Source organism: Massilia frigida, assembly GCF_011682175.1.
GTDB lineage: Bacteria > Pseudomonadota > Gammaproteobacteria > Burkholderiales > Burkholderiaceae_D > Telluria_A > Telluria_A frigida.
This window is the reverse complement of the sequence record NZ_WHJG01000007.1, coordinates 115,344-173,014: the sequence shown is the minus strand read 5'-3', so window position 1 is coordinate 173,014 and position 57,671 is coordinate 115,344. Positions and strand designations below refer to the sequence as shown.

At 63.9% G+C, this 57,671-nt stretch carries 46 protein-coding genes (2 of these 46 cut by a window edge); 26 read left to right on the top strand and 20 right to left on the bottom strand.

What is annotated here, in order from left to right:
- On the bottom strand, positions 1-16 hold the beginning of the coding sequence (gene ispB / locus F2P44_RS09710) for an octaprenyl diphosphate synthase (protein WP_167086493.1). Its footprint begins 974 nt before the window's first position; the window shows 16 of its 990 coding nt (coding positions 1-16); its start codon is at positions 14-16; its stop codon lies beyond the left edge, outside the window.
- Between the two features lie 251 nt (positions 17-267).
- Between ispB and rplU the strand changes: the two genes are divergently transcribed.
- The 7 genes from rplU to F2P44_RS09675 all read left to right on the top strand — a co-directional run bounded on the left by rplU (position 268) and on the right by F2P44_RS09675 (position 5,690).
- A complete protein-coding gene (rplU, locus tag F2P44_RS09705; RefSeq protein ID WP_054268134.1) occupies positions 268-579 on the top strand; it encodes a 50S ribosomal protein L21 in 312 nt (103 codons plus the stop codon).
- Positions 580-649: 70 nt separating this feature from the next.
- Positions 650-934 (top strand): 50S ribosomal protein L27, encoded by a 285-nt coding sequence (rpmA, locus tag F2P44_RS09700; RefSeq protein ID WP_167086492.1) that lies wholly within the window; start codon positions 650-652, stop codon positions 932-934.
- A gap of 102 nt (positions 935-1,036) precedes the next feature.
- The gene (gene obgE / locus F2P44_RS09695; protein ID WP_167086491.1) at positions 1,037-2,146 is read left to right on the top strand and encodes a GTPase ObgE; all 1,110 of its coding nucleotides are present in this window, start codon (positions 1,037-1,039) and stop codon (positions 2,144-2,146) included.
- 14 nt (positions 2,147-2,160) lie between these two features.
- Positions 2,161-2,556 carry a hypothetical protein gene (locus F2P44_RS09690; protein ID WP_370662661.1) on the top strand — a complete coding sequence of 132 codons (396 nt, stop codon included), beginning with the start codon at positions 2,161-2,163 and terminating at the stop codon, positions 2,554-2,556.
- On the top strand, positions 2,553-3,671 hold the full coding sequence (proB, locus tag F2P44_RS09685) for a glutamate 5-kinase (RefSeq protein ID WP_167086489.1): 1,119 nt from the start codon (positions 2,553-2,555) through the stop codon (positions 3,669-3,671). The genes F2P44_RS09690 and proB overlap by 4 nt, the downstream gene beginning before the upstream one ends.
- Positions 3,672-3,702: 31 nt before the next feature.
- Positions 3,703-4,389 (top strand): tetratricopeptide repeat protein, encoded by a 687-nt coding sequence (locus F2P44_RS09680; protein ID WP_167086488.1) that lies wholly within the window; start codon positions 3,703-3,705, stop codon positions 4,387-4,389.
- 224 nt (positions 4,390-4,613) lie between these two features.
- Entirely contained in the window at positions 4,614-5,690 is a 1,077-nt protein-coding gene (locus F2P44_RS09675; RefSeq protein ID WP_167086487.1) for a DUF4272 domain-containing protein, read from the top strand.
- Between the two features lie 3 nt (positions 5,691-5,693).
- Here the strand turns inward: F2P44_RS09675 and F2P44_RS09670 are convergent, their stop codons facing one another.
- The 8 genes from F2P44_RS09670 to F2P44_RS09635 form a co-directional block, all read right to left on the bottom strand.
- A complete protein-coding gene (locus F2P44_RS09670) occupies positions 5,694-6,443 on the bottom strand; it encodes an AAA family ATPase (RefSeq protein WP_167086486.1) in 750 nt (249 codons plus the stop codon).
- A complete protein-coding gene (locus F2P44_RS09665; protein WP_167086485.1) occupies positions 6,440-6,979 on the bottom strand; it encodes an O-acetyl-ADP-ribose deacetylase in 540 nt (179 codons plus the stop codon). Before F2P44_RS09665 ends, F2P44_RS09670 begins: the two co-directional genes overlap by 4 nt.
- Before the next feature lie 47 nt (positions 6,980-7,026).
- Positions 7,027-7,674: an endonuclease III gene (gene nth, locus F2P44_RS09660; protein WP_167086484.1), complete on the bottom strand. Its 648-nt coding sequence runs from the start codon at positions 7,672-7,674 to the stop codon at positions 7,027-7,029.
- A gap of 3 nt (positions 7,675-7,677) precedes the next feature.
- On the bottom strand, positions 7,678-8,352 hold the full coding sequence (rsxB, locus tag F2P44_RS09655; RefSeq protein ID WP_167086483.1) for an electron transport complex subunit RsxB: 675 nt from the start codon (positions 8,350-8,352) through the stop codon (positions 7,678-7,680).
- Positions 8,353-8,507: 155 nt separating this feature from the next.
- On the bottom strand, positions 8,508-9,743 hold the full coding sequence (locus F2P44_RS09650; protein ID WP_167086482.1) for a polyhydroxyalkanoate depolymerase: 1,236 nt from the start codon (positions 9,741-9,743) through the stop codon (positions 8,508-8,510).
- Between the two features lie 261 nt (positions 9,744-10,004).
- The gene (locus tag F2P44_RS09645; RefSeq protein WP_187363277.1) at positions 10,005-11,102 is read right to left on the bottom strand and encodes an NAD(P)/FAD-dependent oxidoreductase; all 1,098 of its coding nucleotides are present in this window, start codon (positions 11,100-11,102) and stop codon (positions 10,005-10,007) included.
- 159 nt (positions 11,103-11,261) lie between these two features.
- Entirely contained in the window at positions 11,262-11,585 is a 324-nt protein-coding gene (fdxA, locus tag F2P44_RS09640) for a ferredoxin FdxA (protein WP_167086481.1), read from the bottom strand.
- A gap of 278 nt (positions 11,586-11,863) precedes the next feature.
- Positions 11,864-13,108 (bottom strand): putative Na+/H+ antiporter, encoded by a 1,245-nt coding sequence (locus F2P44_RS09635; protein ID WP_167086480.1) that lies wholly within the window; start codon positions 13,106-13,108, stop codon positions 11,864-11,866.
- 143 nt (positions 13,109-13,251) lie between these two features.
- Between F2P44_RS09635 and F2P44_RS09630 the strand changes: the two genes are divergently transcribed.
- Entirely contained in the window at positions 13,252-13,533 is a 282-nt protein-coding gene (locus F2P44_RS09630) for a polyhydroxyalkanoic acid system family protein (RefSeq protein WP_167086479.1), read from the top strand.
- A 32-nt stretch (positions 13,534-13,565) separates the two neighbouring features.
- On the opposite strand, the gene F2P44_RS09625 is transcribed toward F2P44_RS09630, so the two are convergent.
- From F2P44_RS09625 to F2P44_RS09615, 3 genes are all read right to left on the bottom strand, one after another.
- Positions 13,566-13,820, bottom strand: a complete 255-nt coding sequence (locus tag F2P44_RS09625) for an acyl-CoA-binding protein (protein WP_167086478.1) — start codon at positions 13,818-13,820, stop codon at positions 13,566-13,568.
- A gap of 121 nt (positions 13,821-13,941) precedes the next feature.
- Positions 13,942-14,181, bottom strand: coding sequence for a hypothetical protein (locus tag F2P44_RS09620; protein ID WP_229423476.1), 240 nt, complete (start codon positions 14,179-14,181; stop codon positions 13,942-13,944).
- Between the two features lie 2 nt (positions 14,182-14,183).
- A complete protein-coding gene (locus tag F2P44_RS09615; protein WP_167086477.1) occupies positions 14,184-14,540 on the bottom strand; it encodes an FKBP-type peptidyl-prolyl cis-trans isomerase in 357 nt (118 codons plus the stop codon).
- A gap of 133 nt (positions 14,541-14,673) precedes the next feature.
- On the opposite strand from F2P44_RS09615, the gene F2P44_RS09610 reads away from it, so the two are divergent.
- The 4 genes from F2P44_RS09610 (at position 14,674) to F2P44_RS09595 (ending at position 21,552) form a co-directional block, all read left to right on the top strand.
- Positions 14,674-15,561 carry an EI24 domain-containing protein gene (locus tag F2P44_RS09610; protein WP_167086476.1) on the top strand — a complete coding sequence of 296 codons (888 nt, stop codon included), beginning with the start codon at positions 14,674-14,676 and terminating at the stop codon, positions 15,559-15,561.
- Positions 15,562-15,608: 47 nt separating this feature from the next.
- Positions 15,609-16,406, top strand: coding sequence for a competence/damage-inducible protein A (locus F2P44_RS09605; protein ID WP_167086475.1), 798 nt, complete (start codon positions 15,609-15,611; stop codon positions 16,404-16,406).
- Between the two features lie 482 nt (positions 16,407-16,888).
- Positions 16,889-19,987, top strand: a complete 3,099-nt coding sequence (locus F2P44_RS09600; RefSeq protein ID WP_167086567.1) for a transglycosylase domain-containing protein — start codon at positions 16,889-16,891, stop codon at positions 19,985-19,987.
- Positions 19,988-20,187: 200 nt separating this feature from the next.
- The gene (locus tag F2P44_RS09595) at positions 20,188-21,552 is read left to right on the top strand and encodes a TAXI family TRAP transporter solute-binding subunit (RefSeq protein WP_167086474.1); all 1,365 of its coding nucleotides are present in this window, start codon (positions 20,188-20,190) and stop codon (positions 21,550-21,552) included.
- A 30-nt stretch (positions 21,553-21,582) separates the two neighbouring features.
- Here the strand turns inward: F2P44_RS09595 and F2P44_RS09590 are convergent, their stop codons facing one another.
- Positions 21,583-22,041 carry a rhodanese-like domain-containing protein gene (locus F2P44_RS09590; protein ID WP_167086473.1) on the bottom strand — a complete coding sequence of 153 codons (459 nt, stop codon included), beginning with the start codon at positions 22,039-22,041 and terminating at the stop codon, positions 21,583-21,585.
- A 310-nt stretch (positions 22,042-22,351) separates the two neighbouring features.
- Here F2P44_RS09590 and glnA point away from each other — a divergent pair, with 310 nt between their 5' ends.
- From glnA to corA, 5 genes are all read left to right on the top strand, one after another.
- Entirely contained in the window at positions 22,352-23,767 is a 1,416-nt protein-coding gene (gene glnA / locus F2P44_RS09585) for a type I glutamate--ammonia ligase (RefSeq protein ID WP_167086472.1), read from the top strand.
- A 194-nt stretch (positions 23,768-23,961) separates the two neighbouring features.
- On the top strand, positions 23,962-24,462 hold the full coding sequence (locus tag F2P44_RS09580) for a DUF4124 domain-containing protein (RefSeq protein ID WP_229423474.1): 501 nt from the start codon (positions 23,962-23,964) through the stop codon (positions 24,460-24,462).
- Positions 24,463-24,464: 2 nt separating this feature from the next.
- Entirely contained in the window at positions 24,465-25,544 is a 1,080-nt protein-coding gene (gene glnL / locus F2P44_RS09575) for a nitrogen regulation protein NR(II) (protein ID WP_370662660.1), read from the top strand.
- Positions 25,545-25,613: 69 nt separating this feature from the next.
- A complete protein-coding gene (gene ntrC, locus F2P44_RS09570) occupies positions 25,614-27,107 on the top strand; it encodes a nitrogen regulation protein NR(I) (protein ID WP_167086470.1) in 1,494 nt (497 codons plus the stop codon).
- 77 nt (positions 27,108-27,184) lie between these two features.
- Positions 27,185-28,150 carry a magnesium/cobalt transporter CorA gene (corA, locus tag F2P44_RS09565; RefSeq protein WP_167086469.1) on the top strand — a complete coding sequence of 322 codons (966 nt, stop codon included), beginning with the start codon at positions 27,185-27,187 and terminating at the stop codon, positions 28,148-28,150.
- Positions 28,151-28,272: 122 nt separating this feature from the next.
- On the opposite strand, the gene F2P44_RS09560 is transcribed toward corA, so the two are convergent.
- Both F2P44_RS09560 and F2P44_RS09555 read right to left on the bottom strand, forming a co-directional pair.
- On the bottom strand, positions 28,273-28,464 hold the full coding sequence (locus F2P44_RS09560; RefSeq protein WP_167086468.1) for a hypothetical protein: 192 nt from the start codon (positions 28,462-28,464) through the stop codon (positions 28,273-28,275).
- 163 nt (positions 28,465-28,627) lie between these two features.
- Positions 28,628-30,262 (bottom strand): NAD(P)/FAD-dependent oxidoreductase, encoded by a 1,635-nt coding sequence (locus tag F2P44_RS09555; RefSeq protein WP_167086467.1) that lies wholly within the window; start codon positions 30,260-30,262, stop codon positions 28,628-28,630.
- A 460-nt stretch (positions 30,263-30,722) separates the two neighbouring features.
- Between F2P44_RS09555 and F2P44_RS09550 the strand changes: the two genes are divergently transcribed.
- The gene (locus tag F2P44_RS09550; protein WP_229423473.1) at positions 30,723-33,485 is read left to right on the top strand and encodes a TonB-dependent receptor; all 2,763 of its coding nucleotides are present in this window, start codon (positions 30,723-30,725) and stop codon (positions 33,483-33,485) included.
- A 206-nt stretch (positions 33,486-33,691) separates the two neighbouring features.
- Here F2P44_RS09550 and F2P44_RS09545 read toward each other — a convergent pair whose 3' ends face one another.
- Positions 33,692-34,417, bottom strand: coding sequence for a 16S rRNA (uracil(1498)-N(3))-methyltransferase (locus tag F2P44_RS09545; protein WP_167086466.1), 726 nt, complete (start codon positions 34,415-34,417; stop codon positions 33,692-33,694).
- Between the two features lie 145 nt (positions 34,418-34,562).
- On the opposite strand from F2P44_RS09545, the gene tkt reads away from it, so the two are divergent.
- Positions 34,563-36,560, top strand: a complete 1,998-nt coding sequence (gene tkt / locus F2P44_RS09540) for a transketolase (RefSeq protein ID WP_167086465.1) — start codon at positions 34,563-34,565, stop codon at positions 36,558-36,560.
- Between the two features lie 61 nt (positions 36,561-36,621).
- A complete protein-coding gene (gap, locus tag F2P44_RS09535) occupies positions 36,622-37,632 on the top strand; it encodes a type I glyceraldehyde-3-phosphate dehydrogenase (protein ID WP_167086464.1) in 1,011 nt (336 codons plus the stop codon).
- Between the two features lie 306 nt (positions 37,633-37,938).
- Here the strand turns inward: gap and F2P44_RS09530 are convergent, their stop codons facing one another.
- Positions 37,939-38,400 (bottom strand): cache domain-containing protein, encoded by a 462-nt coding sequence (locus F2P44_RS09530; protein WP_167086463.1) that lies wholly within the window; start codon positions 38,398-38,400, stop codon positions 37,939-37,941.
- 353 nt (positions 38,401-38,753) lie between these two features.
- Between F2P44_RS09530 and F2P44_RS09525 the strand changes: the two genes are divergently transcribed.
- From F2P44_RS09525 to F2P44_RS09515, 3 genes are all read left to right on the top strand, one after another.
- Positions 38,754-39,461, top strand: a complete 708-nt coding sequence (locus F2P44_RS09525) for a TonB-dependent receptor plug domain-containing protein (RefSeq protein WP_167086462.1) — start codon at positions 38,754-38,756, stop codon at positions 39,459-39,461.
- 15 nt (positions 39,462-39,476) lie between these two features.
- Complete coding sequence (locus F2P44_RS09520) at positions 39,477-41,645, top strand: TonB-dependent receptor domain-containing protein (protein WP_167086461.1); 2,169 nt, start codon at positions 39,477-39,479, stop codon at positions 41,643-41,645.
- A 260-nt stretch (positions 41,646-41,905) separates the two neighbouring features.
- On the top strand, positions 41,906-44,701 hold the full coding sequence (locus tag F2P44_RS09515; RefSeq protein WP_167086460.1) for a TonB-dependent receptor plug domain-containing protein: 2,796 nt from the start codon (positions 41,906-41,908) through the stop codon (positions 44,699-44,701).
- An 88-nt stretch (positions 44,702-44,789) separates the two neighbouring features.
- Here F2P44_RS09515 and glnE read toward each other — a convergent pair whose 3' ends face one another.
- Positions 44,790-47,546: a bifunctional [glutamate--ammonia ligase]-adenylyl-L-tyrosine phosphorylase/[glutamate--ammonia-ligase] adenylyltransferase gene (gene glnE / locus F2P44_RS09510; RefSeq protein WP_167086459.1), complete on the bottom strand. Its 2,757-nt coding sequence runs from the start codon at positions 47,544-47,546 to the stop codon at positions 44,790-44,792.
- Between the two features lie 202 nt (positions 47,547-47,748).
- Between glnE and F2P44_RS09505 the strand changes: the two genes are divergently transcribed.
- Genes F2P44_RS09505 through tldD form a run of 3 tightly spaced genes read left to right on the top strand, consistent with a single transcriptional unit; the run spans position 47,749 to position 54,301 of the window.
- Entirely contained in the window at positions 47,749-51,954 is a 4,206-nt protein-coding gene (locus F2P44_RS09505; protein WP_167086458.1) for a YhdP family protein, read from the top strand.
- 30 nt (positions 51,955-51,984) lie between these two features.
- A complete protein-coding gene (locus F2P44_RS09500) occupies positions 51,985-52,782 on the top strand; it encodes a carbon-nitrogen hydrolase family protein (protein WP_167086457.1) in 798 nt (265 codons plus the stop codon).
- Positions 52,783-52,840: 58 nt separating this feature from the next.
- Entirely contained in the window at positions 52,841-54,301 is a 1,461-nt protein-coding gene (gene tldD / locus F2P44_RS09495; RefSeq protein WP_167086456.1) for a metalloprotease TldD, read from the top strand.
- A 121-nt stretch (positions 54,302-54,422) separates the two neighbouring features.
- Here the strand turns inward: tldD and F2P44_RS09490 are convergent, their stop codons facing one another.
- Positions 54,423-57,089, bottom strand: coding sequence for a TonB-dependent receptor (locus F2P44_RS09490; RefSeq protein WP_167086455.1), 2,667 nt, complete (start codon positions 57,087-57,089; stop codon positions 54,423-54,425).
- Positions 57,090-57,128: 39 nt separating this feature from the next.
- Positions 57,129-57,671, bottom strand: partial view of a TonB-dependent receptor gene (locus F2P44_RS09485; protein ID WP_167086454.1) — the final stretch only. It continues 2,307 nt past the right edge of the window; 543 of the gene's 2,850 nt are visible here — the last part of the coding sequence; its start codon lies beyond the right edge, outside the window; the stop codon is at positions 57,129-57,131.

The following is a 57,671-nucleotide window of genomic DNA, read 5'->3' as shown; positions in this document are numbered from 1 at the left end:
AGATGGCGGCGGACAAGGCGAACCTGCAATGGACATTAGGTGCGGCGATTATACGACACGCCGCCTGTTTCCGCCCTATGCTCAACGGTTAGGCCCGCCTGCCGGCACAAGGCGCCGCCCGCCGGCGCAGCGCCTTGTAGTTGTCGACATACCACGAACCTGTGGCCTTGTGCATGACTTTTGACGAAAAAAACCAATCCATGTATAATCTGCGGTTCCCCCGGCTCCGGCCAGGGAATTTTTTAACATTTGATGAGGTTTCCTATCATGTACGCGGTCATAAAAACCGGTGGCAAACAATACAAAGTTGTCGCTGGCGAAAAACTTAAAGTAGAACAGATACCGGCAGACATTGGTTCCGAACTCACCATCGATCAAGTTCTCGCAGTAGGCGCGGGCGACACCATCAAGTTTGGTGCGCCATTGGTCGAAGGTGCAACGGTACTGGTAACTGTTGTGGCACACGGTCGTCACGATAAAGTGAAGATTTTCAAGATGCGTCGTCGTAAGCACTACCAAAAGCATCAGGGCCATCGCCAGAATTTCACCGAAATTCAAATCGTTTCGATCAACGGTTAATTCCGTGTGCCAGGCTCGCAAGAGCCCGGCTAGATCAGTCCAAAGTAACCAGCTATCCAGGAGTATTTAAATGGCACACAAAAAAGGCGGCGGCACAACGCGCAATGGCCGTGACTCAGAATCAAAACGCCTTGGCGTTAAAGTCTACGGCGGCCAGGCCATCAATGCCGGCGGCATCATCATCCGTCAGCGCGGCACCCCAGTGCGCGCAGGCGAAAACGTCGGCACCGGCAAGGATCACACCCTGTTCGCGCTGGTCGACGGCAAGGTGAAGTTCGTGGTCAAGGGCGCAGGCTCGAAGCAGTTCGTTACCGTTGTTGCTAACGACCCAGCTCCAGCAGCAGTCGCAGCGTAAGTTGTATCCGCGCTGTCATGGCGCACATTTGTAAGGCGCAAGCCTTCCATTGAAAGGCTCTGCCCACGGTAGAGCCTTTTTAGTTTTAGGGCGGCACAAAATATGAAGTTTATCGACGAAGCAAAAATCGAGGTCATCGCCGGCGACGGCGGCAATGGCTGCGCATCGTTCTGTCGCGAGAAATTCCGGCCTTTCGGCGGCCCGGACGGCGGTGACGGCGGCAAGGGTGGTTCCATCTGGGCGGTTGCGGATCGCAACATCAACACCCTGGTCGACTTCCGTTACTCCAAAATGCACAAAGGCCGGGACGGCGAGCCGGGACGCGGCGCCGATTGCTACGGCAAGGGCGCGGAAGACATCTACATGCGCATGCCGGTCGGCACCTTGATCGTCGATAACAACAACGGCGAAATCATCGCCGACTTGACCGAACACGGCCAGACCGAACTGCTGGCCAAGGGCGGCGAGGGCGGCTGGGGCAATATCCACTTCAAGTCCTCCACCAACCGCGCCCCGCGTCAAAAGACCGAAGGCAAGGAAGGCGAGCGGCGCGAGCTGCGCCTGGAACTCAAAGTCCTGGCCGACGTGGGCCTGTTGGGCATGCCGAACGCCGGCAAGTCGACCTTCATCACGGCCGTGTCCAACGCCAAGCCGAAGATCGCCGACTATCCGTTTACGACCCTGCACCCGAACCTGGGCGTGGTGCGCGTCTCGCACGAGAAGAGCTTCGTGATCGCCGACATTCCCGGCCTGATCGAAGGCGCCTCCGAAGGCGCGGGCCTGGGCCACCAGTTCCTGCGTCACTTGCAGCGTACCGGCTTGCTGCTGCACATCGTCGACATGGCCCCGTTCGAGACCAATGTCGATCCGGTCAAGGAAGCCAAGGCCCTGATCAAGGAACTCGAAAAGTACGACGAGTCGCTGGTCGACAAGCCGCGCTGGTTCGTCTTGAACAAGCTCGATGTGGTGCCGGAAGAAGACCGCAAGAAGCTGGTCAAGGATTTCGTCAAGCGCATGGCCTGGAAGGGTCCTGTGTTCGAGATTTCGGCTTTGAGCCATGAAGGCTGCCCGGAGCTGGTCAACGCCATCTACCTGCACCTCGAGACCGTCAAGAAGAGCGAGCACCGCGCCGAAGAAACGCAGATGACCGAAGAAGCACGCGGCATTGCGTCGATCGATCCGGACGATCCGCGCTTCAAGATTCTCGACTAAAATTGGCAGTACCCGTGCTTAAGCAGAAGCTGCGCACGCAGCTTCTGAATGCGATCGCCCTTGCCAGTTCGCTGGCCGCACTAGCGGCCTTGCTGAATCCGGACCGGGTGGCGATTGCCATGGGCGTGTTTCTCGTTGGCGTGAACGGCTACAGCCAGTTCTTCGCCATGTATGTCGGCGTGAGGGCAGCTACAGCGGCCCTGGCGCTGCTGGCAGCAAGGCAGGCCGACCAGCCTGTCCTCGGCGATATCACCGCATTGTTCGTCCTGGCGCAGCCGGCCGGCCGCTTTGTCGCGGCCTTCGCCATCGGCCTGCCCCAGGGATTGTTGTTAGTCGTTTGCGGGATCGAACTGGCGGCAGGCCTTCTGCTGCTTGCCTTGCGCCCGCGCTTAAGAGCCGCCGCCCCATGAACTCCGTCATCCAGACCGCCACCCGCATCATCATCAAAGTCGGCTCCTCGCTCGTCACCAATGACGGGCGCGGGCTCGATCACGCCGCCATCGCGCGCTGGGCCGCGCAAATCGCCGCCCTGCGCGCCCTCGGCAAGGAAGTCGTGATGGTCAGCTCCGGCGCCATCGCCGAAGGCATGCTGCGCCTGGGCTTCGAGAAGCGTCCGACCGATATCCACGAACTGCAGGCCTGCGCCGCAGTCGGCCAGATGGGTCTCGCGCAGATCTACGAAACCAGCTTTCGCGCGCACGGCCTGGGCACGGCCCAGGTGCTGCTCACCCACGCCGACCTGGCCGACCGCGAACGCTACCTGAACGCGCGCTCCACGCTCACCACCCTGCTGCGCCTGGGCGTGGTCCCGATCATCAACGAGAACGATACCGTGGTCACCGACGAGATCAAGTTCGGCGACAACGACACCCTGGGTGCGCTGGTGGCCAACCTGATCGAAGCCGACGCCCTGGTCATCCTCACCGACCAGCATGGCCTGTACAGCGCCGATCCGCGCAAGGACCCGCAAGCGGTGCTGATCGCCGAGGGCGACGCGGGCGACCCGGCGCTCGAAGCGATGGCCGGCGGCGCCGGCAGCAGCATCGGGCGTGGCGGCATGCTGACCAAGATCCTGGCCGCCAAGCGCGCCGCCGGATCGGGCGCGCACACCATCATCGCCTGGGGCCGCGACAGCGACGTGCTCACGCGCCTGGCCGGCGGCGAAGCGATCGGCACCCAGCTGCGCGCCCAGACCGGGCGCCTGACCGCGCGCAAGCAGTGGATGTCGGACCATCTGCACACCGCCGGCAAGGTGGTGCTCGATGCCGGCGCCGTGCAGAAGCTGTCGAAAGAGGGCAAGTCGCTGCTGCCGATCGGCGTGATCGAAGTGCGCGGCGAATTCGGACGCGGCGCCGTCATCACCTGCCTGGCCGAAGACGGTACGCCAGTGGCGCGCGGCCTGTCCAACTACACCAGCAGCGAAGCGCGCCGCATCCTGCGCAAGCCCTCGTCCGAAATCGAAAAACTGCTCGGCTTCCTCGAAGGCCCGGAACTGATCCACCGCGATAACCTGGTCCTGCTCTGAACCGGGCAGCCCATTCATCATTGGCGCTGCCATGCCTTCCTGCATTCGCCTGCTGCTGCTGTCCGGCCTGATCGCCCAAACGGGGATTGCGGCGGCGGCGGCGTCTTGCGGCCAGGGCGAAAGCGCCTGGCGCTTCGGCCAGTATGGTCAGTCGGTCAAGCTGCTGTCCGATTGCCTGGGCCAGCCTGGCCTGGGCAAGGGCCAGCGGCGCCAGGCCTTGCAAATGCGGGCATCGGCCTATTTCAACCTTGAGCAAAACCAGGCCGCCGTGCGCGACCAGGAAGCGTCGTTCACCGTCGAGGCGCCGCGAACGCCCGGTGAATTCGTCAACTACGCCTCGTATCTGCGGCGCGTGGTGCGTTACGAAGACAGCCTTGCCCAGTTGCGGGCCGCCGAAAAGATCGATGCCGCTGCCGGCGGCCCCACCATGATGACCCAGTACCACCTGGGCTGGACCCTGGCGGAACTCGGGCGCCATGACGAGGCGCTCAAGGCCTTCGGCGTGGCGATCCCGCTCCAGCCCGAGTTTCCCTTCGTGTACCTGAAGCGCGCGCAGGCGTTCGAGGCGCTTGGACGCAAAGAGGAGGCGCGCGCGGACATCGAGAGGGCGGCCGCCTTGGTCAAGCACAGTCCCATGGCCCTGCCCGACGACCGCTTCATGGCGACCCTGCGCCAGAAGGTGCGGCATTATGGATTGGGGAAAAAATATGACTTCTGAGCCAGTCATTGCAAGGGGCGGATAAAAGCGTTCCGCACGGAGGAAGCGGCGGTGCGGCTGCGCCAGCGGCTGGCGGCGCTCGATCCATCGAGCACGCGCTACGCCGCCACGGTGGACGGCAGCGGCAACCTGCTCACCATCGAGGACTAGCGCAACGTGTTGTTTCGGCAAAAACGGCGCCATCCCGGTATCATGGCATTCTTGTCACCGTTCCACCGAACCACATGATCAATTCACTCAAGCGCTTCTTCACCCGCCCGCAAAGCCCGGTCCCGGCCGCGCCCACCGGCGCGACCACCTTGTACAACGTGTACTGCACGCGCCATACGATCGCGCAGCCGGCCTTTGCGCACGAACTGCAAGGGCGGCGTGACCTGTCCGATGGCGAGCTGCTGACGCACCTGCACGGCTTTTGCGGCTATGTGTACAGCCGCGGTACGGAAGCCATGTCGCGCGATAAGTACCATGTGATCTTGCACCTGCAGCGCGTGCGGCACCACCTGAGCATGGCCGTGGCCGACGACGAACTGCCCGCGCTGCATGCCTGGGCGCGCGAATCGAACGCGCTGCTGTTCACGCCCGATGGCCACGTGCGCGATCCCGACGGCCATATCCTGATCAACGTCGTCGATGGCCAGGCCGCCGCCGGTGCAAGCGTGCCGTACCCCGCGCAGGCGTGGACGCGCAAGAGCGCCACCGAAGCGATGCTGGCGGCGCGCGCCATCGAGGTGCCGGCGAGCTTGCCGCCACTGGCGTGCGAAGAAGAACTGACCCTGCGCGACCGGGACGAAGTGATCGGCCGCGCGCGCGCCCTGCTGCTGGTCGCCCTGCGCGCCGAATCGGTGGCTGCGGGCGAGCCGATGCCGGTCGCCACCCTGCTGGATAAAATGCCGCTGGCGGACGACAGCCTGTCGCCGGCGGAACGCGCCTTCCTGGCGCTCGAATCGCCGTCCGAGCATGAGTGCGCGCAGTTCCTGTGGCGCTACGAGAGCCTGTACGTGCTGCAGTGGGCACTGGGCATGGTCGATGAACTGCCGTTTCCGGATGCGCCATGCGACACCGCCGCCGCCGTGGCGCGCCAGATCGAGATGCGCGGGCCTGAACTGCGTGGCGCCGCCGACATTGTCGACGCGCTCGACCAGACCTACCGCCTGCACTGGCATATCCGCCAGATCCGCCTGAAAAAAACCGGTGCCGAATTTGGCGCCGATGCCGACGTGGTCATGGAACGCCATCATGCCCTCAACTGGCTGATCCGTTTCCAGCACACCGGCTGGGACGAAGTCGACACGCCGACCTGAGGGTTAGCGTTTGAGCAGCTCGCGCAAGGTGCGGTCCGGGTCGAGCAAAAAATTGCGCGTCACCTGGAAATGCTCAGTGTCCTGGTACGTCACATCGGTAATGCCGTTGGGGCCGCACTGATAAATGCGTGCCCCGGGGTAGGCCATCAGGATCGGCGAGTGGGTTGCAACGATAAACTGCGAATCGTCCAGCACAAGATCGTGCATGCGCGAGAGGACGGCCAACTGGCGTTGCGGCGACAGCGCCGCTTCCGGCTCGTCGAGGATGTACAGGCCCTTGCCGCCGAAGCGTTCGGTCATCAGCGCCAGGAACGATTCGCCGTGTGACTGCTCGTGCAGTGACACGCCGCCGTAAGAATCGATCACGCGTGGCAAGCCGGGAAAGCCTTCGTCCAGATGTTCGATTTCGGTGGCGACGTTAAAGAAGCTCTCGGCGCGTAAAAAGAAGCCGTCACGCGGGCGCCGAAAGCCTTTGCTCACCCGCAGATACTCGTGCAGCGCCGAATGCGAACGGCGCGTACCGAACCTGAAGTTTTTGCTGCCGCCTTCGGCATTGAAGCCGAGCGACACGGCAATCGCTTCGAGCAGGGTCGATTTGCCGGAACCGTTTTCCCCGATGAGGAACGTCACCTTGGGGTCCAGTTCCAGCTCGTGCAGCGAACGCACGGCCGGCAAGCTGAATGGATAGCGCTCGAACGAGTCGACACGCTCGCGCTGCAGCGCGATACGGCTTACGTACTGGGACGAGATCATGGACTCGTTCCGAGCGCAGTCTCGTACAGCGCGAGATCGTCGGCGGAAAAGCAGCAGAACACCACTTCACGAAGACTCGGTGCGGTGAGCAGCGCTTCGCGCACGGCGGCCACCGCGGTGCCCGCAGCCAGTGCCAGCGGATAGCCGTAAATGCCGGTGCTGATCGCCGGGAAGGCAATCGACGCCAGATCGCGCGCGGCGGCGATATCGATGGCGCGCCGGTAGCAGCTCGCCAGCAGCGCCGCTTCGCCGCTGCCGCCGCCGCGCCACACCGGGCCGACCGTGTGGATGATGCACTTGGCAAGCAGGCGATACGCCCTGGTGGCCTTGGCCTCTCCGGTTTTGCAGCCGCCGAGCAGGCGGCATTCGTGCACCAGCTCCGGTCCGGCGGCGCGGTGAATCGCGCCATCGACGCCGCCGCCCCCGAGCAGGGAGGAGTTGGCGGCGTTGACGATGGCGTCCACCTGCAAGGTGGTGATATCGGCGCGCACGGCCCGCAGTACAGCGCCGCTCTGGTGATCCGGGTGTTGCGTCATGAATTCCTCCAGAAACCGCCGTACCAGGCGCGCGCCGGAACGCGCGGCTACTTCAGCGCCGGCGCCGGCGTTTTCGCCTTGTACTCGCACAAATCGGCGATCATGCAGTTCCAGCACAAGGGCTTGCGCGCAATGCAGGTGTAGCGGCCGTGCAGGATCAGCCAGTGATGCGCATCCTGCAAAAACTCCTTGGGCACGAACTTGAGCAGCTTTTGCTCGACCACCACCACATCCTTGCCGGGCGCGATGCCGGTGCGGTTCGAGACCCGGAAAATATGCGTATCGACCGCGATGGTCGGGTCGCCGAAGGCCGTATTGAGCACCACGTTGGCGGTCTTGTGTCCCACGCCCGGCAACGCTTCGAGTGCCTCGCGCGAATGCGGCACTTCGCCGCCGTGCAGGTCGATCAGCATCTGGCAGGTGGCCATCACGTTCTTGGCCTTGGTGTGATACAGGCCGATGGTCTGGATGGTCGACTTCAGTTCGTCGATCCCCAGCGCCAGGATGGCGGCCGGCGTATTGGCCACCGGGTACAGGCGGCGCGTGGCCTTGTTCACGCCCACGTCGGTCGCTTGCGCCGACAGCAGCACCGCGATCAGCAGTTCGAACGGCGTGGTGTAGTCGAGTTCCGTGGTCGGGTGCGGATTGGCGGCGCGAAAGCGGCTGAAAATTTCAAAACGTTTGGCTGGATTCATCGATCATTCTTTTGCGGGTGGCGCGGCCTTCTGGCGCGCGCGTTCCATGGCGGCGGCGATGATGGCGCGCTTGCGCTCCTTCTCGGCGATTTCGTCCGGCGTGTTGGTCGGCTGCGCGGTCACTTCCTGCATCTTGGCAACCGCCTTGGCGGCCAGGCGCGCATCGTTTTCCTCGCGCTCGCGCCGCAGGCGCGCGGTGCGGAAGTCGTGCCGCTCGCGCGCGGCATCAGCCTGTTCCTGCGACCATGCGTCCCAGCCGGTGCGCTCGCCCGTCACCGGCATCATGCTGATGCAGTCGACCGGGCAGGGCGCCACGCACAGGTCGCAGCCGGTGCACAAACTCGGCAGGATCGTGTGCATCTGCTTGGCCGCGCCCAGGATCGCGTCCACCGGGCAGGCCTGGATGCACAGGGTGCAGCCGATGCACAGCGCTTCATCGATGAATGCCAGCGGGCGCGCACGCTCGATGCCGTTGGCCGGATTGATCGGAATGACCTTGCGTCCCGTCAGCGCGGCCAGGCGCGCCACGCCTTCGATGCCGCCCGGCGGGCACTGGTTGATGTCGGCCGTGCCCTCGGCGATCGCTTGCGCGTACGGGCGGCAGGCGGCATACCCGCATTTGGTGCACTGGGTCTGCGGCAGCAGGTCTTCGATGTGGTCGGCCAGGGTCTTGGTCACGGCGGCGGCGGGCAAGCAGGGTGGGAAAGCGACATTATAGTCGCCGCCCGCGATCCGCACCGGGCGCGCCGGCGCGCATCCCGCCGCCACGGACGAAAAAAATGCCGCGCGTGGGAGTCAACCCGCGTGCGGCATTTTTCAGGAGGGAGCGGGACTCAGCCGTGCTTCTGGATGAACTCGCCGATCTTCGGGCAAATCACTTCGCGCCAGCGGCGGCCCGAGAAGATGCCGTAGTGGCCGCATTTGGGCGCCACGAAGTCTTGCTGCATGTCGGCCGGAATGCCGCTGCACAGGTCATGCGCAGCCTGGGTCTGGCCGGCGCCGGAGATGTCATCCAGCTCGCCTTCAACCGTGAACAGCGCCACCGTGGTGATGTCTTGCGGACGCACCAGGTTGCCGCCGACAGTCCAGGTGCCCTTCGGCAGGCGGTGTTCCTGGAACACGGTCTTGATGGTGTCCAGGTAGTATTCGGCCGGCATGTCGAGCACCGCGTTGTACTCGTTGTAGAACTGGCGATGGCCTTCTGCCGGTTCGTCGTCGCCCGCCACCAGGTGGTTGTAGAACTCGCGGTGGCTCTGCGCGTGGCGGCCCGGATTCATGGCGATGAAGCCGGCGTGCTGCAGGAAGCCCGGATACACCTTGCGTCCGAAGCCAGGATAGTTGGCCGGCACCGCGTAGATCACCGTGTTCTCGAACCACGAAAACGGCTTTTCGATGGCCAGGTCGTTGACCGCGGTAGGCGATTTGCTCGGATCGATCGGGCCGCCCATCATGGTCATGGTTTTCGGCAGCTTCGGATCCTTGGCGGTCGCCATCAGCGAGATCGCGGCCAGTACCGGCACCGTCGGCTGGCACACGGAAATGACATGCAGATCGGGTGCCAGCAGGCGGATAAAATCCTGCACGTAGAAGATATAGTCGTCCAGGTGAAAGGCGCCTTCGGACAGGGGCACCATGCGCGCATCGGTCCAGTCGGTGATGTACACGTCGTGATGCGTCAGCAGCCCGCGCACGGTATCGCGCAGCAGGGTCGAATGGTGGCCCGACAGCGGCGCGACCAGCAGCACTTTCGGCTGGTCCAGTTTTTCGATGGCCTGGGCGCCCAGGTCTTTCTTGAAATGCAGCAGGCGGCAGAACGGGCGGGTCACCACCACCTGTTCGAGGATGCCGACAGTTTCACCGTCGAGGACGGTCGATGTGATGTCGAAAGCCGGTTTTTCGTAGTCCTTGCCGAGCCGGTACATCAGCTCGTAGCCAGCGGCAATACGCTGCGCGAACGGGGTGTGCGCGAACGGGGACACCGGATTGGAAAACAGTTTGGAAGAGGCGTCGGCCCACTGCATCAGTGGCGTCAGGAATGAGCGTTGCATCTCGTGCAATTGGTAAAGCATACATATTCCTTCTTTGTAATCGTTGCCTTGCAATCGTTTGCGTAAGGTGTGCGGATTAATTATAGGCCATTTGAAAGGCGCGCCTGCAATTTAGCATTCTTGTTGGAAATCCAGCGCGGCTGTCAGTTTCAGGCAAGCCTAGCGTGTTTGATACACCGTTTTAACACACAACGGTGCGCCGCGTTTATGAGCTACCTAACGCAGCATGAAAAATGCCCCGGCTGAGCGGGGCATCTGTTGTGGCTGCAAGACTGATACGGCTTAGTCGAAGGTCGGGGTTTCGACGCCGAGGATCTTGTGCAGTTTCGGCGAGGTCGTCGTGTACTGCATGTGGATCTTCTTGTCCGGGAAGATGTAGGGCGCCGCGCCGAAGGCAGCCAGGGCCGCTTCGTGGAAGCCTGACAGGATCAGTTTCTTCTTGCCCGGATAGGTGTTGATGTCGCCCACGGCGAAAATACCCGGCACGTTGGTTTCGAACTTTTCGGTGTTCTGCACCTTGAGCTGGCGCCGTTCAATGTCCAGGCCCCATTCGGCGATCGGGCCGAGCTTCGGCGACAGGCCGAAGAACACCAGCAGCATGTCGAGCGGCAGGCGGCGGGTGACGCCGTCGGCGCCGGTGACTTTTACTTCGCTCAGCTTGCCGTCTTTTTGATCGAAGCCGGTGACCTGGCCGATGATCAGCTGCATTTCGTAGGCGTCGCACAGGGCCTTCATCTTGGCTACCGAGGCCGGCGCGGCGCGGAAGTCTTCGCGGCGGTGCAGCAGCACCACCGATTCGGCCTTGCCGACAAAGTTCAGCGCCCAGTCCAGCGCGGAATCGCCGCCGCCGCAAATGACCAGGTTCTTGCCTTCGAACTGGCCTGGATCCTTGACGCGGTAGTGGACCTGGGTGCCGTCGAACGCTTCGATGCCGTCGACCTTGATGGTGCGCGCCTGGAACGAGCCGACGCCGGCCGCGATGAAGATGGTCTTGGTGATGAACTGGGTGCCGGTCGAGGTTTCGACGTTGAAGCGGCCGTCTTCACGGCGCTGCACCACGGTCACTTCCTGGTTCAGGTGGAAGGTCGGCTCGAACGGCTCGATCTGCTTGAGCAGGTTGTCGGTCAATTCCTGGCCGGTGCACACCGGCACCGCCGGGATATCGTAGATCGGCTTGTCGGGATACAGTTCGACGCACTGACCGCCCACGGCCGGCAGCGAATCGATCACATGGGCCTTAATTTCCAGCAAGCCGAGCTCGAACACCTGGAACAAGCCGACCGGGCCTGCGCCGATGATCACGGCATCGGACTCGATGGCACCGGCAAAGGAACTATTGGCAGCGACGCTGCCTGCTTCATGGTTGGCGATGATAGTCATGCGCTTACTTCCTGTTGATTTTGGGGTGGGGTGCAGCTTGCAGCAGTGCATTGAGCGTTGCTGCGAATGGCCGACAGTGTGCCACGATGGAGATGATCTTGCTGGCGCGAACCTGGAATGCCGGGCCGCGAGGGCGGTCCGGCAGGGCTGCTGGCTGGCTTAACGGATCAGCTGATCGAGCTTGTCCTTGACGTCTTTCCACTGTTCCGCTTCCGGCAGTGCCGGTTTGGTCTTGGTGATGGATGGCCAGGTGCGCGCCAGTTCAACGTTGATCTTGATGAACTGCTGCTGATCGGCCGGCACATCTTCTTCCGCGTAGATGGCGTTGACGGGACATTCGGCCACGCAGACGGCGCAATCGATGCACTCGTCCGGATCGATCGTCAGAAAATTCGGGCCTTCCCGGAAACAATCTACCGGGCATACATCGACGCAATCGGTGTAACGACAGCTGATGCACGATTCGGTGACAACGTGGGTCATAACAGTCCTATCAGTGAAAAGGGGTGCTGCGGGCCGCTGGCGAGGGTAAACGCCGACCATGGCAAAGCACTGTATTTTAAGGCAATTCGCTTATTCCCACAATTTTTGGCTTATACGCAATCCACATAAGCAAATGCGTCGTTGCACCCGCGCACACGGCGTTTTTTGCTCAAAAACCAAGACTTGTTTTCCTGCCACCAAAGCGAACTGAACAGAAATGGTCGCCCTGATGACGGCGTGCGGGTTTGATGCGCGTCAAACCGGACCGACAATCGCCGCTACAGAAGGAACATGATCATGGCCACGATGGTCGGTGGCAGCGCGCCCAGCAGCAGGCCGCCAACCCCGATCGATCCATCCTCGAAGCCCTCGCGCACCAGCGCCGCGCCGGCCGGATTGGGGGCGTTGGCGATGATGGTCAGGCCGCCGCCGGCCACCGCGCCGGCCACCAGCATGTACTTGGCCTGGTCGGACAAGCCGACGATCAGCGACCCGAGGTAGGTGAGGGCGGCGTTGTCGGTGATCGCGGTCAGCGCGGTGGCGCCGAAGAACAGCGCGGTTGGCCCCAGGCTGGAGACGAGCGGTTGCAGCCACCATTGCTGCATGCCGCCCAGCACCACCAGTCCTGCCAGGAAAAAGCCGACCATCAAGCCTTCCTTGAGGATCAGGGGATTCTGGTATTTTTCGTAGGCGTGGGTGAAGCCGATAAAAAACAGGAACAGGCCGATGAAGATCACCGGGTGGTGGGCAAAAGCGACCACCGCCGCCAGGAAGGCCAGGTGGATCGCGCTCACCAGCGGCGGCACCCTGGCGGCGCCGGGCGCCGGCGCGGGCGCCTCGACGATATGCCCGCGCAGCATGGCAGTGACCACGCTGGCGTTGATGGTGACCGCCAGGGCAGCGCGCCCGCCGAAGGTGGACGCCATGAAGGCGCTGTCCCAGTGCCAGGTGGAGGCCACCATCAGCACCGGCGGGGCGGCGAACGAGGTCAGGGTGCCGCCGATCGAGACGTTGACAAACAGCACGCCGAGTGCGGCGTACTTGAGCCGCTCCGGCATATCCTTGCGAAAAATCTGCGGCGCCAGCATCAGCGCGGCCAGGGTCATGGCGGCCGGTTCCGTGATGAGCGAGCCGAGCAGTGGCACCAGCGCCAGGCACAGCCACACATTGACCACCGGCGTGCGCAGCGGCACCAGGCGCGCCAGGCTGGCGATGAAGGCGCGGATCGCTTCGAGCACCGGGCGCGAGGCGGCCACCACCATGATGACGAACACGAACAGCGGCTCGGTGTAGGTACGCGATTCGGCGTAGCTGATCGCTGCGCTGCCGCCGACGACGAGGGCCATGGCCAGGATCAGCACCAGCGCCCACAGGCCGAACACGACCTCGACCTCGCCGAAGAAGTGCAGCAGGCCGGCGTGGCGCGGATAGCGCTCGGCCAGGCGCTCGAAACTCTTGGTGGCGAAGGTATGAGCCAGGGCGAGTCCGAACAGGATCGCGGCGATGAGGTGCATGTCGCTCATGGGATTCCGATAAAAAGTAGCCGAAAAGCATTATAGAGCGACTCGGGAGCGCGGGCGGCGCCAGATGCGGCGCGCCGGCGGCAAACTAGGCGGGCCGAGCTCAACAAGGTATCATGTGCGCGAAAAACACAACAAGGAAAGTCATGGCTGACATCAGCATCGTTCAGGAACACCGCCTGACACCGAACAAGGCCCGTGAAGCGGCCCAGAAAGTGGCCGACAAGATTGCCGCCGAATATGGGCTGGACTGTGCATGGCAGGGCGACGTGCTGCATTTCGAGCGCAGCGGCGTGCACGGGTCGCTGGCCGTGGAAGCGCAGCAGGTCGAAATGAATATCAGGCTGGGGTTCTTGATGAGTGCGTTCGCGCCGGCGATCGAAGCGAAGGTGATGGAAAAGATGAAGGCGGTATTTGGCGCAGCCTGAAGCGGCCGCGCCGTGCTGTCACAGGGGCGCGATCAGCCCTTCAATTCGTCGATCAGGTCGACGTACTGCTGCATGGCCTCGTCCTTGGACGTGCCCTTGAAACCATCCCAGGCATCGTACTTGGCGCGCCCGACGAAGTCGGTCATGCCGGGACGGTTGCCGTCGGTGTCGCCTGCGGACGCCTGTTTGTACAGCGCATAAATCTTCAGCAAGGTCTGGTTATCCGGACGCTCGGACAGATTTTTGGAATCGGCCAAGGCCTGGTCAAATTGTTCCTGCAAACTCATCGTATCTCCTCGGGTGGCTGAAATTCAGTGACGAGAATCTTAGCGCAGGTTGCACGGCAAACCCCCGAAAAGCGCAAGAGATTAGAGGGGATGCTCAGCTTGGGCGAGGACCGGCGTGCGCCTAGTCCTTGTCTTGCGCCTCGGCCTTTGCCTTGGCGGCCTTTTCCTCATCGCTGTCGCGGAACGGATACGTAGCCACCTTGACGGCGCCCTTGGTCACCGCGACCCCGGTACTGACTGCCGCCGAGCCGACCGCCACGCCGGCGCTGACCACCGCGCCGGTCACCGCAACGACGGCGCAGCCGCTCGACATGGCCAGCACCAGCAAGGCCAGCGGGTAGCGCAGGGCGCCCATCGGCATGCTTAAACCTTGAGCAGTTCGACGTCGAAAATCAGCGTGGCGTTCGGCGGAATCACGCCGCCCGCGCCGCGCGCGCCGTAACCGAGGCTGGCCGGGATCGTCAGGCGACGCGCGCCGCCGACCTTCATGCCCTGCACGCCTTCATCCCAGCCCTTGATAACCTGGCCGGCGCCCAGCGAAAACTGGAACGGGTCGTTGCGGTCCTTGCTGGAGTCGAACTTGGCGCCGGCGCTGCCGTCGTCGTTGCGCAGCCAGCCGGTGTAATGGACGGTGACGTGCTGGCCGGCTTTCGCTTCGGCGCCTTCGCCAACGGTGGTGTCTTCGTACTGGAGGCCGGAATCGGTAGTGATAGTGGACATGGTTTTCCTTGATAAATCGGTGTGATTGGCGATTGTAGTGCATGACGTGTCAAAGCGCTATTGACGCCCGCCCCGCACGCGTCCAAAGCGCGCTACACTGCGTGGACTTTTTGACTACATCCGGCCGCTTTCCATGACCAAGACTCCCTGGCGCCCCGTCGCCACCGCCTACCGCCGCGCCCTGGTGTCGCAAGCCAACCCCAAGATGCTGCTGCTGACGGTGATTCCCTTCGTGCTGTCGGTGGTCCTGTGGGCCGCGCTGCTGGCTTTCGGCTTCCAGCCGCTGCTCGACTATGTCCAGGGCCTGTTCCAGTCCAACGACTGGTTCAAGACCAGCAGCGGCATGCTGGGTTCGTTCGGCATGGGCACGCTGAAAACCATGATCGTGCCGCTGATCGCCATGCTCCTGCTGCTGCCGCTGATGATCCTGACGGCGATCGTGTTCATGGGCGTGGCCGCCATGCCGCCCATCACCCGGCACGTCGCCGCGCGCCACTTCAGCACTCTCGAACAAAAGCACGGCGGCAGCTTCATGGCCGGCATCGCCATCAACGTCGGCAGCGCCGTGCTGTTCCTGGCGGTCTGGATACTGACCCTGCCGCTGTACGTCTTCCCGCCGCTGGCGGTGCTGGTGCAGGTGGTCCTGTGGGGCTGGCTGACCGCGCGCGTGTTGGTCTACGACGCGCTGGAAGACTACGCCAGCGCCGACGAACTGAAGGAACTGCGGCGCCGCCACCGTCCGCAGCTGGCGCTGATCGGCGTCGTTTCGGGCTTCATCGGCGCCTTGCCGGGCATCGTCTGGATCGGCGGCGCGCTCATGTCGGTGCTGCTGTTTCCCTTCCTCGCGGCGATCTCGATCTGGCTGTATGTCCTGATCTTCGTCTTTACCGCGCTGTGGTTCCAGTACTACTGCATGCAGGCGCTGGCCGACCTGCGCGCCGCACAGGAGCCGCCGGCGGCGGACGCTGCGGCGCCCGCCGCGGCCCCGGCCGGCGCACCCGGCGCAGCGCCCCCTGCCTGAGGTGCTTTCATGGCACACTGCCCACTTTTGCAATAACGGAGAAACACATGGCCATCGGTTTGATCATCATCGGCGACGAAATCCTGTCGGGCAAGCGGCGCGACCAGCACTTTCCCAAGGTGCTGGAGCTGCTCGCCGAACGCGGCCTCAAGCTGGACTGGGCCGAGGTCCTGGGCGATGATCCGGCGCGCATCAGCGCCACCCTGAAACGCACCATGGCCAGCGGCGACATCGTGTTTTCGTGCGGCGGCATCGGCGCCACCCCGGACGACCACACGCGCCAGTGCGCCGCCACGGCGCTCGGCGTGCCGCTGGCGCTGCATGCGCAGGGGCGGGCCAACATCGAAGAGCGCATCGGCGACATGGCACGCGATGCCGGCACCACGGCCGACCTCAATTCCCCGGAAAACCTGCACCGCCTCAAAATGGCCGAGTTCCCGCAAGGCGCCTCGCTGATCCCCAACGCCTACAACAAGATCGCCGGTTTCACGCTCGGCACCCACCACTTCGTGCCGGGCTTTCCGGTGATGGCCTGGCCGATGATCGCCTGGGTGCTCGACAACTGCTACAGCCACCTGTTCAACCGCCAGCCGCACAGCGAGCAATCGGTGCTGGTGTACGGCTCGATGGAGTCGACCCTCACCCCGCTGATGGAAGCGCTCGAAGCGGACTACGCCCCGGTCAAGGTATTCAGCCTGCCGAGCGTGGGCGACGCGCTCACGCGCGGCCACATCGAACTGGGCGTGAAAGGCGAGCCGGCCCTGACCGCGTCGGCCTTCGCCGACATGTGCGCGCAGCTGACCCGCATGCAGATCGAATTCGCCCAGTGCGAGGCCCGGGCGTGAGCGGCGTGTGACGCCTTTTGTGGCAAGCCTTTTGCGTGGCGCCCTGAGCCGTTGTTTTTTTGCGAAAAACAAACGGCCAGATCAAGTTTTCTTGAACATGCCTTCGCCACGGTCACCCGATGTGGTGGAATGGTAACCGTGCATCACTCGATCTCGCGTGAGATTTCAGTGAGAATTTAACGAATGAATTTTTAATACCACAGGAATGCGATTGACCACCCGATTACACGAAGCGACCCGTTGCACGATGGCGAAGGTTGATGCGGTGATTGCAGGTACGATTGATTTGAACCGGTTGAGCCATCATGGAAAGTAATCGTCGTTTTCGACGGCCCCGCATCGTTGCCAGCGCGGTGCGCAAATTGCGCGCCCGCGCAGCGTTGATCCAACCCGGCCAGGTGCCGCCCGAGCAGGACGACGGCACGGCAGCGCCGCATCCCCACCTCTCCCTCGTACCCGACGGCGCCGCCGGCGCCTCAGACATGTATACCGAAACAGAAACCGACACCGACACCTTGCCCACTCCAGAACCCGACACCGAGCCGCAAGGCACCCCGCCGCGCCGCCGCAGCCGCATCAAACTGGTCCTGTGGCTGTTGTTATTGGTCTTGCTCGGCGCCGGCGTCTGGTGGGTGCTCGATGAAGTGCGCACCTCGTCGATGCAGGCCAAGTACTTTGCCGGCATCGCCAGGAAGATCAGCTACAAGGTCGAGAAAGGGCCGAGCACCAACATCCGCTTCCCGCACGACAGCCCGTACGACGAGCGGCTCGGCTACGCCAACATGCCCGACTACCTGGCCAAGCTCAAGACGCGCGACTTCATGATCGATTCGCAGGCACGCCTGTCGCCCAAGATGGTGGAACTGGCCGACCAGGGCCTGTTCGCGACCTACCGCGAAAAGACCAAGGTCGGCCTCGAAATCCTCGACTGCCGCAGCGGGCCGCTGTTTTTGGCGCGCTACCCCGAGCGTTTCTACGAAAAGTTCGACGATGCGCCGTCCTCGCTGGTCAAGAGCCTGCTGTTCATCGAAAACCGCGAACTGCTCGACCCGAGCTACCCGAAACGCAATCCCGCCGTCGAGTGGGACCGCTTCAGCAAGGCCGTCTTCGACAAGTCGCTGCACGTGTTCAGCGGCGGCGACAAGCGTTCGGCCGGCGGCAGCACGCTGGCCACCCAGATCGAAAAATACCGCCATTCGCCGGATGGCCGTACCAGCTCGCTGTCGGAAAAAGCGCGCCAGATGGTGTCGGCCACCTTGCGCGCCTACCAGTACGGCGAAGACACCACCCGCGCCCGGCGCCAGATCGTCATCGACTACCTGAACACGGTGCCGCTGTCGGCCAAACTCGGCTACGGTGAAGTCAACGGCATCGGCGACGGCATGTGGGTCTGGTACGGACGCGATTTCACGGCCATGAACAAGCTGCTGAAAGACGAACCGCATTCGCCCGACGCGGCGCTGGTCTACAAGCAGGCGCTGTCGCTGATGATCGCCCAGCGCCGTCCGGCCCACTACCTGGGCGCAGGCGCCAACGACCTCGAAAACCTGACCAACACCCACTTGCGCGTGCTGGCCCAGGCCGGCGTGGTCACGCCGCAGCTGCGCGACGCCGCGCTGGCCGTCAAGCTGGAGCCGGCCAAGGGTTCCGGCGTGGCGCCGCCGGCGGCCAATGCCTTCGTCTCGCGCAAGGCCTCGAACGCGGTGCGTACCCACCTGGCGGGCTTGCTGGGCGACGCGCGCCTGTATAACCTGGACCGGCTCGACCTGTCGGTGGTCAGCACGCTCGATTCGGAAGCCCAGAAAGCCGTCACCGCCATGCTGCGCAAGCTGCGCGACGCCGAATCGGCGCAAGCGGCCGGCCTGACCGGCAAGGGCATGCTGGGCAACGGCGACCCGGCCAACGTGGTGTACAGCTTCACGCTGATGGAACGCGGCGAAAAAGCCAACTACCTGCGCGTGCAGACCGATAACTACGACCAGCCGCTCGATATCAACGAAGGCGCCAAGCTCGATCTGGGCTCGACCGCCAAGCTGCGCACCCTGGTGACCTACATGGACATCATCGACCAGCTGTACCAGCGCTTTAACGGCATGAGTGCGGCGGAACTGCGCAAGGTGGTGGTCGATCCGAAGGACCGGCTGTCGCAGTGGGGCATCGAATACTTCCTGACCCTGCCGGCCGGCGCCGCGCGCGACCTGCCGGCCATGCTGGAAGCGGCGATCGAACGCACCTACTCGGGCAGCCCGGCCGAAGGCTTTTTCACCGGCGGCGGCATGCACACCTTCGGCAACTTCAGCAAGCTCGATAACACGCGCATCATGAGCGTGCGCCAGGCGCTGCGCAGCTCGACCAACCTGGTATTCGTGCGCCTGATGCGCGACGTGGTGCGCTACTACATGTTCCAGCTGCCCGGCTCCTCGGCGGCGCTGCTGGCCGACGCCGACGATCCGCGCCGCGCCGAATACCTGGCCCGCTTCGCCGACCGCGAAGGGCGCGAGTTCCTTGGCCGCTTCTATAACAAGTACAAGGGCAAGAACGCGGCCGATGCCGAGAAAGTGCTGCTCGCGAGCTTCCGTCCGACCCCGACCCGGCTGGCCAACGTGCACCGCACCATTGCCCCGAACGCCACGCTGGCCCAGTTCACGGCCTTCGTGAAGGACAACCTGGTGTCGGCCAACGAAGTGCCGGACGAGCGCATCGCGCGCATGTACGACCAGTACGCCCCAAGCAGCATGTCGCTGGCCGACCGCGGCTACCTGGCCACCATCCACCCGCTCGAACTGTGGCTGGTTGGTTACTTCCGCGCCAATCCGAACGCCACCTACTCCGACATGGTGGCGGCCAGCGTCAAGGAACGCCAGGAAGTGTATGCATGGCTGTTCAACACGCACCGCAAGCATGCGCAGGACCGCCGCATCGCGGGCTTGCTGGAAGTCGAAGCGTTCCTGAAGATCCATGCGCAGTGGAAGAAGATGGGGTATCCGTTCGACTCGCTGGTGCCGTCGTATGCGACCACCCTGGGCGCGTCGGCCGACCGTCCGGCGGCGCTGGCCGAGATGATGGGCATTATCGTCAACAAGGGCGTGCGCAAGCCGGTGCAGCGCATCGACTCGCTGCATTTTGCCGCTGGTACGCCGTACGAAACGCTGGTCAAGCAGGCCAAGAGCGCGCCGGGCGAGCAGATTCTGTCGCCGGAAGTGGCGCGCGCGGTGGCCGATGCGATTCGCGGCGTGGTTTCGGACGGTACCGCCAAGCGCGTCAAGACCGCCTTCAAGATGGCTGACGGCAGCATCATTGCGGTAGGCGGCAAGACGGGCACCGGCGACCAGCGTTTCGAGGTATATGGCGCTGGTGGACGGCTGATCGAATCGCGTTACGTGAACCGCTCGGCGACCTTCGTCTTCAACATCGGCGAGCGCTTTTTTGGCAGCATGACCGCGTATGTGCACGGACCGTCGTCGGCCGACTACGACTTCACCAGCGCCTTGCCGGTGCAGTTGCTGACAGTGCTGGCGCCGACCCTGATGCCGATGATCGAGCCGCCTGCTGACAGCACGGCCAAGCAGTGCGTGCGTTGATGAAGTGACGGTCGCCGGGAGCTTGGCTGTCGACAGGTACCGCTAAATCGAGAGCCGTCGTTTCTGGCACTGCCATAAACGACTTCCTGGCACTGCCAGAAACGACGGCTCTTAGTTTTATGCCCTTCATTTCCGCCTGCGCTTGCATAGTTTGCCAAATGTTGGCATCGTACCGTTCCATGAAACCTTTGCAACGTGCGATGTCCAAAATCCGGAAGTTTACCCAGTTCTCGTTTCGCGACCTGGTTGCCACCGCCGGCCCCACCGTCCTCACCATTGTCGCGCTGTGCGCGGTCGCTTACTTCCTGGTCGATCCCTCGCCGCCGCGCAGGGTCACGCTCGGCACCGGACAGGAAAACAGCGCCTACGAGGAGTTCGGCAAAAAATACGCCGCCAAACTGGGCAAGCATGGCATCGCCGTCACCCTGCAGCGCTCCCTCGGCTCGCAGGACAACCTGCAGCACCTCAATGAAGGCAAGCTCGATATCGCTTTCGTCCAGAGCGGATCGACCGAGCAGGCCGAAGCCCAGCGCAAGGGACTGGTCTCGATCGGCAGCCTGTTCACCGAACCGGTCTGGCTGTTCCTGCGCGAGGATGCCAAAGTCACGCAGCTGTCGCAGCTCAAGGGCTTGAAAATCAACCTCGGACCGGAAGGCAGCGGCGTGCCCAAGCTGTTTCGCCAGGTGCTCGCGCTGAACGGCGTCGAGCCGGCCGACCTGACCATCGGCACCCTGGAGAACACGCCGGGCACGGTGGAGCTGCTGGAAGGGCGCATCGATGGCCTGGTCTTCAGCTCCGGTCCGGACGCGCCGCTGGTGCAGATGCTGCTGCAAACGCCGGGCTTCAAGCTGTTCGACTTCACCCAGGCCGAAGCCTATTCACGGCGCTTGCCGTTCGTCTCGCACGTGGTGCTGCCGCGCGGGATCGTCGACGTGGGGCGCGACATCCCGGCCCAGGATTACCATCTGATCGCACCCACAGCGACGCTGGTGGCGCGTGAAGATTTGCATCCGGCGCTGATCGATTTGTACGTGCAGGCGGCCAGCGAAATTCATGGCGGCACCGGCTGGTTCCAGCAGCAGGGGCAGTTCCCGTCGGCGCGCTACACCGAAATTCCGGTGGCGCGCGAAGCGGCCAAGTTCTACAAGGATGGCGCACCGCTGCTGCAGCGCTACATGAGCTTCTGGCTGGCCAATTTCTTCGACCGGATGTGGGTCGTGGTGGTGGCGCTGGCGGCGCTGGTGCTGCCGCTGTCGAAGGTGGTGCCGCCGCTGTACGTGTGGCGGATTCGCTCGCGCGTGTACCGCTGGTACGGGCAGCTGCGCACGGTGGAGCAGGAGCTGGAGGCGGCGCAAGGCGCACAGCGGGCAGACATTTGCGCGGGGCTGTTAAAGCGGCTCGATGAGATCGAAGAAATGGTCAACCAGATTTCGATTCCGCTCGCATTTGCCGATGGCTTGTATGGCCTGCGCAGCCATATCAATTTTGTGCGCCAGCGGGTGAAGAACGCCGTGGCCGACGATCAAGTCCGCGCTACGCAATCCGCGCCGGGTGCTCTCGCGTAACGCCGCTGGCGCCGGTGAGCTTTTAAAAAATCAGGCCCCCAGCCACGGCAAGCCGGCCTTGCACCAGCCACCGACGCTCTTGCGGTGACCGTCCGCATCCTTGTCGCCCTCGAAGCCTTGCAGGATATCGAATGACTGCGCATAGCCATTTTCCGTCGCCACCCGTGCGGCGTGGCGCGACCTGACGCCCGCGCGGCACAGGAACAGCAGCACTTCATCCTTTTGCGCCACCGCTTCGAGCTGCCGCACGAAATCGGGATTGGGCGCGCCGTCCGGCCAGGTGCTCCATTGCACGGCGCAGTGCTGCTGCGCCGGAATGGCGACCTTGCCGACCCACGCGCGCTCGGCGTCGGTACGCACGTCCACCAGCCGCACGCGCGCGTCGCTTTGCAGCAGTTCCCACGCTTCCTGCGGCGTCACCGCGCCCGCATACGGTTGGCCGGGCGCGCGGGTGCGGGCGGTGGCAAGCAGGGTGTCGGCGTTACTCATGGCGTATTCCTCGGTCAAGTTTGCGATTATTATAGGAGCGGCGCACCACGGCGCGGCATTTTTCCCTTTTCGGTGCATCGTGCATCAACTTGGTGCAATCCGCGCGATTTGCACCAAGGTGGTGCGATCCAGATCAGGCGCCCGCGCCGGCGCCGTGACAGGGACTCCGGAGTTTAGTGATATTTGGCAGCATTTTCAACGCTGCTGCGCCATTCGGTCCGCATGGTCTGGCTGGCACGCTTTCTGCTATGATCCCTGTGAGTTTTGCCGCCGAGGTGGCAACCCCCCATTTATATTAGGAGAGATACGCATGGCAATGACGGCCGCAGAAGTCTTGGAAATGGTTAAAGAGAAGCACGTTCGCTTTGTGGACTTTCGCTTCGCCGACACGCGTGGCAAAGAGCAGCACGTAACGGTTCCCGTATCGCACTTCGATCTCGACAAATTTGAATCGGGCCACGCTTTCGACGGCTCGTCGATCGCCGGCTGGAAGGGCATCGAAGCGTCCGACATGCTGCTCATGCCAGACCCGAACACGGCCAACATCGATCCGTTCATGGAAGAAGTCACGCTGTTCATGCAGTGCGACGTCATCGAGCCGGCCGACGGCAAGGGCTACGACCGCGATCCGCGTTCGATCGCCAAGCGCGCCGAAGCCTACCTCAAGTCGACCGGCATCGGCGACACCGCCTACTTCGGCCCTGAGCCGGAATTCTTCATCTTCGACAGCGTGCGCTGGAAGATCGACATGTCGGGCTGCTTCGTCAAGATCGATTCGGATGAATCGTCGTGGGCGACCGATGCCAAGACCGAAGGCGGCAACAGCGGCCACCGTCCAACCGTCAAGGGCGGCTACTTCCCGGTGCCACCAGTCGATTCGTTCCAGGACATGCGCTCGGAAATGTGCCTGATCCTCGAAGAACTGGGCATCCCGGTCGAAGTGCACCACCACGAAGTGGCCGGCGCCGGCCAGAATGAAATCGGCACCCGCTTCTCGACCCTGGTCGAGCGCGCCGACTGGACCCAGAACCTGAAATACGTGGTCTGGAACGTGGCCCACAGCTATGGCAAGACCGCCACCTTCATGCCGAAACCGATCGTTGGCGACAACGGCTCGGGCATGCACGTGCACCAGTCGATCTGGAAAGACGGCAAGAACCTGTTCGCCGGCGACGGCTATGCCGGCCTGTCGGAAGATGCGCTGTTCTACATCGGCGGCATCATCAAGCATGCCAAGGCCCTGAACGCGATCACCAACCCGGGCACCAACTCGTACAAGCGCCTGGTGCCTGGCTACGAAGCGCCGGTGAAACTGGCTTATTCGGCCAAGAACCGTTCGGCCTCGATCCGCATCCCGCACGTGGCGAACCCGAAAGGCCGCCGCATCGAGACCCGCTTCCCGGATCCGCTGGCCAACGTGTACCTGTGCTTCGCCGCGCTGCTGATGGCTGGCCTGGATGGTATCGCCAACAAGATCCATCCGGGCGAAGCAGCGTCGAAAGACCTGTACCACCTGCCGCCGGAAGAAGACGCGCTGATCCCGACCGTGTGCTCCTCGCTGGAAGAAGCGCTCGACAACCTGAACAAGGACCGCGAGTTCCTGACACGCGGTGGTGTTTTCAGCAACAGCATGATCGATGCCTACATCGAACTCAAAATGCAGGACGTGCAGCGCATGCGCATGACCACGCACCCGGCCGAGTTCGACATGTACTACTCGCTGTAATTGTTTTTGGTTGGCAGGCATTGCCAACATGCAGTATCTGTAGCCGGAGAGACATCAAAACGTATCTCTCCGGTATAAAAACGCGAGGAAGGCCACGGCTTTCCTCGCGTTTTTCATTGGATGTTGTATATTCGGTTGAATCTAATTACTCCACGGAATTCCGTGAAACAACGCTGATGCTTATGATAACGAGGATGTCCCGAATTCGCCCGCACCGACCGCTGCGTTCGCCTTTGCTGGCGCTGGTGCTGCTCGCCGGCCTTGGCGCGCAGCTGCCGGCCCGGGCGGACATCTATCTGTGCGTCGATGCCAGTGGCCGCAAGGAGTTGACCGACAACCCCAAGCCGGGCTGCAAGCAGCTCGACGTGCCGAACAATATTCCCGCGCCGTCGGGGCGCAAGAGCAGCGCTCCGGCCAAGCCGGTGACCACGCCGACCGATTTTCCCAAGGTGGGCGGCAGCGAGCAGCGCGCGCGCGACGCCGACCGGCGCCAGATCCTCAACGACGAACTGCACGCCGAAGAAAAGAAGCTGGCCGAACTCAAACGCGAGTACAACAAGGGCGAGCCCGAACGCCAGGGCAACGAGAAAAACTACGCCAAGTACCAGGAGCGGGTCCAGTCGATGGCCGACAACATCGCGCGCGCCGAGAAGAACATCGAAGCGCTGCGGCGCGAAATTTCAAACATTAAATGACCGTGGCCGCGCCTTCCGTGCCACGGCGCGAGGCCCTGGCCGGCCTCGATCTGCTGGCCTCGGCCGTGCTGCTGGTCGACGCCGGCGGCACCATCACCTTCGCCAATGCCGCCGCCGAGAATCTGCTGGAAAGCTCGCTCAGGGCCCTGCAACGCCAGCAGCTGCATACCCTGTTCCTCAACGCCGAGGAATTGCTCAATCTGTGCGCGCAGGCGCTGGCCCATAAATACGCCGACCTGCGCCAGGACCTGACCCTGGAGCGCAGCGGACGCGAACCGCTGCACGTGCACAGCATTGTCAGCGAGGCGGGCGAATCGGGCATCGTGATCGAGCTGCGCGAGAACGTCCAGCAGCTGAAACTCGACCGCGAAGAGCGCATCCTCGACCAGAGCCAGGTCAACAAGGAACTGGTGCGCAACCTGGCGCACGAGATCAAGAACCCGCTGGGCGGCATCCGCGGCGCGGCGCAGCTGCTCGAACTCGAACTGCCGGCGCGCCACCTGACCCAGCTGCGCGAATACACGCAGGTGATCATCAAGGAAGCGGACCGCCTGCAAACCCTGGTCGACCGCCTGCTGGCGCCGCACCGGCGTCCGCACATCGTCGGCGACGTCAATATCCATGAAGTGTGCGAGCGTGTGCGCAGCCTGATCCTGGCCGAGTTCCCGGCCGGGCTGGCCATCCGGCGCGATTACGATGCCTCGATTCCCGAGTTCAGGGGCGACAAGGAACAGTTGATCCAGACCGTGCTCAATATCGCGCACAATGCCGCCCAGGCCCTGTCCGAGCGGATCGTGGCGGGCGACGCCGAACTGGTTTTCAAGACCCGCGTGGCGCGCCAGGTGACCCTGGCCAAGGTGCGCTACGGGCTGGCATTAGACTTGCATATCATCGACAATGGACCGGGCATCCCGCCGCAGATCCGCGACCGCATTTTCTATCCCCTGGTATCGGGACGGGAGGGCGGCAGCGGCCTGGGGCTGACACTGGCGCAGACCTTCGTGCAGCAGCACATGGGTGTGATCGAGTGCGAAAGCCGGCCTGGATTTACGGATTTCAGGATCCTGTTGCCGCTGCCATAAGCCGCGCATCAGCTTCGACAATCCGGGTCCCATCAATTGAAGATCCATATTGCGGGGAAGCGCGAACACATGAAACCAATCTGGATAGTCGACGACGACGCCTCGATCCGCTGGGTGCTTGAAAAAGCCCTGGCGCGCGAGAACCTCGCGACCAAAAGCTTTTCCAACGCGCGCGATGCCATGGCCGCGCTCGAATTCGATACGCCGCAAGTGCTGGTGTCCGACATCCGCATGCCGGGCGAGTCGGGGCTGGACCTGCTGCAAACCGTCAAGGCCAGCTATCCCGGCCTGCCGGTGATTATCATCACGGCGTTTTCCGACCTCGATTCGGCGGTCGCCGCCTTCCAGGGCGGCGCCTTTGAATACCTGGCCAAGCCGTTCGACATCGACAAGGCGGTGGAACTGATCCGGCGCGCGCTTGAAGAAAGCCTGCGCGAGACCAGCGTCGAATCCGGCCCCACCGACACCCCCGAAATCCTGGGCCAGGCGCCAGCCATGCAGGAAGTGTTCCGCGCCATCGGGCGCTTGTCGCAGTCGAACGTGACGGTGCTGATCACGGGCGAATCGGGCACCGGCAAGGAGCTGGTCGCGCGCGCGCTGCACAAGCACAGTCCGCGCGCGCAGCAGCCTTTCATCGCCTTGAACACGGCCGCGATTCCCAAGGATTTGCTGGAGTCCGAACTGTTCGGCCACGAGCGCGGCGCCTTCACGGGTGCCCAGACCACGCGGCGCGGCCGCTTCGAGCAGGCCGAAAACGGCACCCTGTTCCTCGATGAAATCGGCGACATGCCGTTCGACCTGCAAACGCGCCTGCTGCGGGTGCTCTCGGACGGCCACTTCTACCGGGTCGGCGGACACCAGCCGATGAAGGCCAATGTGCGCGTCATTACGGCCACCCACCAGAACCTGGAACAGCGCGTGCGCGACGGCTTGTTTCGCGAAGACTTGTACCATCGCCTGAACGTGATCCGCCTGCGCCTGCCCAGTTTGCGGGAGCGGCGCGAGGATATCCCCCTTTTGGTGCGCCACTTCCTGGTGCAAAGCGCGCGCCAGCTCGGGGTCGAGGCCAAGCGCATGAGCGATCCGGCACTGCATTTCCTCACCGGGCTCGATTTGCCGGGCAATGTGCGCCAGCTGGAAAACCTGTGCAACTGGATTACCGTGATGGCGCCCGGGCAGACCGTGGACGTCAAGGACATGCCGCTCGACCTGACGCAGGAGGGCGGGGCCGATACGGCGCTGCCGCCGGCCATGGGCGAGGGTGCGGCGCTGCCGGCCAACGGCCACGCCGGCATGCTTGCGGGCGGCGCCGGCATGGCGGCGCTGGGCGCGGCCGGCGGCTGGATTGGCTTGCTGGAGCTGCAGGCGGCCAGCATGCTGGCGGCCGGCCAGTCGGAGGTGATGGATGTGCTGGGACGGCAGTTCGAGTCGGCCTTGATCAAGACGGCGCTCAAGCACACGCACGGGCGCAAGAACGATGCGGCGGTGCGCCTGGGGATCGGGCGCAACACCATCACCCGCAAGATCGCCGAACTCGGGATCGACGGCGCCAAGGACGAGTAGGGGACATGGCGGGGCGCGTGCCCCCGTCCGCGCGCGGCATGGTGTAAGCTTCTGTCCAATTTATTGTTGGAACCTCCATGCTGATCAACTGCGTCGCCTACCAGGAAGGCAAAAAGCTGTCCGACATTTCCGTCGAGGCCATCAGCGACTACGTCGAGAAATCCGACTGTTTCGTGTGGGTGGCCCTGAAGGACGCTCAGCCGGACGAGCTGGCCGTCATGCAGCACGAATTCGGGCTGCACGAACTGGCGGTGGAAGACGCGCTGCGCGGCCACCAGCGCCCCAAGATCGAGGAGTACGGCGATTCGCTGTTCGTGGTGGTACAGACGGTCGAGATGGATGGCGATGAGATGAGCGTGGGCCAGGTGGCCATGTTCGTCGGCGACAATTACGTGCTCTCGGTGCGCAACAATGTCATGCGCGGTTTTCTCGGCGTGCGTGCGCGCGCCGAACGCGAACCGCACCTGCTGGGCAAGGGCTCGTCGTTTGTGCTGTATGCGCTGATGGATGCGGTGGTCGACCGTTATTTTCCGGTGGTCGACGCGCTCGAAACCGAACTCGAAACCATCGAAGACCGGATTTTCATCCGCGGCTCGCAGCGCGCCAACATCGAGCGCCTGTATGAACTCAAGCGCAAGGTGCTGGTGCTGCGCCACGCGGTCACGCCGCTGCTTGACGCCATCGGCAAGCTGCATGGCGGACGGGTGCCGTCGTTCTGCCGCGATACCCAGGAATACTTCCGCGATGTGCACGATCACCTGCAAAGGATCAACGGCGCGCTCGATACCATCCGCGACACCATCGGCACGGCGATCCAGGTCAATCTGTCGATGGTGGCGATCGATGATGGCGAAGTCAATAAACGGCTGGCCGCATGGGCCGCGATCTTCGCGGTGTTTACCGCATTCGCCGGCGTGTGGGGGATGAACTTCGAGTTCATGCCGGAACTGAAATGGCATTTCGGCTACGTGGGCGCGCTGGGCGTGATGGTCAGCGTGTGCGGGTATCTGTACTACCGTTTCCGTAAATCGGGATGGCTGTAGGGCTTTGGCTGAAGATCATTCGGCGTACGACCCGCGCGCACTTCCAAGACATACTGGCAAGGCATGCTCGCATCAGTTGGCAGGGGCAGGCTTGAGCGGCCCACGGGCGGCGCCGCCATCAATCAGGTCGCGCTGACGACACGGCGGGCTTCGGCGAATGCGCGGTTAATCTCCTCGCGGCTGAAGCGCGACTGGCGGAGAAGTCGCGTGGCGGCCGGCGAGAGACCCACCGCTACCGTGACTTTGCGGGCAATGAGGTCGTTGTTTGCCGGACGCACGTCTTCGGACGTGAGATGCTTCAACACTGGTTTCATATTTCCCCCTGTGATTGATCCACTTGGGTGATTTTACCTGAGCCGGGCCAGGTGCCAACGCTAGGTTGAGGCTTGCAGTTGATCAAACACCGGGCCGGAGCGGAAAGTCATTTCTGCCAATGACAGCGCTGGGTCTGGCCGTCGCGCGCCTGGCCGACGTTGCTTACCCCGCCATCGACAGCGCCACCGCTTCCGCCACCTTGATCCCATCGACCGCCGCCGACAAGATCCCGCCTGCGTAGCCGGCGCCTTCGCCGGCCGGGAACAGGCCGCGCGTGTTCAGGCTTTGCAGGTTGTCGTCGCGCCGCTTGATGCGGATCGGCGACGAGGTGCGCGTTTCCACGCCGGTCAGCACCGCGTCTTCCTGGTAGTAGCCGCGAATCTGCTTGTCGAACGCCGGGAAGGCTTCGCGCATGGCGATGATGGCGTAGTCGGGCAGGGCGGTGGCCAGGTCGGTCAGGTGCACCGCCGGCTTGAACGACGGCACCACCGAACCGAAGGCGGTCGAGGCGCGGCCCTTGACGAAATCGCCCATCAGTTGCCCCGGCGCGTCGTAGGTGCCGCCGCCGAGCGCGAACGCGCCTTCTTCCAGGCGGCGCTGCAAGGCGATCCCTGCCAGCGGGTGACCCGGGTTGTCGACAAAGTCGGCCGGCGTAATGCCGACCACGATGGCGCTGTTGGCATTGCGCTCGTTGCGCGAATACTGGCTCATGCCGTTGGTGACCACGCGCCCCGGCTCGGACGCGGCGGCGACCACCGTGCCGCCCGGGCACATGCAGAAGCTGTACACCGAGCGGCCGTTGGCGGCGTGGTGCACCAGTTTATAGTCGGCCGCGCCGAGGATCTTGTTGCCGGCGTTCGGACCGAAACGGCAAGCGTCGATCAGCGACTGCGGGTGCTCGACCCGGAAACCGACCGAAAACGGCTTCGCTTCAATATACACGCCGCGCTCGTACAGCATCTCGAAGGTGTCGCGCGCGCTGTGGCCGATGGCCAGCACCACGTGGCGGGTGGGGATATGTTCGCCGCTGGCCAGGGTGACGCCGCGGATCTGGCGCGCCTCGCCAAGGCCTTCGACCTCGATATCGCTGACCTTGCTCTCGAAACGGTATTCGCCGCCCAGCGCGATGATGTTCTCGCGCATCTGTTCGACCATCTTGACCAGGCGGAAGGTGCCGATGTGCGGTTTGCTCACGTACATGATCTCGTCCGGCGCGCCAGCCTTGACGAATTCGGTCAGCACCTTGCGGCCGTAATGCTTGGGGTCCTTGATCTGGCTGTACAGCTTGCCGTCGGAAAAGGTGCCGGCCCCGCCTTCGCCATACTGGACGTTCGATTCCGGGTTCAGCTCGCGCTTGCGCCAGAAGCCGAAGGTGTCGACGGTGCGCTCGCGCACCACCTTGCCGCGTTCGAGGATCAGCGGGCGCAGGCCCATCTGGGCCAGGATCAGGGCCGCGAACAGCCCGCACGGGCCGGTGCCGATCACGACCGGGCGCTCGTTGCGGTCGTGGCCCTGCAATTGCTCGCCGCCGGCGACGAAGGTGTAGCCGGTGTCGGGCGCGGGCAGCACATGGGCGTCATGCTGCAAGCGCGCCAGCACCGCCGCTTCGTCGCGCAGTTCGGCATCGACCGCGTAGATCAGCACGATGGCGCTGCGCTTCCTGGCGTCGTAGCTGCGCTTGAACACACTGAACCCGAGCAGGTCGGCGCCGGCAATGCCCAGGCGCGCCAGGATCGCCTCGCGCAGGTCGGCGTCGGCATGGTCGAGCGGGAGTTTGAGTTCGTTAATTCGCAGCATAGAGTCGTTCGTGGTTCAGGGTGGGCAAAAGCGGGGCAGGGCGCTATTTTACCGGGTGCATCGCCTGATGGGCGAATCGGGCCGCCCACGCACGGTATTTTCGACCTCAAGGTGTTGCTGCGCGACTAGTAATGTGTAGTTGAGAAAATTTGTTGCAAAACAGACTCATTCATTATTCAAATTTTGCGGCAGCGCACCATATTTCATTCGGCTTATTTGCGTAAAGTAAGAATTTTCGCTGTAGTCGCAGCGAAAGTTGCAAATCGGCTGGTTTTGGCCGCCCTTTTTTTGTCGCTGACCGGATAATGCCCGTTGCAGAAATGATGCGACGTCCTGCGAGCGCGCCACTGCCGGGGGAATTTGAACCCGGCAACGTGCCAGCGCCGCCGAGATCCGGAAGGCTGTCGTACAAGCAAGCTGCTGTAGTGTCGTTATCCTCATCCTAAACGGAGTTCTAAAAATGATGTTTCAAGAGAAGATTGGCGTACGTTCCGTTCGCCTCGCCCTCGGCCTGTTAGCCGGTTTCGTCGCCGGCCACGCACTGGCTCAGGATGCTCCTATCCAGCGAGTTGAAATCACCGGTTCGAGCATCAAGCGCATCGTGAAAGAAGGCGCGTTGCCAGTCCAGGTGGTGTCCAAGGAAGTGATCGCCCGTTCCGGCGCGACCACCGTTGCCGACCTGATCCAGAAACTGCCGGCGATGCAGGGTTTCACGATTGAAGCCATTGCCGCAGGCACCAACTCGGGTGGCCGCTCCACCGCGTCGATCCACGGCCTGGGCGGCACCTACACCCTGGTCCTGCTGAACGGCCGCCGCATGGCGCCTTTCCAGGACAGCGGCAGCTCGGTCAACCTGAACTCCATTCCGATGAGCGCGGTTGAGCGCGTCGAAGTGCTGAGCGACGGCGCATCCGCCCTGTACGGCGCCGACGCGATTGCCGGCGTCATCAACTTCATCCTCAAGAAAAACTACCGCGGCCTGACCCTGGACGCGGGCGTGTCGGTACCGACCAACCCGGGCGGCAAGAGCGCCAACGCTGGCTTCACCTGGGGCTTCGGTGACCTGGAAACGAACCGCTTCAACCTGTTGATGACCTACCGTCACGACGAGCAGAAGCCGGTCAAGGCGACCGACCGCGAATTCAGCAAAACGTCGTACATTCCACTGGGCCACGACGGCCAGAGCTACATCTACGACCGCACCTCGACCTCGGGCACCGCATCGAACGTGAACGTCGCGTTCAAGAATCCGAAAACTGACCAGATCGGCTTTAACCCGTACAAGAAAGTCAACGGCGCCTGCCCGACCGGCTTCTTCAACTACCTGTCGAACACCGCCACCACCGAGTACTGCGCCGTCGACAGCGCCTCGACCGTGGAAACCGTGCCTGAATCGAAGCGCGACACCCTGTTCACCTCGGGCCGCATCAAGTTCAGCGACAACCTGACCGCCTTTGCCGACCTGGCCCTGGGCCGCTTCGACCTGACGGCGCGGATCGCCGCCAACCCGGTCAGCGTGGCCGTGCCAATCGGTTCGCCAGTCTACAACCAGTACGTCGCACCGTACCTGAGCGCCGATCAGCGCGCCGATGTCAAGACCGCCACCGCGACCTACCGCGCGACCGAATTCGGCACCCGCGACAGCCAGACCATCACCGACGTCGGTCACTTCGTCATGGGCCTGGAAGCCAATTTCGGCGGCTGGGACATGAACACGGGCGCCACCTACTCGCGCTACCAGCTCGACGAGCGTTACACCGGCGGCTACCTGTTGAACAAGGAATTCCGCAGCCTGATCGGCGGCGCCAACTTCAATCCATTCCTGCCGGCCGGCTCGCCAACGTCGCCAACGGCTCAACAGATCAATGGTTCGGTCTTCCACGGTTCGATCCGTGAAGCGTATTCGGTCCTGCGCGGCCTCGACCTGCGCGCATCGCGCGAACTGTTCAACCTGCCAGGCGGCGCAAGCAGCATCGGCCTGGGTATCGACGGCCGCGAACTGCACCAGGTGCAGACCGCCACGGCCGCAGCCAAGGATGGCAGCATCTACGGTTTCACCGCGCCAAACCAATTCGACTACACCCGTGACTCCGCCGGCGCCTTCGCCGAAATGGCGCTGCCGCTGATGAAGAACCTGGAAGTGACGACCGCCATCCGCTACGACCGTTATTCGGGCGTGGAAGACAAGAGGGCCAAGCGCACCAAGGGTGAAAGCCAGAGCGCCAGCACCTACAAGATCAGCGCACGCTACACCCCGACCACGGCCCTGCTGCTGCGCGGTTCGTACGGTACCGGTTTCCGCGTCGCCGACCAGAACGACATCGCCAACACCCTGGTGTCCGCCGGCGTCACGGCCGCACCGTATGCTTGCCCGGCAGACCTGGTAGCGATCGATGTGACCCTGTGCCGTCCGGGCGTGAACCAGTACAACTCGTACAACGGTGGTAACGAAAAACTGCGTCCGGAAGAATCGAAGCAGTTCACCCTGGGCTTCCGCCTCGAGCCATCGTCGAGCGTGACCTTCGGCGCCGACCTGTGGGACGTCAAGATGACCAACCAGGTGTCGAACGTCGGCGAAATCCAGGCGTTTGCCAATCCGGCCAAGTACCGCCAGCTGTTTACCGAGTTCGCCGATCCAGCGACCGGTATCAAGACCTGGGCCTTCATCCGCGCCCCGATCAACATCGGCAAAGCGCACAACCGCGGTATCGACTGGGATCTGACCGTCGGCGAGAAGTATTCGTTCGGCAAAATGACCCTGAACGTCAATGGTACCCACATGCTCAAGGCCAGCTACACCATTCCGGGTTCGGACACCGAGTGGACCGACAGCATGGATAAATACGGCATCGACAATCAAGTCACCTTCCGCGATATCGTCAAGTTCGGCGCTACCCTGGAAACGGGCCAGATGACCAATGCGCTGACCTTGAACTACCGCAATGGTTACACCGACCAGGCCGCTAGCTTGTACAACGTGGCGACCAAGGCCCCTGCCGTCAGCCAGATCCGTCTGCAAGTGCCTTCGTACAGCACGGTCGACTACCAGGGTAAGTTTGCGATCAGCAAAACGTGGGAAGTTCGTGGCGGTATCAAGAACCTGATGGACAAAGAGCCACCACTGACCCTGCGCACGTCGTCGGGCCACCAGGTTGGTTACGATGCCCGTTACGCGGACACGATGGGCCGCACCGTCTACCTCAACACCAGCTACAAGTTCTAAGCAGCTGATACGACGTAAGACATCATGAAAGGCGCGTTGCTTCGGCAACGCGCCTTTTTTTGGTCTGGAGGGGGAGGGGAAGAACTGGGTACCCGCCGCGTGCCGCCTGGGTGCGCGGCGCCGATTGCGGCAATGCCGGATGCGGCGGCGCTTACGCTGCCGGCATCACGGCGGCAGCGGCACGGCGACGGGGATTGACGGGAAAGTTACAGGCCGCCCCACAGGGCGTTGAGGGCGGCCACGGCGGCGATGCCAGCCGTCTCGGTGCGCAGGATGCGCGGGCCCATCGACAGCGCCAGTGCGCCGCGCGCCATCGCGCTATCTTCTTCCTGCAGGCTGAAGCCGCCCTCCGGGCCGATCATCAGCGACAGCGCCTGGGGCGGCTGGTGCCTGGCCCACTCGGCCAGCGACTGGCCGCCGCGCGGGCTGAGCAGGATGCGTTTGTGCATGTCTTGCTGGGCGCTCCATTGATGCAGCTCGTCCACCGGGGCCAGCCGCGCCAGCCGGTTGCGCCCGCTCTGCTCGGACGCGGACACGATCACGCCCTGCCAGTGCGCCAGTCTTTTCTCGGCGCGCTCGCCCGACAGGCGCACCACGCAACGCTGCGCGGCCAGCGGCTGGATCGCCGCCACCCCCATCTCGACCGCCTTTTCGATGATCCAGTCCATCTTGGACGCTTCCGGCAAGGCCTGGGCCAGGGTGATTTGGTAGGGCAGCTCGGCGTCGCGCGCGACAAAGGCCTTGACCGTCACGCTGGCGCGGCGCTTCTCGACGCTGGCCAGGTGCGCGATGTATTCGCCGCCATCGCCGTTGAACAGGCACAGTTCGGCGCCGATCTGCAGCCGCAGCACATGGACGTGGTGGGCCACCGCGTCGGGCAAGTCGAGCGTGGCGCCGATCGCCAGCGGCTGGGAGCAATAGAAACGGGGCATGACATCCTGATAAGTAGTGGGAGCCGGCAGGGGCGCAAAGTGCTTCATTTTAATTCGGCCCCCTCTGGTCTGGTAAAATACTTGGCTCGGTACTCCATGCAGCGCCACCCGCATTCCCAATCCTACGACCTCACAGATTCGACCCATGAAAACGACGCTCCCTACCACTTTGATGGCCAACGCGATCCGCGCGCTGGCAATGGATGCAGTTCAACAGGCCAATTCCGGCCATCCGGGCATGCCGATGGGCATGGCGGAAATCGCCGTGGCGCTGTGGGCCGGCCACTACAAGCACAATCCGTCCAATCCCAAGTGGCTCAACCGCGACCGTTTCCTGCTGTCGAACGGACACGGCTCGATGCTGCACTACGCGCTGCTGCACCTGTCGGGCTACGACCTGAGCATGGCCGACCTGAAAAACTTCCGCCAGATGCACTCGAAGACCCCGGGCCACCCGGAAGTGGACATCACCCCGGGCGTGGAAACGACCACCGGCCCGCTCGGCCAGGGCATCGCCAACGCGGTCGGCATGGCGCTGTCCGAATACCTGCTGGCGGCTGAATTCAACAAGCCCGGCTTCGACGTGGTCGACCACTACACCTACGCCTTCCTGGGCGACGGTTGCCTGATGGAAGGCATCTCGCACGAAGTGTGCTCGCTGGCCGGTACCCTGGGCCTGAACCGCCTGATCGCCCTGTACGACGACAATGGCATTTCGATCGACGGCAAGGTGGAAGGCTGGTTCACCGACGACACCCCGAAACGTTTCGAATCGTACGGCTGGAACGTGATCGCCGCCGTCGACGGCCACAGCGTGGCGGCGGTCGACGCGGCCATTGCCGAAGCGAAGCTGTCGTCCAAGCCGACCCTGATCTGCTGCAAGACCATCATCGGCAAGGGTTCGCCGAACCTGCAGGGCGGCGACAAGGTGCACGGCGCCGCGCTGGGCGACAAGGAAGTGGCGGCCGTGCGCGAGCACCTGCTGTGGACCTCGGTCCCGTTCGAGATCCCGGCCGAGGTGTACAGCGCCTGGGACGCGAAAGCTGATGGCGCCGCCATGGAAGTGGAGTGGAACACCAAGTTTAGCGCCTACCGCGCGCAATACCCTGAGCTGGCCGCCGAATTCGAGCGCCGCATGAAGGGCGAGCTGCCGGCCGACTTCAACGCGACCCTGGACGCGGCGATTGCCGCCTGCGTCGAGAAGAAAGAAAACATCGCCACCCGCAAGGCCAGCCAGAACGCGATCCAGGCGCTGGCGCCGACCCTGCCGGAGTTCCTGGGCGGCTCGGCCGACCTGACCGGTTCCAACCTGACCAACTGGAAAGAGTGCATCGCACTGCGTTCCGGCAAGCCGGGCAACCACATCAACTACGGCGTGCGCGAGTTCGGCATGAGCGCCATCATGAACGGCATCGCCCTGCACGGCGGCTACATCCCGTTCGGCGCCACCTTCCTCACCTTCTCCGACTACAGCCGCAACGCGCTGCGCATGGCCGCGCTGATGAAACTGCGTTCGATCTTCGTGTTCACCCACGATTCGATCGGCCTGGGCGAAGACGGCCCGACCCACCAGTCGGTCGAGCACGTTTCTTCCCTGCGCCTGATTCCCAACCTGGACAACTGGCGTCCATGCGACACCGTCGAGTCGGCCGCCGCCTGGGGCGCTGCCGTGCAGCGCAAGGATGGCCCGTCGACCCTGATCTTCTCGCGCCAGAACCTGCCGTTCCAGGAACGCACCCCGGCCCAGATCGCCGACATCGCGCGCGGCGGCTACGTGCTGCAAGACGTGGCTGATGCCAAGGCGATCCTGATCGCCACCGGTTCCGAAATCGAACTGGCCACCAAGGCGGCCGCCGCCCTGGCCGCCGAAGGCATCCTGGTGCGCGTGGTGTCGATGCCGTCGACCGATGTGTACGACCGCCAGGACGCCGCCTACAAGGCCAGTGTCTTGACGCGCGGCGTGCCGCGTGTGGCGATCGAAGCGGGCGTGACCGACTTTTGGTATAAATACGTCGGCCTGGAAGGCGCCGTGGTCGGCATCGACACCTTCGGCGAATCGGCGCCGGCGCCGGTGCTGTTCAAGCACTTCGGTTTCACGGTCGAGAACGTGGTTGCCAAGGTCAAGTCGGTACTGACGCACTAAGAAGTGCTGGCGGCGCGCGGGCGCCGCCGCCCACCCATTTTTATCACTCAGGAGCAAAGTAATGACGATCAAAGTTGCAATCAACGGTTATGGCCGTATCGGCCGCAATGTCCTGCGCGCTTTCTACGAAGGCGGCAAGAAACACGACATCCAGATCGTGGCGATCAACGACCTGGGCGATGCCAAGTCGAACGCGCACCTGACCCGTTACGATACGGCGCACGGCAAGTTCCCGGGCACCGTCACGGTCGAAGGCGACAACATGATCGTCAACGGCGATGCGATCCGCGTGTTCGCGCAGCGCAACCCTGCTGAAATTCCATGGGGCGAGCTGGGCGTGGACGTGGTGCTTGAGTGCACCGGTTTCTTCACCACCAAAGAAAAAGCCTCGGCCCACCTGAAGGGCGGCGCCAAGAAAGTCATCATTTCGGCACCGGGCGGCAAGGATGTCGACGCCACCATCGTGTTCGGCGTGAACGAAGGCGTGCTCAAGGCGAGCGACACCGTCATTTCCAACGCATCGTGCACCACCAACTGCCTGGCCCCGCTGGTCAAGCCGCTGAACGACGCGATCGGCCTGGAAACCGGCCTGATGACCACCGTGCACGCTTACACTAACGACCAGGTGCTGTCGGACGTGATGCATGAAGACCTGCGCCGCGCGCGTTCGGCCACGATGAGCATGATCCCGACCAAGACCGGCGCTGCCGCGGCGGTGGGCCTGGTGCTGCCTGAGCTGAATGGCAAGCTGGACGGTTTCGCGATCCGCGTGCCGACCATCAACGTCTCGCTGGTCGACCTGAGCTTCATCGCCAAGCGCGACACGACGGTGGACGAAGTCAATGCCCTGATGAAAGCGGCATCGGAAGGTGCGTTGAAAGGCGTGCTGACCTACCAGACCGAGCCGCTGGTCTCGATCGACTTCAACCACAACCCGGCCTCCTCGAATTTCGATTCGACCCTGACCAAGGTATCGGGCCGCCTGGTGAAAGTATCGTCGTGGTACGACAACGAGTGGGGTTTCTCGAACCGCATGCTGGACACCACGGTTGCCCTGATGAACGCCAAGTAATACCCGGCAACATCGACAAAAACGCCCTCCGGGGCGTTTTTTTGGCCCGCGTTTCCCCACCGGGGTCTGACCTCTGATTAGCAATACCCCACCGGGGTCAGAGCTCTGACTAGCAACAATTTCACCGAATGTCGGCACGATGAGCTGTAGCGTCCGCTTGCTTGCCCCTGCGTGCCGGGCGCCGGCCCGAACGCAAGCCAGTTTCAGTGCGGTTCAGCAAAAAATTTCTAATCAGAGGTCAGACCCCGGTTGTAGGTGGTCGCCGCGAATGGGATTAGGAGCCGGCGTCGGACTCGCAGGATCGGCTTATTTGTAGATGCCGGACCCAACCATCATGTCGTCGACCCGCTCGACATAGCCGGCCTTGTTTTCGACCGCCTTGGTCACCGGATTGGGCCACTTGAATTCGACCCAGCCATGGCCCGCCGGCGATTTGGCTTGCTCGGCCATTTCCTTGATCATCAGCTTGCCGTTGCTGTCGGCCAAGGCCATCAGGTTCTTGCCCACGATCTTGGGATTGTTGCCGTGGGCGAGGGCGACGCCGTTCAGGTCGTACACATACACATACAGATCGCGATCGTGGAACTCTTTGTTGGCCGTGTCGGCAATCGCCGCGAAGGCCTTGGCCTTGTCGGCCTTGATCAGGATGATCGCTTTCTTGACCATGGCCACCGCTTCGTCGGCACTGCCCTTGTCGGCCGACCAGGCCGCTCCCGGCAGGGCCAGCAGGACGATACTGAGGCAGCCTGCGGAAAACAATGTTTTCATCAATGCACTCCAATCACGGTCAATGGCGCGTCGTTGCGTGAAACCATTATGCCGATACTCGCCCTCAGTTGAGTCGGATTTTCCTGGAAAACATCCCGATCCGCACAAACGGCTGCGCAAAAACGACAGTCAACCGAACTGAACTACATACGCCCTTGAGGGCCACAATGCCCCTTTTTATATATGCATAATCGTGAAAAAACAACAAATTCCACGGCAAAATTGGCGTTAACGCATAAGACGTTTGATTCTTGGCATCGTTTCATGCGAGATTCTATTTACCCATACATATAAGTGGGTTTCAAAACAAACAAGAGTCGATTTTTTACAAAGAATTCTCACCTGGAGTTATCTTGAAAAAGCACTTGGTATTGAAACAGAGCGTCATCGCCGTCGCCTTAACCCTCGGAACTTCCCACGTCGCCCTGGCCCAAGAGGCTGCCACGGCGCCGGCCGCCACCGTGTACATCACCGGCTCGAACCTGAAGCGCACCGAAAAAGAGGGCACCCAGCCGATCCAGGTGATCACCAGCAAGGATATCCGCGACAGCGGCGCCGCCACGGTCACTGAACTGATGCGCAAAGTGCCGTCCATGGGCAGCGACATCAACCTCGACACCAACGATGGCGGCTTCTCGCGCGGCGCGTCGACCGCTTCGCTGCGCGGCCTGTCCTCGACCTCGACCCTGATCCTGCTCAACGGCCGCCGCATGACGCCGGCCGCTTACGCCGATCCGAACAACGGCAATTCGACCCTGTACGACCTGAATGCGATTCCGTTGTCGGCCCTGGAACGGGTCGAGATCCTCAAGGATGGCGCCTCGGCCGTGTACGGTTCCGACGCCATCGGCGGCGTGATCAACTTCATTACCAAGACCAACTACCAGGGCACCGAAGTGTCGGCCCGCGCCAGCGCCAACGACGATGGCAAATTTGCCCGCAAAGGCGCCAACTTCTTCTTCGGCAAGGGCGACGTCGAGAGCGATGGCTACAACGTCTTCATCACCGCCGACGTGTCCCAGCGCGACCGCGTCCTGCGCAAGGATGTCAAGGACATCTAGTACGAAACCTACCAGTTGCTCAACGGGCGCTTCGCCACCCCGTACGGCAGCACCACCTCGGGTTCGCCATCGTTCTACCGCGAGAGCGCGCCGGGCACCCGTAACTTCGCGGTGAACCGCAGCAACATGGGCCAGCGCATGATCACGCGCACCAATTGCGAACCGTCCCAGCAACTGGTCGGCTCGACCGCGATGGGCTTGCCGGCGACCAGCGTGTTCATCGGACGCACTTTCTGTAACTTCGACGCCAGCCGTTTCTCCGAAGGCATCGGCGATGGCAAGGATGCCAGTGTGATGACGCGCGGCGTGTTCAAGCTGGGCCAGAACACCAAGGCCTTCGCCGAAGCGGGCTACGCGCGCACCAAGCGCTCTTATACCAGCAATCCGAGCACCATCGGTACCTCCACCATCACCAACTTCACCAGTGCCGCGGTGGGCGATCCATTCCAGGCCATCCTGGGCATCGGCCACCCGGACAATCCTTTCCCGGATGCCCGCTCCTCGGTCACTTACCGCTTCGAGAACCTGCGCGGCGGCACCGAGACCATCAACGACAATGCGCGCGTGGTGGCCGGCCTGCAGGGTAATGTGGGCAGCTGGGACTGGGAAAGCGCCGTGCTGTACAACAAGGCGACCCAGGAAGATACCTATTTCGGCATGCTCTACCTGCCGACCCTGCGCAAGCTCAATTCCGGCACCTCGCTGGCGGCGCTGTCGGCCGATCCGACCCTGGCGCGCGATGTGACGAGCAACAACATGGCCTCGATCCTGCAATGGGATGCCAAAGTGTCGACCCAGTTCGGCCAGCTTGGCGGCGGCGCCATGGGCCTGGCGGTGGGCGCCGAAATACGGCGCGAGAAAATCAAGATGACGCCCGATGCCGCTCTGGCGCGCGGTGACATTTATGGCCTGGCCAATACCGTCATCGACGGCGAACGCGACGTCAAATCGGGCTTCATCGAGCTGCGCACGCCATTCCTGAAAAACTTCGAGATGGATTTCGCCGGCCGCGTCGACAAGTATCCTGGCATCAAAACCAACTTCGTGCCCAAAGTCGGCGCCAAGTGGACCGTCTCCGACGGCATCGCCCTGCGCGGCACTTATGGCCGCGGTTTCCGCGCGCCGGCGCTGGTGCAAGTGACACCGGGCGGGGCCCAGTTCTTCCTGAGGGACCTGTACGATCCGCGCCGCTGCGAAGCCGATCGCGAGACCCCGCGCGAAGGCGCCACCGAACTCGATTGCGCCAAGAGCGCGGCCGGTACCGGCGGCGCCAATCCCGACCTGGTGCCGGAAAAATCGAAGAGCCTTTCCTTCGGCGTGCTGTTCTCGCCGACCAGCACCTTCGACATCGGCCTGGATTTCTACAAGATCCGCAAGGAAGGCGAAGTCGCCCTCGGTTCCGAGGAAGATGCCCTGCGCGACGAAGACCGTACCCCGGGCAACGTGGTGCGCGATCCGAACCCGGCCAACTGGGTGCGCGATGCCAACGGCAATGTGATCCAGAACAGCGGCCCGCTGCTGATGGTCAAGCTGCCGTGGAAAAACCAGGGCTCGGTCGAAGTGCGCGGCGTCGATATCGATGTGGCGTTCCGCAAGAACCTGGGCGAGTGGGGTTCGCTCAACTCGAAACTGACCTCGAGCTACATGGACTATTACTCGCTGGCTGCGAACGCGGGCGATCCTGAGCGCAACCTGGTCGGCACGAATGTGGGCTATGCCGACTACAGCTTGCCGAACAGCTACCTTCCACGCTGGAAGAGCACCCTGTCGTCGTCGTGGACCTTCGGCACGCACGCGTTCAACGCCAGCATCGATTACACCGGTCCGGTGTCGCTGCTGCGCCGCTACAACCGCGAAGTGACGTACGACCAGCCGTTCTGCCAGTACGGCAAGCGCCAGGACAGCGACGCCGAGCAGGATCGCGACACCAGCGTGCCGCTGTACGAAGCGTATTTCCCGAAATGCTCGATCGAAAGCTGGACCCGTCTGGGCGTGGGTTACACCTACACCGGGATCAAGAACCTGACCCTGAACCTGAACATCCAGAACCTGCTCGACACCAAGGCGCCTTACGACCCGGCTGTCGGCACCAACAGTTCCGTCCAGCCGCTGGCCGGCTACAACGAGGGTTTGCACAATCCTTACGGCCGCTATTTCCAGCTGACGGCGCGTTACGCCTTCTAAGCCGATCTGGCGGTACCTGAAAAAACCCGGCCCTGGCGCCGGGTTTTTTTTGCGCTGTACGTGCGCTGACGGGCATCTTTTGTAGCGCGGAAAACACGAAAAAGTGCGTATGCACATCTTTTTGTGAATTCCTCTTGGTCTTCAATCCACCTTTGTGAGAAATTCATGGCCCTCGCGAGCGCGCGGGCCTGCGGGCTCGTGCGCGGCGGGAAACGGAAAACATGGTCTACCCATACTTATAAAGCATTCCTGGAGCTCAATTGAACAAGAAACTCGCATTGAAACGCAGCGTCGTCGCCGTCGCCCTGACCCTGGGCACGTCCCAGCTCGCCCTGGCGCAAGCGCCAGCGGCCCAGCCGATCCAGAAAGTGATCGTCACCGGCTCGAACATCAAGCGCGCGGTCGATACCGAAACCTCGTCGACCGTGCAAGTAGTCGGCAAGACCGAAATCGCCGCCATGGGCGCCAGTACCGTCAAGGACGTGCTCGACACGCTCACGTCCAGCGGCACGACGACCCTGTCCGACAAGAGCGGCGGCAACTCCTTCGCCGGCGGCGCCTCGGGTGTGTCGCTGCGCAACCTCGGCAAGAATTCCACGCTGACCCTGCTCAACGGACGGCGCGTGGCCAACTACGGCCTGGCCGATGGCGGCCAGCAAACGTTCGTGAACATCGACGCCATGCCGTCGGAAGCGATCGAGCGCATCGAAGTGCTGCTCGACGGCGCCTCCGCCGTGTACGGTTCGGACGCAGTCGCCGGCGTGATCAACATCATCACCAAGCGCGATTTCCAGGGCGTGCTGGCCAAGGGCGGAATGCGCCAATCCCTGCTTAACAGCAAGCTGGACAAGAGCAAGACCGCCTCCCTGACCATGGGCATGGGCGACTTCGAAGCCGACGGCTACAATGTGTTCGGCCACTTCGAGGCTTACCACCGCGAACCCTACTCGAACCGCGACATCATCAATACCGTGCCGGCCTTCTGGGGCCAGTATGTCAATCCGAGTTTCGGCGTGCAGTCGACCTACTCGTATCCGGGCAACTTCGTCGACCGCTATCCCAACCCGTATCCAGCCAATCCCGCGCTGGCCGGCAAGAGCTTCAGCACCCCGCGCGCCGGTTGCGACAACGTGATCGACGGCACCTGCCGCTACGACCAGTGGGCCGGCGTGGGCCGCAGCCCGGAAGCGAAGCGCTACAATTTCTTCGGTACCGGACGCATGAAGCTGGGCGGCAACCGGGTCGGCTTTTCCGAACTGACCCTGGGCCAGACCAACACCACCTACTACAACGCGGCGCCGATCCTGCAATACACCGGTACCCCCTCGACCTGGTATAACAGCAAGGACCGCAAGTTAAACTCGTACACCGAGCCGAAACTGCCGGTCGGCCATCCGGACAATCCTTACGATTTCCCGGTCGCCCTGCGTTACCGCTACGCCGACGATGCGCTCACGTCCATGAAAGATGCGAAAGCGAAGCAATACCGGGTGCTGGCCGGGATCGAAGGCAGCGACTTCGGCTGGGACTGGTCGACGGCGCTCGGCATGATGGGCTCGAAAGTCAACAACGTCGATCGCGGCCGCCGCAATGCGGCCGTGTACGACGCCGCGATCAAGAGCGGCGAATACCGCTTTGGCGGTGTCAACAGCCCGGACCTGCTGCTGCGCATGTTCCCGGTGTACGTCTTCGGCGGCGAGTCGAAGCAGAGCTTCATCGATGCCAATGCCACGCGCGAGCTGATGCAGCTGGACGGCGGCCCGCTCAGCCTGGCGATCGGCGCCGACTTCCGGCGCGATTCCTTCAACGCTTTTGTCAGCGACAACGTCTCCAGCGGCCAGATTGTGGGCCTGGGCTCGATCAACGTCGAGGGTGCGCGCAACATCAGCGCCGCTTTTGCCGAAGTCAATGCGCCGCTGACCAAGGCGTTTGAAGTGAACGCGGCGGTGCGTGCCGACAAGGTGGGCAACACCGACCTGTCGCTGGTGCCGAAAGTGGGCATGCGCTACGAAGTGAACAAGCGCTTCATGGTGCGCGCCACCGTGGCCAATGGCTTCCGCGCACCGAACCTGGCGGAAACGGGCAAGGTCGAGCTGTCGGCCTTCCGCAACAGTAACGTCGATCCGAAGCGTTGCGCCACCGCCAACCAGCTGTACACGGCGCTCAAGACCGGCACCACGATCGACCAGGCCGACGCGCTGCGCGCGCGCGACATCGGTTGCAGCGTCAGCTTCGCCTCCTCCACCCAGGGTAACCCCGAGCTGGAGCCGGAAAAATCGCGCAGCTTCAACCTGGGCTTCGTGGTCGAACCGCTGGCCAACCTGAGCATGACGCTCGACTACTACCATATCGAGCGCCGCAACGAAATCGATACCAAGGGCACGGCCCAGCTGTTGGCCGATGAAGACCGCCGTCCGGGCTCGGTCAACCGCCTCGGCGTGACGGCCGACGACCAGCGCCTGTCGGCGCGCGCCAAGGAACTGACCGGCAAGGACATCGTGTTCCCGGTCGGTCCGATCGCGTCGATTTCCAACCGTTACGAAAACATGAACCGCACCCGCGTTGCCGGTCTGGACATGGAATTGAACCACCGCTGGAACATGGGTTCGGCCGGCAAGCTGGTGAGCAACCTGAAAGCCAACTACCAGCTCGATTACCGCAGCTGGGATACGGTGACCGATACCTTTACGGAAAACCTGGCGGGCAACTACGAGAACCCACGCTACCGCGTGCGGGCTTCGACGGCATGGTCGCGCGGCGCCTGGAACGTGGGCGGCGCGCTGACCTACGTGCCGGGTACCCGTCTGTACGAGAACAAGTACGACGCCAACTACATGGCCGCCGGTTGCGAAGGGCAGGGTTTTACGCCGGAATACTGCCAGATCAGGCGTGATGTGGTCACCGACATGAACCTGACCTACACCGGCTTCGCCAAGACCACCTTGTACCTGAACCTGTACAACGTGTTCGACCGCGCGCCGGTGGCGGATGTGCGTGCCACCGAGGTGCCATCGCGCGGCCGTTCGGTCCGCATCGCGGCGCAGTATCAGTTCTGATGCTGTGAAGCAGGGCGCCGCTGGGCGGCGCCAATGACAAAACCCGGCCTTGCGCCGGGTTTTTTTTAGGGAACGACGAATCGGTGCGCTAAGCCGCTTCTCCCTCCAGATCGAACACCGCCGCCCACAGGCGCCGCACCGCGCCGCTGTGGCGCGCCACCAGCGCCGGGTCGATGCGCGCGCTATCCTTGCCCTGCAAGCGCAACTGGTGCTGCAGCTTGCGCATGGCGCGGTAGGCGTCGCCCACCGCCAGCGCCAGATCGGCATCGATCAGCCCAAGGTCGGCGAACATGCGCAGCAGCCCGATGTTACCCAGGTTGACGGTCAGCTGCGGATACTGCGCCGCATGGCGCAGCACCAGGTACTGCGACATGAATTCGATATCGATCATGCCGCCCTCATCCTGCTTGAGCTCGAACTGGCCCGGGCGGCTCGGATAGGCGTCGTGCATCTTCTTGCGCATCTTGAGCACTTCCTCGCGCAGCTCGTCCGCGCGCGCCGTGCGCTCCAGCCGCAGCACCCCTTCGCGCACCGCTTCGAAACGCGCGCCGATGGCGGCGTCGCCGGCGCAAAAGCGCGCCCGCGTGAGCGCCTGGTGTTCCCAGATCCAGGCCGAATTTTCCTGGTAGCGCTCGAACGCGGCCAGGCTCGATACCAGCATGCCGCTGGCGCCGTCCGGGCGCAGCGCGGTATCGATGTCGAACAAAATGCCGGCCGAGGTGTGGGCCGTCATCCAGGTGATGAAACGCTGGGCCAGCTTGGCGTAGTTACCGGGCGCTTCCTGGTCGTCGTCGTCGAACAGGAAAATCAGGTCCAGGTCCGACACATAGCCGAGCTCCTTGCCGCCCAGCTTGCCGTAGGCGATGACGGCAAAGCGCGGCACCTCGCGGTGGCGGGTGGCGATCGCTTGCCAGGCGGCGTCGATGGTGGCCGCGACGATGGTGTCGGCCAGCGCCGACAGGTAGTCGGCCAGCTTTTCCACGGTCAGCTCGCCGGCCAGGTCTTGCGCCAGCAGGCGGAACAGTTGCGCATGGTGGGCTTCGCGCAGGATATCCATCTGGCGTTCGGTGTCGCCGGCGGCCGCGCCCAGTTGTTCCTTCAGTTCGGCGGCCAGGGCGGCGCAGTCGGGCACGGCGCTCCTGACCCGCTCGTCGAGCAGTTCGTCGAGCACGATCGGGTGCTGGGTCAGGAAGGTGGCGGCCCAGCCGCTGGCGTACATCATGCGGATCACCCGCTCCAGGGTGTGCGGGTATTCGGTCAGCAAGGACAGATAGGCCGAGCGGCGCGCGATGGCTTCGAAAAACGCCAGCAGCCGGGTCAGGGTGGAACTGGCGCTGCCGGCACCGGCCTCGGCCGCCGTCTTGGCGATCAGGGGCAGGGCGGCGTTGACCAGCGCCAGCAGCCGGGTGCGGCTCGCTTCCGGCAGGGCTTGCACCTTGCCGGACTGCCAGGTGCTCATCAGGCGCTGGGCGGCGCCGCCGGCATCGTCGAAGCTCAAGGCGCGCAAATGCGCCTCGATCGCTTCGCGGTTGTCGAGGTCGGCCCCGGCCCAGCTGCTGGCCGCCGGGTCGACCGTGTCGCCATGTTGCTCGGACTTGTCGCTGAAGATGGCGTCGAACTGGGCGGCGACAAAATGGCGGTGCTGCTCCAGCCGCGCCAGCAGGGTGGGAACGTCCGGCAGGCGCATCATTTGCGCGATGACGGCGCGGTCGGCCTCGCTGGCGGGCAGGGTGTGGGTCTGGGCGTCGTCCAGGTATTGCAGGCGGTGTTCCAGGTTGCGCAGGAAGCTGTAGGAGTCGAGCAACTGGTCGACCGTGTCCGGGGTCAGCAGTTCCTTGTCGGCCAGCACGCGCAGGGTGGCGCGGGTGGAACGGTCGCGCAGGGCGGCATCGCGCCCGCCCCGGATCAGCTGGAATACCTGGGCCAGGAATTCGATTTCGCGGATCCCGCCACGGCCCAGCTTGACGTTATTGCTGCGGTCCGGGTGCAGCCGTTCCTGGCGGTCGACCTCGGCCCGGATCTGGGCGTGCATGGTGCGGATCGCATCGATCACGCCGAAATCGAGATAGCGCCGGTAGACAAAAGGGTGCACGATGGCTTCCAGGGCGGCGATATCGACCGCCGTGCCGGTGACGGCGCGCGCCTTGACCCAGGCGTAGCGTTCCCATTCGCGGCCCTGGACGATCAGGTATTCCTCCACCATGTTCAGGCTGGCCACCAGCGGGCCGGAATTGCCGTTCGGGCGCAGCGCCATGTCGACCCGGAAGGTGAAGCCATCTTCGGTGATTTCGGACAGGGCGGCGATCAGCTTCTTGCCCAGGCGCGCGAAAAATTCATGGTTCGACAGGGGGCGCTGGCCCGGTCCGGCGGCGGTGTCGCCATCTTCCGGGTAGACGAAGATCAGGTCGATGTCGGACGAGACATTCAGTTCGCCGCCGCCTTGCTTGCCCATGGCCAACACAATCATTTCTAGCGGCAAGCCCGATTCGTAGCCGACTGGCATGCCGTGGCTGGCCACTTGCTCGGTCATCAGGGCCGCCAGATGGGTGCGGATGGCGAAATCGGCGAAGCCGGTCATGCTGGCGACCACTTCGGCCAGCTCGGCGCGGCCATCGAGGTCACGCGCGATCAGGCCGGCCACCAGCAGGTTGCGCAGGCGCCGCATGGCGCGCCCCAGCGGCAGCGCGGCGCCGTCGGCAGCGCGCTGGCTGGCCAGCGCGTGCGCCAGGTCGAGCTGGTCGATGGCGGCCGCGCCCAGGGTGGCGACGGCGCCGGCCCGGCCGGGGTCGGCCGCCAGCCAGCGTTGGTAAAAGCGCGACAGCGGTGTCAGGGAAGCTCGGTTCATGGGTTGGCGTGGGGTCGGGGTGAGTGAAAGTCGGGTTCAGCCAGGGCTGTATAAGGTAGAATTGGGCCGCGCCGCGAAGGGCCGCGCCGCGCAAGGCCCGCCGCGGTGCGGATCAGGACGATGGTAAGGGAGTGGGCGGCATTCACGCAAGCGCTACCTTCTTGCAATACATTTACACGGCGGACCCTTTATCAGCTTATTGATGCACACACCGGAAGCACAGACGCCCGCCGAGCACCTGCCCATCGCAGAGCGCTGGCGGCGGCTGCGCTCCGCCTATCGGGTATGCAACCGCGCCACCCACCATGTGCTGGGCTTTACCATCAAGCTGGCGCTGCTGGTGTATTTCATCTTCACCATCGTGTTTTTGGTGCTGCGCTACCTGATTTTGCCGAATATCGACTATTACAAGGGCAATATCGAGCGCATCGCCAGCCGCGCCCTGGGCAGCGAGGTGAGCATCACCCGCATCTACGCGTCCTGGCACGGCCTGCGCCCCAACCTGTTCCTGGGCGATGTGATTGTGCGCGACCCGGGCGGGCGCCAGGTGCTGAGCTTGCCGAGCGTGTCGGCCACCCTGTCGTGGTGGAGCGTGCCGACCCTGGAACCGCGCTTTTATTCGCTCGACATCATTCGTCCCGACCTGGATATCCGGCGCGACGCGGCCGGCCAGCTGTTCGTGGCGGGCATGCTCATCAAGCGCCATGCGGATGGCGATGGCAGTGGCGCCGACTGGGTGTTCAAGCAGCGCCGGATCGTGATCCGCGAAGGGCGGGTGCAGTGGACCGACCAGTTGCGCGGCGCCCCGGTGCTGGCGCTGGAAAACGTCGACATGGTGCTCAAGAACCGCTGGCAGCACCACCGCTTCGGCTTGCGCGCCACGCCCCCGGCCAGCCTGGCCGGGCCGCTCGACGTGCGCGCCGACTTTGCCCATCCGCGTTTCGCGGCGCGCATGGCCGATATCGGCCAGTGGAAGGGCGAGCTGTACGCCGACCTGCCCGATACCGACCTGTCGGCCTGGACCCCCTACCTCGATTATCCGGTGAAAATCAGCCAGGGCCAGGGATCGGTGCGCGCCTGGCTGAGCCTGGACCGGGCCAAGCTGGCCGGTTTTACCGCCGACGTGGCGCTGGCCGGCGTGTCGGCGCGCCTGGGACGCGACTTGCCGGCGCTGGAACTGACACGCGTGCGCGGCCGCCTGTCGGCGCGCGAAACCTTTGCCTCCGGCAGCAACCGCGGCGCCCCGGCCTTCGGCGCCCAGGGCCATGAAGTGACGCTCACCGATTTTTCCCTGCTCACCGCCGACGGCCTGGGCCTGGCGCCGACCACCCTGTCCGAATCCTATGTGCCGGCGCGCGGCAAGCGCCCCGAACAAGTGAAAGTGAGCGCCCGCCAACTTGACCTGGAAACCCTGGCGCGGCTGGCCGTCCAGTTGCCGCTGACACCGGTGCAGCGCCAGTTGCTCAGCGAAGCTGGCGTGAGCGGACGCGTGAGCGATTTTTCGGCCCAGTGGCAGGGCAGGTTCCCGGAGATCGCCAGCTACCGCGTGCGCGGCAAGCTTGACGGGCTGACCATGCGCGCCCAGCCGGCCCGGCTGGCCGTGGCCAGGAGCGCCAGCACGCCGGCGCGCGCCGCAGTGCCACCGATTCCCGGCATCGAAAACCTGTCGGGCACGCTCGACGCGAGCGACCAGGGCGGCACGATCACCCTAGCTTCGCAGCAACTGGTGCTGCAATTGCCGGCCTGGTTCGCCGATCCGGCCATGCCCTTCGACCAGTTCAACGCCCGTGCCCGCTGGACTTTTGCGGCCGGCAACAAATTGCTGGTGGACCTGGATAGCCTGAACTTCGTCCAGGGCGCGCTCAGCGGTTCGCTGTCGGGCACGCATCAGATGAGCCTGGGTACGCAGCCGGGCAAGCCGGCCGACATCGTCGATGTCAGCGGCACGCTCAGCGGATTCGCACTCAATACCATCGGGCGCTACCTGCCCCTGAAAACCCCGGAACACTTGCGCGGCTGGCTGACCGGTGCGCTGGAAGATGGCGTGGCCCTGGACGCCACCTTCCGCCTGCGCGGCGACCTGGCCCACTTTCCGTTCCGTACCAATACGCCGGGCGAGCGCAAGGGCGAGTTCCGGGTCGGCGGGCGCCTGGAAAACGCGCGCCTGAACTACGCGCCCGGCCATTTCGCGCCCGATGGCGTGGCGCCGGTGTGGCCGCAGGCCGAGCAGATCAACGGCACGTTTTTGTTCGAGCGCGCGCGCATGGAAATCAAGGGCGACACCGGGCGTACCCGGGGCGTAGCCTTGAGCGCGGTGACGGCCGTGATCGCCGACCTGGCCGATCCGGAACACGTGCTGGAAATCGATGGCAACGCCGCCGCGCCGATGCAGGATTTCCTCGGCTATATGGAAGCGAGCCCGGTGCTGAACTGGATCGGCCGCTTTACCGAACACACGCGTGCGACTGGCAACGCCAAGCTGGCCCTCAAGCTGCAATTGCCGCTGAATCACTTGATCGACTCCAAGGTGCAGGGCAGCTTGCAATTGATGGGCAACGATGTGGTGCTGTTCGACCCCTTGCCGCCGCTGCAGGCGGCCATCGGCAAGCTGGAATTCAATGAACGCGGCATTAACCTGAACGGCGTCGGCGCCAGCTTCCTGGGCGGGCCGCTGGCGCTGACCGGCGGCACCGGCCGCGACAATGCCATCGTGATCAAGCTGGGCGGCACGGCCACGGCCGAGGGTATCCGCAAGACCTATCCCTCGGCCGCCATGCAGCATGTGCTGGGACTCATTTCCGGCGGCGCGCACTATACCGGCTCGGTGGTGGTCAAGGATCACCAGGCGCTGGTGACGGTCGATTCGAGCCTGGCCGGCCTGGGCGTGGACTTGCCGGCGCCCCTGAACAAGGCGGCGCCCGAGGTCTTGCCGCTGCATTTCACCCTGAACGGCCTGCCCAGTACCGACCCGGCCGTGGCGCGCGATGAAATCCGGGTGGCGCTGGGCGCCAACATGGGCGCGCGCTACCAGCGGGTCAAGCACGGCAAGGGCGCGTGGCGGGTCGAGAGCGGCGGCATCGGCGTGAATGTGCCGGCCCCGGCCCCGGACAGCGGCATGATGGTCAATGTCGACATGAAGTCGCTCAATGTCGACCAGTGGATCACGATCGGCGCCTCGGTGGCGCGCGCCGCGCCCGAACCGGTGGCGGCCGACGCCTCGGCGGCCGACGCCTCGGTCGATGGCGGCATGGACCTGGCGCAGTACGTGGTGGCCGATGTGCTGGCCGCGCGCGCGGGCGAACTGATCATCAGCGAGCGCAAGCTCGACAACGTGGTGGTGGGCGCCTCGCACGTGAAGGATACCTGGCAGGCGAATATCGATGCGCGCCAGGTGGCCGGCCACATCGCCTGGGCCGAGGGTAGCGGCGGCCAGGGCCTGGGCAAGGTGACGGCGCGCCTGGCCTCCCTGATCATCCCCGAATCGGCCGCAGCCGGGGTCAAGGACTTGCTCGAAAGCGGCAAGAGCGCGGCGGCCACCATCCCCGCGCTCGATATCGTGGCCGAGCATTTCGAACTGTTCAACAAGAAACTCGGGCGGCTGGAATTGGTCGCCAGTAATGCCCAGCTTGCTACCGGACGCGAGTGGCAAATCAACCGCTTGCTGCTGGCCAATCCGGACGGCGTGCTGCGCAGTACCGGCAAGTGGGTGACGGGGGAGGGGCAAAGCAATACCAGCCTCAATTTCACGCTGGAGATCGAGGATGCCGGCAAGCTGCTCGACCGCTTCGGTTTCCCGGAAACGCTGCGCCGCGGCAAGGGCAAGCTGGCGGGCGATATCGCCTGGAATGGCTTGCCGTATTCCCTCGATATTCCCAGCCTGTCGGGCAAGATCGACATGAGCGTGGCATCCGGCCAATTCCTCAAGCAAGATCCGGGCGCGGCCAAGCTGCTGGGCGTACTGAGCCTGCAAATGCTGCCGCGCCTGCTCAAGCTGGATTTCCACGATGTGTTTTCGGAAGGCCTGGCGTTCGACGGCATCAGCGCCAATGCCAGCATCACGCGCGGCGTGGTGCGCACCGACAACCTGAAGATGCATGGCGTGGCCGCCACCGTACTCATGGCCGGCACCGCCGACATTGCCAACGAGTCGGCCAACCTGCATGTGGTGGTGATCCCCGAATTTAACCTCGGCACCGGGCCGCTGGTGTACGCGCTGGCGGTCAATCCGGTGGTCGGGCTGGGCAGTTTCCTCGCGCAACTGTTCTTGCGCGCCCCCGTGATGCGCGCGCTGACCTATGAAATGCAGATTACCGGCCCGTGGAAGGCGCCGGTCATCACCAAGCTGGGCTCGCCCAAGAGGCCGCCGCCGCCGCCGCTGCCCGAAGGCGGCGCGGCGGCGACCAAATAAAGCGCAGCAACACCGACTGGAGAGAACGACATGACGACCGTGGCCGCAGTACAAATGATCAGCACCCCCGACGTGGCCGAGAATATCGCCAGCGCGCGCCGGCTGGTGAGCGAGGCGGCCGCGCGCGGCGCCACCCTGGTGACCTTGCCGGAATACTGGCCCATCATGGGCATGAGCGACACCGACAAGGTGGCCCATGCCGAGGCGCCCGGGCAGGGCCCGATCCAGGACTGCATGGCGCAGGCCGCGCGCGAGCACGGCATCTGGCTGATCGGCGGCACCTTGCCGCTGGTGTCGCCCGACGCCGGGCGGGTGATGAACACCACCCTGGTGTACGACCCGCAGGGCCGCCCGGTGCAGCGCTACGACAAGATCCACCTGTTCGGTTTTACCCGTGGCGCCGAAAGCTACGACGAGGCGCGCACCATCGTGCCGGGCGAGGCCGTGGCGGCCTTCGAGGCGCCGTTCGGGCGGGTCGGCCTGTCGGTCTGCTACGACCTGCGTTTTCCCGAGCTGTACCGGGCCATGGGCGAGTGCGCGCTGATCGTGGTCACCGCCGCGTTTACCCACACCACGGGCCTGGCGCACTGGGAAGTGCTGCTGCGCGCGCGCGCCATCGAAAACCAGTGCTATGTGCTGGCCTCGGCCCAGGGCGGCAGCCACCGCAACGGGCGCCGCACCTTCGGCCACAGCATGCTGATCGACCCCTGGGGCGAGGTCAAGGCCGTGCTGGACGAGGGCGAAGGCATCGTCAGCGGCGCGCTCGATGCCGCATTCCTGGCGGGGGTACGCGAAAGCTTGCCTGCGCTCAAGCACCGCAAACTGTGAACTACCGCAAGGGGCCGACTATGGCACAATGGCTGATCCACACTGAAAGACCCGCAAAATGACCCCGTTCGAACCGAATCTCTCCTCCCTGGCTGTCGCGCGCGATGTGCTGCTGACGCCATTTGGCCTCGATGAAGGCAAGCTCCTGCGCACCCTGGGCACGATGTTCACCCACAAGGTCGATTACGCCGACCTGTATTTCCAGTTTACCAAGAGCGAAGGCTGGAGCCTGGAAGAAGGCATCGTCAAGACCGGCAGTTTCTCGATCGACCAGGGCGTGGGCGTGCGCGCCGTGTCCGGCGACAAGACCGCTTTTTCGTACTCCGATGAAATTTCGGAACGCGCCCTGCTGGACGCGGCCGCGGCCACGCGCACCATCGCGCGCGCCGGGGCCGGCAAGATCAAGGTGGCGTCCTCGATGACGCCGGTGGGCGGACGCTCGCTCTACCTGCCCAACGATCCGCTCGCTTCGCTTGACGCGACGGCCAAGGTCAAGCTGCTCGAGCGCGTGGAAAAAATGGCGCGCGCGAAAGATCCGCGCGTGGTGCAGGTCATGGCGGGCCTGGCCGGCGAGTACGATGTGGTGCTGGTGGTGCGCAGCGATGGCGTGCTGGCGGCCGATATCCGGCCGCTGGTGCGGGTCTCGGTGACGGTCATCGTCGAGCAGAACGGACGCCGCGAAATGGGTTCGTCCGGCGGCGGCGGGCGCTATAACTATGGTTACTTCGACGACGTGGTGCTGGAGCGCTACGCGGAAGAAGCGGTCAAGGCGGCCGTGGTCAATCTCGATGCGCGTCCGGCCCCGGCCGGTCCGATGACCATCGTGCTCGGACCGGGCTGGCCCGGCGTGCTGCTGCACGAAGCGATCGGACACGGGCTGGAAGGCGACTTCAACCGCAAGGGTTCGTCGGCCTTTTCGGGCCGCATTGGCGAACGCGTGGCCGCCAAGGGCGTGACCGTGGTCGACGACGGCACCCTGGCCGACCGCCGCGGTTCGCTCAACATGGATGACGAAGGCAATCCGACCCAGTGCACCACCCTGATCGAAGATGGCATTCTGAAGGGCTACATCCAGGATACGATGAATGCGCGCCTGATGAAAATGCCGGTGACCGGCAATGCGCGGCGCGAATCGTTCGCGCACCTGCCGATGCCGCGCATGACCAACACCTATATGCTGGGCGGCGACAAGGACCCGGAAGAAATCCTGGCCTCGGTCAAGAACGGTTTGTACGCGGTCAATTTCGGCGGCGGCCAGGTCGATATCACCAACGGCAAGTTCGTGTTTTCAGCCAGCGAAGCCTACATGATCGAAAACGGCAAGGTCACTTATCCGGTCAAGGGTGCCACCCTGATCGGCAATGGTCCGGACGTGCTCAACCGCGTATCGATGATCGGCAACGACATGCGCCTCGATTCCGGCGTGGGCGTGTGCGGCAAGGAAGGCCAGAGCGTGCCGGTCGGCGTGGGCCAGCCGACCTTGCGCATCGAAGACGTGACGGTGGGCGGTACCGCGTAAGCGTTCCAGGGCCGGTCGGCACCTTCATTGCCGGCACTGTTTCACAAAGGGCGCACTTTCTGGTGCGCCCTTTGTGTTTTTCCGGCTGGCATTCGCGCTGGCCGCATTCAATACGTCGGACTCAGAACTTGTATGTGGCCCTCACGTAAAACGTCCGTCCGAGCGGATCCGTGTAGCGCGGATCGTAGCCCTGCTGGAAGGTCGTACTCTGGACCGTGAAGGGCGGGTCGTCGTCGAGCAGGTTCTTGACGCCGGCGGTCACGCTGACCTTCTGCTTGGCCGTGTAGGTCCCTGCCAGGCTCCAGGTGGAGTAATGTCCCACGCGGCCGGGCACGAGTCCGTTTTCATCGGGCTGGTCGTCGTAACCGGACAGGTAGCGGTTGGACAGGGTCATGTTCAGGGGACCCCGGGTCCATCCCAGACTGGCGTTGTGTCGCCAGCGAAATACCGGACTGGCATCGGCATAGCGCCCCGCGTTGACGGTGAACGGCCCGTTGCGCTCGTTCTGGTAGTCGTAGCGCTCGACCCAGGTGCCATCGACCCCCACGGTGAAATTGCCCCACTGGCTGCGCTGAAGGCGCCACAGCAGTCCCAGGTCGACCCCGCGGGTCTTGACCTCGCCCAGGTTCTGGGTGATCGTCAGCACGTAGTCGAGCCGGGTGCGGGCGGCATTGTAGAAATACAGGTTCTGGTATTTCTGGTAGTTGCCGAAGATCGATTCCTCCGCCAGCGCGCTGATCTGGTCCTTCAGCCGGATATCCCAGTAGTCGAGCGACAAGGTCAGGTCGCGCGTCGGTTCGAGCACGATCCCGGCGCTGTAGGTGCGCGAGCGTTCCGGCTTGACGTCGGGGTTGCCTCCCTGGCGCCGGTTTTGCTGCTGGTCGCAGGCGAGATTGGGATTGGCACCCGGAGCCGCCGTACCGCCCGGACACAGCACCGGATCATCCCAGGGGCTGCTGGTGTTGGTGGTGGTTTGCGGCCCGTGCAGATCGTACAGGGTGGGGGCGCGGAAGCCCTTGTTGAACGAGCCGCGCACCAGTACCTGCTTGCTGGGCTGCCAGCGCAGCGCCACCTTGGGGTTGACGCTGTGGCCGAAATCGGTGTAGTCGTCGTAGCGCGCGGCCAGGTTGACTTCAAGGTCCTTGATGACGGGGATGTTGAACTCGGTGAACACGGCGCCGATGTTGCGGCTGCCGCTCTGGTCCTGGGCGTCGGCGTAGCCGGAACTGGACGCCTGGCTGGCCAGCGCGCGGTCGACGCGGTAGTCGGCTTCGTCGCGCCGGAATTCGCCGCCCAGCGCGAAGCCGAGCGGGCCGGCGGGCAGGTTCATCAGCTCGCGGCTGGCCTTGAAGTCGATGGCGCCGCTCTTGATCTTGGCGCGCAAGTATTCGCCCTGGAGCAGCGACTGGCGCAGGTAGTCGTTGCCGGCGGGAGTCTGCTCGCCGAACGGGTTGAGCAAGCCGTTGCCCACGCCCTCGATCAGGCGCGCATCGATCACGTAGCCGTTGGTAAACGCGCTGCGCGCCCGCCCCACCGCGTACGACAGGCCGGCGTTGTAGTCCCAGCCGCCCAGCGTGCCTTCCATGCTGGCCAGCAGGCGGTCCGACAGGCTCACGTCGAGGCCTTCGCGCTTGCCGGTCACCAGGGGCCGCCAGCTGACGTCGAGCGGCTCGCCGGTGAGGCCGGCCACGGCCGGGGTGATGCCGGCGCCCGGATAGAAGGGGCTGGTATTGGTCATGGTCAGGCCGATGCCGGCCAGCGGCGGCGGCGCCACGCGCGCTTCGTTGGTGCTGCGGCTGTGCAGGTATTCCAGGGTGGCGCTATGGTCGGCGCCGAGTTTCTTGCTGAAGCGGCCGAGGAAGGTTTCCTGCTTGGTCAGTGGAATCAGGTCGACGAACTGGGTGTAGTCGAAGCGGCAGGTCGCCGCGCCAGTGCGGTTGGGGATCGAGTAGGGCGGACGGCAACCGCTGGCGAAGCTCGGATTGCCGGAGATGTCGTTCTCCGAATAGAAGTTGGCGGGGAAGGTGGTGCCGCTGGTCTGGTACATGCCGCGCTCGGGGCGCACGCCCGTGCGCCCGAAGTCGCGGTCGGTGGCCGTCAGCGAGGATTGGCGGTGCAGGTCGACGATGCCGAGCAGGTTGTAGCCGTCGGTGGCCAGGTCGCCCCAGCCGCCGATGAGGTTGACGCGCTGCGCGTCGCCGCCGCCCGAGCCGACCGGCTCGTACGCTTCCACGCTCACTTCCAGGCCGCGGTAGGAGCGCTTGGTGACGAAGTTGATCACGCCGCCGATGGCATCGCTGCCGTAGATGGCCGAGGCGCCGTCGCGCAGCACCTCGACCCGGTCGAGCGCGGCGACGGGAATGATGTTCAGGTCGACCGTGTCGGCAAAGAAGGGATGGTTGGCCAGGCGCCGGCCGTTGAGCAGCACCAGGGTCTTGTCGCCACCGAGGCCGCGCAGGTTGGCCGTGGCGCGCCCGCCGGTGCCGGAGCCAACCGACTGGCTGGCGCCGGTCGAGGTCTGGTTCATGGGGATCGTGGCCAGCACTTCCTGCGCGGTCGAGAGGCCCTGCTTGGCGAAGTCTTCGGCCCGCAGCGAGGTGATCGGCAATGCGGTTTGCGCCTCCAGGCGCCGCCTGATCGAGGTGCCGACGATGTCGACTTTTTGCATGGTCTGGGAGGCGTCGGCGGGCGCCTGGGCCTGTGCGGGCAGGGACAGCACGCCGGCGCCGAGGAGGGCGCCGCCGGCGCACACGCGGCCGATGGCGGCGGATAAGGCTTTTTCAATCATGGATTGCTCCGGTGGTTAACAGTGAGTGAAAGGAGGTTGCTAAAAGGTGTAGCGCACGCCCGCCGTGAAAAAGCGCCCCACGGCGCCCGCATGGTCGAGCGGGTTATAGGCAGTGGCGCCGTAGGTCAGCGGATCGAGCGGGGCGAGCTGGTCGAAGATGTTTTGCGCCGAGCCGAATACTTCGATGCGTGGCGCCGGCTTCCAGCGCAAGCTCAGGTCGACCGTGGTGAAGGAAGGCAGTTCGCAGTCGACCGGGGCCGGATTGCCGTCGGCGAAGTGGCTGGCGCAAGCGGCGGGGTCGTTCTTGAACAGGGTATTCTTGATGGCGCCGCGGTAGTTCACGTTGGCCGATACGCGCCAGGCCGCGCGCTCCCACGACAGCCTGAAATTGACCCGGTCGTCGGGCGTGCCGATGCAGTTGGTGACGTCGCAGTTGCCGTGGGTGCCGGCGTAGTCGCGCATGCTGCCGTCCTGCTCGGTACGCTGCCACTTGAACAGGTGGGTCCACCTGGCATCCATGCTCGCTTCGCCGCTGCCCGGTCCGAAGTCGAAGCGCTGGCGCAGGTCGAGGTCGGCGCCGCG

What these genes read in the sequence shown, in the direction of transcription:
- rplU (WP_054268134.1), top strand. Translation starts at nt 268, where the DNA reads ATGTACGCGGTCATAAAAACCGGTGGCAAACAATACAAAGTTGTCGCT.
- rpmA (WP_167086492.1), top strand. Translation starts at nt 650, where the DNA reads ATGGCACACAAAAAAGGCGGCGGCACAACGCGCAATGGCCGTGACTCA.
- obgE (WP_167086491.1), top strand. Translation starts at nt 1,037, where the DNA reads ATGAAGTTTATCGACGAAGCAAAAATCGAGGTCATCGCCGGCGACGGC.
- proB (WP_167086489.1), top strand. Translation starts at nt 2,553, where the DNA reads ATGAACTCCGTCATCCAGACCGCCACCCGCATCATCATCAAAGTCGGC.
- F2P44_RS09680 (WP_167086488.1), top strand. Translation starts at nt 3,703, where the DNA reads ATGCCTTCCTGCATTCGCCTGCTGCTGCTGTCCGGCCTGATCGCCCAA.
- F2P44_RS09675 (WP_167086487.1), top strand. Translation starts at nt 4,614, where the DNA reads ATGATCAATTCACTCAAGCGCTTCTTCACCCGCCCGCAAAGCCCGGTC.
- F2P44_RS09670 (WP_167086486.1), bottom strand. Translation starts at nt 6,443, where the DNA reads ATGATCTCGTCCCAGTACGTAAGCCGTATCGCGCTGCAGCGCGAGCGT.
- F2P44_RS09665 (WP_167086485.1), bottom strand. Translation starts at nt 6,979, where the DNA reads ATGACGCAACACCCGGATCACCAGAGCGGCGCTGTACTGCGGGCCGTG.
- nth (WP_167086484.1), bottom strand. Translation starts at nt 7,674, where the DNA reads ATGAATCCAGCCAAACGTTTTGAAATTTTCAGCCGCTTTCGCGCCGCC.
- F2P44_RS09650 (WP_167086482.1), bottom strand. Translation starts at nt 9,743, where the DNA reads ATGCTTTACCAATTGCACGAGATGCAACGCTCATTCCTGACGCCACTG.
- F2P44_RS09645 (WP_187363277.1), bottom strand. Translation starts at nt 11,102, where the DNA reads ATGACTATCATCGCCAACCATGAAGCAGGCAGCGTCGCTGCCAATAGT.
- fdxA (WP_167086481.1), bottom strand. Translation starts at nt 11,585, where the DNA reads ATGACCCACGTTGTCACCGAATCGTGCATCAGCTGTCGTTACACCGAT.
- F2P44_RS09635 (WP_167086480.1), bottom strand. Translation starts at nt 13,108, where the DNA reads ATGAGCGACATGCACCTCATCGCCGCGATCCTGTTCGGACTCGCCCTG.
- F2P44_RS09630 (WP_167086479.1), top strand. Translation starts at nt 13,252, where the DNA reads ATGGCTGACATCAGCATCGTTCAGGAACACCGCCTGACACCGAACAAG.
- F2P44_RS09625 (WP_167086478.1), bottom strand. Translation starts at nt 13,820, where the DNA reads ATGAGTTTGCAGGAACAATTTGACCAGGCCTTGGCCGATTCCAAAAAT.
- F2P44_RS09620 (WP_229423476.1), bottom strand. Translation starts at nt 14,181, where the DNA reads ATGCCGATGGGCGCCCTGCGCTACCCGCTGGCCTTGCTGGTGCTGGCC.
- F2P44_RS09615 (WP_167086477.1), bottom strand. Translation starts at nt 14,540, where the DNA reads ATGTCCACTATCACTACCGATTCCGGCCTCCAGTACGAAGACACCACC.
- F2P44_RS09610 (WP_167086476.1), top strand. Translation starts at nt 14,674, where the DNA reads ATGACCAAGACTCCCTGGCGCCCCGTCGCCACCGCCTACCGCCGCGCC.
- F2P44_RS09605 (WP_167086475.1), top strand. Translation starts at nt 15,609, where the DNA reads ATGGCCATCGGTTTGATCATCATCGGCGACGAAATCCTGTCGGGCAAG.
- F2P44_RS09600 (WP_167086567.1), top strand. Translation starts at nt 16,889, where the DNA reads ATGTATACCGAAACAGAAACCGACACCGACACCTTGCCCACTCCAGAA.
- F2P44_RS09595 (WP_167086474.1), top strand. Translation starts at nt 20,188, where the DNA reads ATGTCCAAAATCCGGAAGTTTACCCAGTTCTCGTTTCGCGACCTGGTT.
- F2P44_RS09590 (WP_167086473.1), bottom strand. Translation starts at nt 22,041, where the DNA reads ATGAGTAACGCCGACACCCTGCTTGCCACCGCCCGCACCCGCGCGCCC.
- glnA (WP_167086472.1), top strand. Translation starts at nt 22,352, where the DNA reads ATGGCAATGACGGCCGCAGAAGTCTTGGAAATGGTTAAAGAGAAGCAC.
- F2P44_RS09580 (WP_229423474.1), top strand. Translation starts at nt 23,962, where the DNA reads ATGTCCCGAATTCGCCCGCACCGACCGCTGCGTTCGCCTTTGCTGGCG.
- ntrC (WP_167086470.1), top strand. Translation starts at nt 25,614, where the DNA reads ATGAAACCAATCTGGATAGTCGACGACGACGCCTCGATCCGCTGGGTG.
- corA (WP_167086469.1), top strand. Translation starts at nt 27,185, where the DNA reads ATGCTGATCAACTGCGTCGCCTACCAGGAAGGCAAAAAGCTGTCCGAC.
- F2P44_RS09560 (WP_167086468.1), bottom strand. Translation starts at nt 28,464, where the DNA reads ATGAAACCAGTGTTGAAGCATCTCACGTCCGAAGACGTGCGTCCGGCA.
- F2P44_RS09555 (WP_167086467.1), bottom strand. Translation starts at nt 30,262, where the DNA reads ATGCTGCGAATTAACGAACTCAAACTCCCGCTCGACCATGCCGACGCC.
- F2P44_RS09550 (WP_229423473.1), top strand. Translation starts at nt 30,723, where the DNA reads ATGATGTTTCAAGAGAAGATTGGCGTACGTTCCGTTCGCCTCGCCCTC.
- F2P44_RS09545 (WP_167086466.1), bottom strand. Translation starts at nt 34,417, where the DNA reads ATGCCCCGTTTCTATTGCTCCCAGCCGCTGGCGATCGGCGCCACGCTC.
- tkt (WP_167086465.1), top strand. Translation starts at nt 34,563, where the DNA reads ATGAAAACGACGCTCCCTACCACTTTGATGGCCAACGCGATCCGCGCG.
- gap (WP_167086464.1), top strand. Translation starts at nt 36,622, where the DNA reads ATGACGATCAAAGTTGCAATCAACGGTTATGGCCGTATCGGCCGCAAT.
- F2P44_RS09530 (WP_167086463.1), bottom strand. Translation starts at nt 38,400, where the DNA reads ATGAAAACATTGTTTTCCGCAGGCTGCCTCAGTATCGTCCTGCTGGCC.
- glnE (WP_167086459.1), bottom strand. Translation starts at nt 47,546, where the DNA reads ATGAACCGAGCTTCCCTGACACCGCTGTCGCGCTTTTACCAACGCTGG.
- F2P44_RS09505 (WP_167086458.1), top strand. Translation starts at nt 47,749, where the DNA reads ATGCACACACCGGAAGCACAGACGCCCGCCGAGCACCTGCCCATCGCA.
- F2P44_RS09500 (WP_167086457.1), top strand. Translation starts at nt 51,985, where the DNA reads ATGACGACCGTGGCCGCAGTACAAATGATCAGCACCCCCGACGTGGCC.
- tldD (WP_167086456.1), top strand. Translation starts at nt 52,841, where the DNA reads ATGACCCCGTTCGAACCGAATCTCTCCTCCCTGGCTGTCGCGCGCGAT.
- F2P44_RS09490 (WP_167086455.1), bottom strand. Translation starts at nt 57,089, where the DNA reads ATGATTGAAAAAGCCTTATCCGCCGCCATCGGCCGCGTGTGCGCCGGC.